Annotated in this window: 51 protein-coding genes and 3 pseudogenes (1 of these 54 running past the window's edge); 21 read left to right on the forward strand and 33 right to left on the reverse strand. The window is 58.2% G+C overall.

Annotated elements, in window-relative coordinates; all coding sequences use genetic code 11:
• Nucleotides 1-52: 52 nt before the first annotated feature.
• The 4 genes from ALO43_RS20905 to mksB form a co-directional block, all read right to left on the reverse strand.
• Nucleotides 53-1,300, reverse strand: a complete 1,248-nt coding sequence (locus ALO43_RS20905) for a right-handed parallel beta-helix repeat-containing protein (protein WP_053479497.1) — start codon at nt 1,298-1,300, stop codon at nt 53-55.
• 172 nt (nt 1,301-1,472) lie between these two features.
• On the reverse strand, nt 1,473-4,292 hold the full coding sequence (gene mksF / locus ALO43_RS20910; RefSeq protein ID WP_054998000.1) for an Mks condensin complex protein MksF: 2,820 nt from the start codon (nt 4,290-4,292) through the stop codon (nt 1,473-1,475).
• Nucleotides 4,289-4,996, reverse strand: a complete 708-nt coding sequence (mksE, locus tag ALO43_RS20915) for an Mks condensin complex protein MksE (RefSeq protein WP_054998001.1) — start codon at nt 4,994-4,996, stop codon at nt 4,289-4,291. The genes mksF and mksE overlap by 4 nt, the downstream gene beginning before the upstream one ends.
• The gene (gene mksB / locus ALO43_RS20920; RefSeq protein WP_054998002.1) at nt 4,986-6,263 is read right to left on the reverse strand and encodes an Mks condensin complex protein MksB; all 1,278 of its coding nucleotides are present in this window, start codon (nt 6,261-6,263) and stop codon (nt 4,986-4,988) included. Before mksB ends, mksE begins: the two co-directional genes overlap by 11 nt.
• A gap of 145 nt (nt 6,264-6,408) precedes the next feature.
• Here mksB and ALO43_RS20925 point away from each other — a divergent pair, with 145 nt between their 5' ends.
• Together ALO43_RS20925 and rimI are read left to right on the forward strand one after the other, a co-directional pair.
• A complete protein-coding gene (locus tag ALO43_RS20925; protein WP_005890957.1) occupies nt 6,409-7,215 on the forward strand; it encodes a hypothetical protein in 807 nt (268 codons plus the stop codon).
• Nucleotides 7,208-7,660 (forward strand): ribosomal protein S18-alanine N-acetyltransferase, encoded by a 453-nt coding sequence (rimI, locus tag ALO43_RS20930; protein WP_005890959.1) that lies wholly within the window; start codon nt 7,208-7,210, stop codon nt 7,658-7,660. The genes ALO43_RS20925 and rimI overlap by 8 nt, the downstream gene beginning before the upstream one ends.
• 9 nt (nt 7,661-7,669) lie before the next feature.
• Here the strand turns inward: rimI and ALO43_RS20935 are convergent, their stop codons facing one another.
• Nucleotides 7,670-8,074, reverse strand: a complete 405-nt coding sequence (locus ALO43_RS20935) for a hypothetical protein (RefSeq protein WP_005890961.1) — start codon at nt 8,072-8,074, stop codon at nt 7,670-7,672.
• Between the two features lie 176 nt (nt 8,075-8,250).
• On the opposite strand from ALO43_RS20935, the gene can reads away from it, so the two are divergent.
• On the forward strand, nt 8,251-8,889 hold the full coding sequence (can, locus tag ALO43_RS20940) for a carbonate dehydratase (RefSeq protein ID WP_005890963.1): 639 nt from the start codon (nt 8,251-8,253) through the stop codon (nt 8,887-8,889).
• A gap of 71 nt (nt 8,890-8,960) precedes the next feature.
• On the opposite strand, the gene ALO43_RS32165 is transcribed toward can, so the two are convergent.
• From ALO43_RS32165 to ALO43_RS20955, 4 genes and pseudogenes are all read right to left on the reverse strand, one after another.
• Nucleotides 8,961-9,839 carry a methyl-accepting chemotaxis protein gene (locus tag ALO43_RS32165; protein WP_371906475.1) on the reverse strand — a complete coding sequence of 293 codons (879 nt, stop codon included), beginning with the start codon at nt 9,837-9,839 and terminating at the stop codon, nt 8,961-8,963.
• A pseudogene (locus ALO43_RS32170) lies at nt 9,819-10,625 on the reverse strand (MCP four helix bundle domain-containing protein); the annotation flags it as partial. The gene ALO43_RS32165 and the pseudogene ALO43_RS32170, both read right to left, overlap by 21 nt.
• Before the next feature lie 131 nt (nt 10,626-10,756).
• Nucleotides 10,757-11,404 carry an HD domain-containing protein gene (locus ALO43_RS20950; protein WP_005890967.1) on the reverse strand — a complete coding sequence of 216 codons (648 nt, stop codon included), beginning with the start codon at nt 11,402-11,404 and terminating at the stop codon, nt 10,757-10,759.
• Between the two features lie 55 nt (nt 11,405-11,459).
• Nucleotides 11,460-13,475 carry an acyltransferase family protein gene (locus tag ALO43_RS20955; protein ID WP_054998004.1) on the reverse strand — a complete coding sequence of 672 codons (2,016 nt, stop codon included), beginning with the start codon at nt 13,473-13,475 and terminating at the stop codon, nt 11,460-11,462.
• A gap of 223 nt (nt 13,476-13,698) precedes the next feature.
• On the opposite strand from ALO43_RS20955, the gene ALO43_RS20960 reads away from it, so the two are divergent.
• From ALO43_RS20960 to ALO43_RS20970, 3 genes are all read left to right on the forward strand, one after another.
• On the forward strand, nt 13,699-14,070 hold the full coding sequence (locus ALO43_RS20960) for a zinc ribbon domain-containing protein YjdM (protein ID WP_054998005.1): 372 nt from the start codon (nt 13,699-13,701) through the stop codon (nt 14,068-14,070).
• A 128-nt stretch (nt 14,071-14,198) separates the two neighbouring features.
• Nucleotides 14,199-14,630 (forward strand): thiol-disulfide oxidoreductase DCC family protein, encoded by a 432-nt coding sequence (locus ALO43_RS20965; RefSeq protein ID WP_005890975.1) that lies wholly within the window; start codon nt 14,199-14,201, stop codon nt 14,628-14,630.
• A 266-nt stretch (nt 14,631-14,896) separates the two neighbouring features.
• Nucleotides 14,897-16,117: a sugar transporter gene (locus tag ALO43_RS20970; protein WP_005890976.1), complete on the forward strand. Its 1,221-nt coding sequence runs from the start codon at nt 14,897-14,899 to the stop codon at nt 16,115-16,117.
• 67 nt (nt 16,118-16,184) lie between these two features.
• Here ALO43_RS20970 and pcsA read toward each other — a convergent pair whose 3' ends face one another.
• The 4 genes from pcsA to ALO43_RS20990 all read right to left on the reverse strand — a co-directional run bounded on the left by pcsA (nt 16,185) and on the right by ALO43_RS20990 (nt 21,012).
• The gene (gene pcsA / locus ALO43_RS20975) at nt 16,185-16,904 is read right to left on the reverse strand and encodes a phosphatidylcholine synthase (RefSeq protein ID WP_005890977.1); all 720 of its coding nucleotides are present in this window, start codon (nt 16,902-16,904) and stop codon (nt 16,185-16,187) included.
• A gap of 86 nt (nt 16,905-16,990) precedes the next feature.
• Complete coding sequence (locus tag ALO43_RS20980) at nt 16,991-19,006, reverse strand: alkaline phosphatase D family protein (protein ID WP_054998006.1); 2,016 nt, start codon at nt 19,004-19,006, stop codon at nt 16,991-16,993.
• 219 nt (nt 19,007-19,225) lie between these two features.
• Complete coding sequence (locus tag ALO43_RS20985) at nt 19,226-19,663, reverse strand: GNAT family N-acetyltransferase (protein WP_005890979.1); 438 nt, start codon at nt 19,661-19,663, stop codon at nt 19,226-19,228.
• A 152-nt stretch (nt 19,664-19,815) separates the two neighbouring features.
• Complete coding sequence (locus tag ALO43_RS20990) at nt 19,816-21,012, reverse strand: GGDEF domain-containing protein (RefSeq protein ID WP_005890980.1); 1,197 nt, start codon at nt 21,010-21,012, stop codon at nt 19,816-19,818.
• Nucleotides 21,013-21,351: 339 nt separating this feature from the next.
• On the opposite strand from ALO43_RS20990, the gene gmd reads away from it, so the two are divergent.
• Entirely contained in the window at nt 21,352-22,398 is a 1,047-nt protein-coding gene (gene gmd / locus ALO43_RS20995; protein WP_024690780.1) for a GDP-mannose 4,6-dehydratase, read from the forward strand.
• Between the two features lie 88 nt (nt 22,399-22,486).
• Here gmd and ALO43_RS21000 read toward each other — a convergent pair whose 3' ends face one another.
• A complete protein-coding gene (locus tag ALO43_RS21000) occupies nt 22,487-23,449 on the reverse strand; it encodes a GDP-mannose 4,6-dehydratase (protein ID WP_054998007.1) in 963 nt (320 codons plus the stop codon).
• A gap of 261 nt (nt 23,450-23,710) precedes the next feature.
• On the opposite strand from ALO43_RS21000, the gene ALO43_RS21005 reads away from it, so the two are divergent.
• Nucleotides 23,711-25,024: a methyl-accepting chemotaxis protein gene (locus tag ALO43_RS21005; RefSeq protein ID WP_024690778.1), complete on the forward strand. Its 1,314-nt coding sequence runs from the start codon at nt 23,711-23,713 to the stop codon at nt 25,022-25,024.
• 173 nt (nt 25,025-25,197) lie between these two features.
• Here the strand turns inward: ALO43_RS21005 and ALO43_RS21010 are convergent, their stop codons facing one another.
• Both ALO43_RS21010 and ALO43_RS21015 read right to left on the reverse strand, forming a co-directional pair.
• Complete coding sequence (locus ALO43_RS21010; protein ID WP_054998008.1) at nt 25,198-26,769, reverse strand: alkaline phosphatase D family protein; 1,572 nt, start codon at nt 26,767-26,769, stop codon at nt 25,198-25,200.
• Nucleotides 26,769-27,329 (reverse strand): GNAT family N-acetyltransferase, encoded by a 561-nt coding sequence (locus tag ALO43_RS21015; protein ID WP_024690777.1) that lies wholly within the window; start codon nt 27,327-27,329, stop codon nt 26,769-26,771. Before ALO43_RS21015 ends, ALO43_RS21010 begins: the two co-directional genes overlap by 1 nt.
• Nucleotides 27,330-27,530: 201 nt before the next feature.
• Between ALO43_RS21015 and ALO43_RS21020 the strand changes: the two genes are divergently transcribed.
• From ALO43_RS21020 to mltA, 7 genes are all read left to right on the forward strand, one after another.
• Nucleotides 27,531-27,938 (forward strand): ExbD/TolR family protein, encoded by a 408-nt coding sequence (locus ALO43_RS21020; protein WP_005898009.1) that lies wholly within the window; start codon nt 27,531-27,533, stop codon nt 27,936-27,938.
• Nucleotides 27,939-27,940: 2 nt separating this feature from the next.
• Nucleotides 27,941-28,684, forward strand: a complete 744-nt coding sequence (locus ALO43_RS21025; protein WP_054998009.1) for an energy transducer TonB family protein — start codon at nt 27,941-27,943, stop codon at nt 28,682-28,684.
• Between the two features lie 20 nt (nt 28,685-28,704).
• Nucleotides 28,705-30,987, forward strand: coding sequence for a TonB-dependent receptor (locus ALO43_RS21030; RefSeq protein ID WP_054998010.1), 2,283 nt, complete (start codon nt 28,705-28,707; stop codon nt 30,985-30,987).
• 26 nt (nt 30,988-31,013) lie between these two features.
• Complete coding sequence (locus ALO43_RS21035; RefSeq protein WP_005890996.1) at nt 31,014-31,664, forward strand: MotA/TolQ/ExbB proton channel family protein; 651 nt, start codon at nt 31,014-31,016, stop codon at nt 31,662-31,664.
• Nucleotides 31,665-31,725: 61 nt separating this feature from the next.
• A complete protein-coding gene (locus tag ALO43_RS21040) occupies nt 31,726-32,979 on the forward strand; it encodes a phospholipase D-like domain-containing protein (protein ID WP_005890999.1) in 1,254 nt (417 codons plus the stop codon).
• Nucleotides 32,976-33,461, forward strand: a complete 486-nt coding sequence (locus ALO43_RS21045; RefSeq protein WP_005891002.1) for a GNAT family N-acetyltransferase — start codon at nt 32,976-32,978, stop codon at nt 33,459-33,461. Before ALO43_RS21040 ends, ALO43_RS21045 begins: the two co-directional genes overlap by 4 nt.
• Before the next feature lie 115 nt (nt 33,462-33,576).
• Nucleotides 33,577-34,767: a murein transglycosylase A gene (mltA, locus tag ALO43_RS21050; protein WP_054998011.1), complete on the forward strand. Its 1,191-nt coding sequence runs from the start codon at nt 33,577-33,579 to the stop codon at nt 34,765-34,767.
• A gap of 100 nt (nt 34,768-34,867) precedes the next feature.
• On the opposite strand, the gene ALO43_RS21055 is transcribed toward mltA, so the two are convergent.
• Nucleotides 34,868-35,329, reverse strand: a complete 462-nt coding sequence (locus ALO43_RS21055; RefSeq protein WP_024690773.1) for an RES family NAD+ phosphorylase — start codon at nt 35,327-35,329, stop codon at nt 34,868-34,870.
• Nucleotides 35,326-35,775 (reverse strand): type II RES/Xre toxin-antitoxin system antitoxin, encoded by a 450-nt coding sequence (parS, locus tag ALO43_RS21060; RefSeq protein ID WP_005891013.1) that lies wholly within the window; start codon nt 35,773-35,775, stop codon nt 35,326-35,328. Before parS ends, ALO43_RS21055 begins: the two co-directional genes overlap by 4 nt.
• A gap of 275 nt (nt 35,776-36,050) precedes the next feature.
• Between parS and ALO43_RS21065 the strand changes: the two genes are divergently transcribed.
• The 3 genes from ALO43_RS21065 to aroA all read left to right on the forward strand — a co-directional run bounded on the left by ALO43_RS21065 (nt 36,051) and on the right by aroA (nt 38,894).
• Nucleotides 36,051-37,055: a response regulator gene (locus tag ALO43_RS21065; protein WP_005891015.1), complete on the forward strand. Its 1,005-nt coding sequence runs from the start codon at nt 36,051-36,053 to the stop codon at nt 37,053-37,055.
• 3 nt (nt 37,056-37,058) lie between these two features.
• Nucleotides 37,059-37,541 (forward strand): PAS domain-containing protein, encoded by a 483-nt coding sequence (locus tag ALO43_RS21070; protein ID WP_005891018.1) that lies wholly within the window; start codon nt 37,059-37,061, stop codon nt 37,539-37,541.
• Nucleotides 37,542-37,637: 96 nt separating this feature from the next.
• Nucleotides 37,638-38,894 carry a 3-phosphoshikimate 1-carboxyvinyltransferase gene (gene aroA, locus ALO43_RS21075; protein WP_005891019.1) on the forward strand — a complete coding sequence of 419 codons (1,257 nt, stop codon included), beginning with the start codon at nt 37,638-37,640 and terminating at the stop codon, nt 38,892-38,894.
• Nucleotides 38,895-38,988: 94 nt separating this feature from the next.
• On the opposite strand, the gene ALO43_RS21080 is transcribed toward aroA, so the two are convergent.
• The 10 genes from ALO43_RS21080 to ALO43_RS21125 all read right to left on the reverse strand — a co-directional run bounded on the left by ALO43_RS21080 (nt 38,989) and on the right by ALO43_RS21125 (nt 48,445).
• Nucleotides 38,989-39,651, reverse strand: coding sequence for a ChrR family anti-sigma-E factor (locus tag ALO43_RS21080; protein WP_024669622.1), 663 nt, complete (start codon nt 39,649-39,651; stop codon nt 38,989-38,991).
• Nucleotides 39,651-40,163, reverse strand: coding sequence for a sigma-70 family RNA polymerase sigma factor (locus tag ALO43_RS21085; RefSeq protein WP_024669623.1), 513 nt, complete (start codon nt 40,161-40,163; stop codon nt 39,651-39,653). Before ALO43_RS21085 ends, ALO43_RS21080 begins: the two co-directional genes overlap by 1 nt.
• A gap of 217 nt (nt 40,164-40,380) precedes the next feature.
• On the reverse strand, nt 40,381-41,262 hold the full coding sequence (locus ALO43_RS21090) for an aldose 1-epimerase (protein ID WP_054998012.1): 882 nt from the start codon (nt 41,260-41,262) through the stop codon (nt 40,381-40,383).
• Nucleotides 41,237-42,208, reverse strand: coding sequence for an EamA family transporter (locus ALO43_RS21095; protein ID WP_053479480.1), 972 nt, complete (start codon nt 42,206-42,208; stop codon nt 41,237-41,239). The genes ALO43_RS21090 and ALO43_RS21095 overlap by 26 nt, the downstream gene beginning before the upstream one ends.
• Nucleotides 42,209-42,291: 83 nt before the next feature.
• The gene (locus ALO43_RS21100; RefSeq protein WP_005891039.1) at nt 42,292-43,572 is read right to left on the reverse strand and encodes a TRAP transporter large permease; all 1,281 of its coding nucleotides are present in this window, start codon (nt 43,570-43,572) and stop codon (nt 42,292-42,294) included.
• Nucleotides 43,573-44,100, reverse strand: coding sequence for a TRAP transporter small permease (locus ALO43_RS21105; protein WP_005891042.1), 528 nt, complete (start codon nt 44,098-44,100; stop codon nt 43,573-43,575).
• A 62-nt stretch (nt 44,101-44,162) separates the two neighbouring features.
• Nucleotides 44,163-45,188: a TRAP transporter substrate-binding protein gene (locus tag ALO43_RS21110; protein WP_054998013.1), complete on the reverse strand. Its 1,026-nt coding sequence runs from the start codon at nt 45,186-45,188 to the stop codon at nt 44,163-44,165.
• Nucleotides 45,189-45,244: 56 nt separating this feature from the next.
• Nucleotides 45,245-46,129, reverse strand: coding sequence for a glucurono-1,5-lactonase (locus ALO43_RS21115; RefSeq protein ID WP_054998014.1), 885 nt, complete (start codon nt 46,127-46,129; stop codon nt 45,245-45,247).
• A gap of 43 nt (nt 46,130-46,172) precedes the next feature.
• Complete coding sequence (locus ALO43_RS21120; RefSeq protein ID WP_054990635.1) at nt 46,173-46,997, reverse strand: NAD-dependent epimerase/dehydratase family protein; 825 nt, start codon at nt 46,995-46,997, stop codon at nt 46,173-46,175.
• Between the two features lie 179 nt (nt 46,998-47,176).
• The gene (locus ALO43_RS21125) at nt 47,177-48,445 is read right to left on the reverse strand and encodes an OprD family porin (RefSeq protein ID WP_024669627.1); all 1,269 of its coding nucleotides are present in this window, start codon (nt 48,443-48,445) and stop codon (nt 47,177-47,179) included.
• A gap of 464 nt (nt 48,446-48,909) precedes the next feature.
• Between ALO43_RS21125 and budC the strand changes: the two genes are divergently transcribed.
• The gene (gene budC / locus ALO43_RS21130) at nt 48,910-49,674 is read left to right on the forward strand and encodes a meso-2,3-butanediol dehydrogenase (RefSeq protein ID WP_005891056.1); all 765 of its coding nucleotides are present in this window, start codon (nt 48,910-48,912) and stop codon (nt 49,672-49,674) included.
• A gap of 122 nt (nt 49,675-49,796) precedes the next feature.
• On the opposite strand, the gene ALO43_RS32175 is transcribed toward budC, so the two are convergent.
• On the reverse strand, nt 49,797-50,660 hold the full coding sequence (locus ALO43_RS32175; RefSeq protein ID WP_371906476.1) for a methyl-accepting chemotaxis protein: 864 nt from the start codon (nt 50,658-50,660) through the stop codon (nt 49,797-49,799).
• Nucleotides 50,661-50,699: 39 nt separating this feature from the next.
• Nucleotides 50,700-51,719, reverse strand: a pseudogene (locus ALO43_RS32180) (methyl-accepting chemotaxis protein); the annotation flags it as partial.
• A 372-nt stretch (nt 51,720-52,091) separates the two neighbouring features.
• Here ALO43_RS32180 and ALO43_RS32185 point away from each other — a divergent pair.
• Nucleotides 52,092-53,066 (forward strand): annotated as a pseudogene (locus ALO43_RS32185) (cache domain-containing protein); the annotation flags it as partial.
• Between the two features lie 120 nt (nt 53,067-53,186).
• The gene (locus ALO43_RS32190; protein WP_371906477.1) at nt 53,187-53,972 is read left to right on the forward strand and encodes a methyl-accepting chemotaxis protein; all 786 of its coding nucleotides are present in this window, start codon (nt 53,187-53,189) and stop codon (nt 53,970-53,972) included.
• Nucleotides 53,973-54,085: 113 nt separating this feature from the next.
• Here ALO43_RS32190 and ALO43_RS21145 read toward each other — a convergent pair whose 3' ends face one another.
• The 3 genes from ALO43_RS21145 to ALO43_RS21155 form a co-directional block, all read right to left on the reverse strand.
• A complete protein-coding gene (locus ALO43_RS21145; protein WP_005887007.1) occupies nt 54,086-54,349 on the reverse strand; it encodes a hypothetical protein in 264 nt (87 codons plus the stop codon).
• A 385-nt stretch (nt 54,350-54,734) separates the two neighbouring features.
• Nucleotides 54,735-55,271 (reverse strand): hypothetical protein, encoded by a 537-nt coding sequence (locus ALO43_RS21150; RefSeq protein ID WP_054998015.1) that lies wholly within the window; start codon nt 55,269-55,271, stop codon nt 54,735-54,737.
• 556 nt (nt 55,272-55,827) lie between these two features.
• Nucleotides 55,828-56,675: the 3' portion of a LysR family transcriptional regulator gene (locus ALO43_RS21155; RefSeq protein ID WP_005891067.1), read on the reverse strand. Its footprint extends 49 nt past the window's final position; 848 of the gene's 897 nt are visible here — the last part of the coding sequence; its start codon lies beyond the right edge, outside the window — the gene reads right to left on this strand; it ends in the stop codon at nt 55,828-55,830.

The following is a 56,675-nucleotide window of genomic DNA, read 5'->3' on the forward strand; positions in this document are numbered from 1 at the left end:
AGGGTTTTTGTTTTTATGGCGTTCGCCAAACTTCTCCGTTCGATTATGCACCTCAGTTGAACGCTCCCATGCCTGTCAGCTTACTGCCAGGGCGCGGATGAAAACTGCGCATCACAGGCAGGCTTCCGTCTGACTGCCGTGGTGCGTCCCAGCCACGGTGTGATACATCCTCGAAGTCTGCATCTGTTATGGGCTCCGGCAACGTCCACGAGTTGTGTGTCATATCCAGCCCCTCAGTGTTAACCGTCAACCTTCCCTTGTAGGCAATGTTGTTGACCAGATTGCCAAGGGCAATCGGCGAACCGTCCGCTGCGATGCCCAACATGTTGTAATTCGCACCATTGGAAAAGGCAGTGTTGTTAATGAAATCAAGTGCCAGTGTGTGGTGGTTGGCATAGAAGCCAGCAGACTTATTGTCGAAGGCGACTGAGTTGCGAACGGTATGTTTGACGCCGTTAGGTACATACTTCCCGCCGTAGCCTCCCGCCTTGATGCCGTTACCGTTTCCCGCCTCAAGTTTCGTACGCGTGCCAGGCAGATAACCTTGCTGCCATGCCCACGAGTTTTCGATAGTTACTGGCGAGAAGGCATTGATCAGGTCAAAACCATCGTCGGAGTTGTCCCAGGCGCGGCAACCGCGGAATATATTGCCTGGGTGGCCCGCTTTGATATGCGCACCGAAGCCATCGGCACTCTGGCCTGCACCGTTTGAGGTGTAAGGGTCGTAGTTGTGGTGGGAGTCAGTGTTCAGCACCAGATTGTAGCCGCCGTTTTGAATGAACAGGCCTGGCCCCATGTTGTGATGCAGATTGAGTTGCTCGAAGGTATTGTGGCTGCCGCTGTTCCAGATGCCCCAGGATTCGTGATTAAGATGGTTTTCCGGTTGCTGCGGGACACCGGTCACTTCCAGCCCTTTCAGGTGTAACCAGCTGCCGGTTACATTGAAACCTTTGACGCGGCAATCGTCTTTCATGGCAGAGAAGTCGAAGACAGGTGTTTCGCCCGGATAGGCCCAGTAGCGGATAGGTTTGTTTTCGCTGCCGCTGTTGTTCAGGGTGATGGCATTGACGGTGTCTGTACGCGTGGCACAGCTGTTTACGCCCGCGGTGTACGCATAGACTCCTCCGCGGAAGTAAACCGTGTCGCCAGCCTTTGCGACTTGCTGCGCACGCATGATGGATCGCAGCGGTGCGGCTTTTGTACCGGCAGCGTGATCATCACCGTTGGGGGCAACGTAATAGTCAGTTGCATGGGCTGTTGCAGCAACGGCCAGCAAGGCCGTCAACAGTATCGTTCTCATGAGGTTACTCCAAGCCTGCCTCATGTGATCGTATGCGTGTTTGCTGCAACCCATTATGAATTCGATGAACAAAGAGCGTCTTCGCCGATGGCCTGCAACAAGGCCTCGCTCAATTCAAAGACAGCAAAAAGGCCGCATTCTCATGCGGCCTTCTGGTTACAACTGACCGTCCTTACGAAACGACTTCCGGAACCTCCGGCTTCACTTCATCGCGACGCTGAATGTATTTCCAGTCCGCCTCATCGATGTAGATGCCATTCGGTCCGCTGCCGCCTTCCAGGTCGATGGCCACATGAGCTGAAACCTGCGGCTTCACACTTGCAAGGATCGGCACGAAGCCCAGTTGCAGGCTTGTTTCCAGCAGCGCAGCCTGGTTCTTCTCGTCGATGTCTGCCGCTTCGTCGAGGTAGTAGGGCAGGCGCACGCGACCCGCCTGATCTCTATCCATCAAGTGCAGCAACAGGTACATGTTGGTCAGCGCCTTGATGGTCATCGTGGTGCCGTTGGACGCTGCGCCGTCGATATCGGTATGAATAACCGGCTGACCATTGACCTTGGTAATCTCGAACGCCAGCTCAAACAGGTCTTTCAGGCCCAGCTGGTTGTGATTGGCAGCCACCAGTCTTGCCAGGTATTCCTTGGCCTCTTCGTTCTTGTTGTCCTGTTCGGCGCTCTGACTGAGGTCGAAAACCGACAATGTCTCGCCTTCTTCGTACTGTCCGGCGCTGTGGATGATCTGATCGATGTGTTTCAACGCTTCCTTGTTCGGGGCAAGGACGATGCGGAAGCTCGCCAGGTTCGACACCTGGCGCTTGTTGATCTCGCGGTTGAACAGTGCCAGTTGATGCTCGAGGCTGTCGTAGTCGCTGCGGATATTTCGCAGTGTACGAGCGATGTCGGTCACTGCAGCGCGACGAGCCTTGCCCAGCGTCAATGCTTCCTCGCTGCGGTGCGCGTAGGCATTGATCAACAGTTGCAGACGGCGCTCCATGTCGTCTTCACTATCGAACTTGGCCACACCTTTCAGACGAACCTGAGCATACAAGGCTTCTATCTGGCCATCGCTGCGCAGCAGGCCCTGCCAGCTGTCTTGATAGTCATTGAGCAGAGGCAGCAGGTTATCCATCGAGTCGTCGATCGGGTCCATGAACGGCGTGCCGAATGGCAGGTCAGCGGGCAGCAACTGGCGGCGTCGCAGAGCATCGTCCAGCGTGCGCTGCTTGGATTCCATATCGCCGATCTGGCGTGCGATCAGTTGCAGCTTGGCTGACAGTTGCTGAACGCGTTCGGTGAATGCATCACTGGAGCGTTTCAGCTCATCCTGAGCTGCTTCCATCTGTGCCAGTTCTTCCAGCTTGCCGGACTCTTCTGCGCTCAATGTCTGGCAGCGACGGAAATCTTCCAGGGCTTTCTGGGCATCCAGCACCTGCTGATACAGCGCTTCGGTCTGTGTCTTGCTCGCCGAGCGGTCTGCAGCTACCGCCTGTTGGGTTTTCAGTTGCTTGAGCTCTTTCTCCAGGCGTTCCTTCTGGTCACGCAACGCAGCGCGGTCCGCCAGTGCCTGCAATGCAGGAGGCTCGATATTCGACAGGTTGATGTTCAGTCCAGGCACAGCAAAGTGCTCGCCTTTGAAGCTGTCCAGAATGGCTTCCAGGGATTTGACCCAGGCACCATTCTCGTCCAGCGAAATACCCTGCTCGCCCAGCGGCAGGCTGAACAACGCGCTGTTGAACAGGCGCATCAACCGCTCTACATCCGGCTGGGAAAACTCTTCACGCAGGCGCGCGTAGCTGTTGTTGTCGGCATGGTCGAGTTGCTGCCTGACCGACTTGAGACGTTTTTCCAGATCCCGCAGACGCTCGTCCAGGTCTTCCGCGCTGAACTGCCGGGACTGGGCAAGCGCACCGGCGAGTTCGTCGTGGGCATCTTTGGCGGCCAGCAACTGCTGTTCGAGGACCTTGACGTCGTCGACCAGCGCGAAGCGATTCTTGAGCACAGACAGCTCGCCAACCCAGCGCTGAATACTGCTGATTTCACGCTCCAGACGCATCAGCTCTTGAGTGCTGCTGCGCTGGTCGTTCTGCATTTCATCCTGCTGAGCGCGGTAATGCTCGGCCTGAATGACCAACTCTTCCTTGCGCGCACCCGAATAGTCCGACCAGGTGCCCAGCAACGAATCGAGGATGGGCGACAGGCGATGCAGCTTGCCACGCAGCAGGTCGCGTTGTTTGACGCCAGCAGCCAGAGCCTCGACCAGCGGGCCAGCCAGCACCAGCGAATTGTAATCCTGCTCCATGCGGCGCACGTCGCGGAAGGCCTCTTCGCAGGCAGCGATGTAATCGACGCTGCCCGAGCGCAGGCTGTGCTCGAACGCATCCAGAAACAGCTGCTTGAGTTTGGCGGCAGTGATTTCGCGCATGTGCAGCAAATTGATGAACAGCGCGCGGAATGTCTTGAGGCTTTGCTCGCTGGTAGAGCGCAGCGGGATCAGTGTCAGGTCCAGCGGAATCGACGTATGGCCGCCGACCAGCAAGCGGCGCAGCTCGTCCGGCTTGAGTTCGTAGGCCTTCAGCCCTTGGCTTTCCAGATTGCTGAACAGCTCTTTCTGACGCAGGCAGGTGTCGTTCTTTTGGTAATGACCCAGATCCAGCTCGCCAGCGTACGCGAAGAACTGATGGCCGAAGCCACCACCCGGGCCGCGCCCTACAACGCCGATCACGTGTGGGCCGTGGGGCAAAGAGACTTCGACCAGAATGTAGCTGGTGTCAGAGGCAAAGTAGAAGCGTCGCGACTGCTCGAGACTGTACTTGCCGAAGCTCATGTCCGACATGCGCGCCAGAATCGGAAACTGCAGGGCGTTGATCGAGGCACTTTTGCCAAGGTTGTTCGCGCCATACACCGACAGCGGGTTTTCCAGCGGGAACAGGCCCAGGCTGTAGCCGGCAGTGTTCAACAGAGCAAAGCGGCGGATGCCATAACGTTCCTGGCTCATGTGTCCATCTCCTGTCGTTGCTCATCGGCAATTGCCCGGGCCAGCGCCTCTTCCTCGGTTTCTTCGCCAAACTCGGCGAGATCCAGAGGATCGTCTGTTTCCAGTAGTTTTTCGTCGCTGTCATCATCGATAAGCACAGGCGTCGGCAGCGGCAGGGCGCTGTGCAGGCTGGCCGCCAGATCGCGGTCCTGTTGCACCGACAGGCACACATCGAGAAAACGATGCATCGGCGGCAGAAAGCGGTAGATGCCGACTTCTTCGCTGGCGAAACCCAGTTGAGTCATGCGGCGCATGATCTTCTCTTCCAGTTCTTCCTGAGTCTGCACTTCGGCCTGGAGAAACAGGTCGCGGTACTTTTCCAGCATGGAAGGCAATTCGTCGCGTCCCAAGCTGCCGCCGTCCAGCACCGACATAGGGTCACGGCCCTGATCGGCCAGATGCTCGACGAGAATGAAGGTGAACAGCGCCAGGCGCTGAGCGGTCTTGTTGACCTGCGCGGCGGCCAGTTCCGGTACGAAATAATAGAAACCGCGTGTGTCGCAGACCAGCTCGTAGCCCAGAGCCTTGAACAGCGTGCGGTACTGATCCTGACAATTGGACAGTTGGGTGTACAGCTCCGGGTCGCGGCGGCTGATGTGGTAGCCCTTGAACAGCTCGCGAAAGATCGGCGCAAGCTGGGACATTTCGGATAGATCAAGATGCATGAACGGTGCTCTCGGAATTCTCTGGCTGCTCGTCTTGAGGAGCGAGCAGGGCAAAGGAGCGCAGGCTGACGCGGTGCTCCCGGGTGAAATATTCGCGACGCTCCAGGCGTTCGCGGGCAAAACGCTTGTCACGCGACAACCGCGAGAACCAGTACAGCAGCTCGTCGGTTTCGCCGGTCGGCTCCTGCTCCAGCAACCAGACCATCAGGTCGGGCATCGGCAGGGCGTTTTCGCAGCGTTCAAGCATTTCCTTGACGGTGCGCGGCGCACGTGGCGGCTCGCCTTTGCGTGTGCCGCTGGCCTTGGGAAATTTCGCGGGTTTGGGCTCGAAGCGCGCCAAGGCATACACATAAGCCTCGACCTGGCTCGCGCTGCCCAGAAAGGTACTTTGCGGACGGGTGAACATCGGCATGGCCGCCTGTGGCACCGCGTCCAGGCCTTTGCGGCGGATAGCCGACAAAGCCAGCGCCGCGCCGCGGGTCACCGCATTGTGACGACGGGCCTCTTCACGCAACGGCAGCAGCAGCTCGCGCGCATGACGCAGTGTCAGCTGGGCGCTGGTCTGCATTTCAAGGATGCGCGCATGCGTTCGCAGCAGCATGTCGTCATCGACCAGATGGCCAAGACGCTGTTGCTCGGTCAACAGGCGCAGCAGCACGTTCTCGACCTTGCGCACGCCCTGTTCGAAAGCACCATCGGCGTTGACCAGTTGAATCATCGGCTCGACGTATTCATCCCAGGTGGCCAGCACTTCTGCATAGCGCTGGCGCAACGGGATCTGCCGGTCGCTGGTCTTGGCCCGGTCAGCGACTGCGACCAGTGCCTGCTCGTCGTTGGCCAGCTTCTTGAGCACGTCGCGGACGCGCATGTCCAGCAGCCGCAGCTGTCTGGCCAGGTCGTTGGCATCGCGAACATCGAAGGCGTCCTGAATGTAACCGGCCAGTCGTTCAAGGTGGCGCAAGTAGGCTTCGATTTCCAGGCACAGACCAAGGCGATGCTCGCGGCGCAGATAGGACAGGAAGTCGTGAATCTGCGCGTTGAGTTCAAAGCGGTTCGGGCTTTTCGCGACGGGCACCAGAATGTCCAGACGAATCCACACGTCCAGCAGGTTGGTGATGTCTTGCGGGGTGCTGTCCTGTTGCTGTGCGGCCAGTTGCAGACGCAGTTCGCTCAGGCTCAACGTACCCTGGTCGAAATGTTCGCATAAGGGCTCGAGTAGCGCCCAGTGCTCGGCAAGGGCGCGCAGGACGCGCTTGGGTTCGATCATCGTTAGGCCGGCTTGTTGGCAAGTGAAAAGCGGCAATTGTACTGCATCAGTCGCCTGATATTTCACCTCGCGGCGATATGCTGCAGCGCGAAAACACGAACAAGGCTAGAATTGCGCGCTTAACTTATCCACAGGTGGCTGACCCTTGCTCAACGAGTCCCGTCGCCGCGCTTACTTGACCGCCATGCAGGTGGTCAACTGGCTGCCGCGCACAGAACTGCCATTCGCCGCACCCTCACGCCCTGAACTGCTCGTGCCGTTGCCGGCTCTGGTCGAAACGCAGAGTGTTGCACCTGTTGCTGCACCTGCGGCCCAGGCTGCTCCCGCTGAGGCGTCGAAGGTCGTGCCGATTGCACGTCAGCCCGAACGACCGAAGATCGAGGTGCCTCGTCCTTCGTTGGCCAGCACCCGCACGGCTGCCCCGGTAGCCGAAGAGGCCGAGCCGACGCCGCCCAAGGCGCCGGTCGTGCCGCCTCCGCGCTTTGCTTTGCAATTGTTGCGTGCCGGACGCTGCCTGCTGCTGGTCGAGTTGACGACCGGCCAGCCTTTTCAGAGCCGCGATCCTTCCTATCTGCTGCTCAAGGACATGCTGCGCGCAGCCGGTCTGCCCGACAGCCCGCAGATTATTGGCGAACCGGTTCGCTGGCCGTTGCTGGTACGCGGGCAAATGGACCAGGGGCCGGAAGCGGCGCGCGACTTCGTGCAGGGCTTTGTCGGGGCACGCCTGGAAGACGAAGCCTGCGCCTGCCTGTGGCTGATCGGTCTGCCGTCGATGAAATACGCCGGTGAAGTCGATGCCGAATCTTACAACCGCGAACTGCAGGTCGAGGGTCTGGGCGTTGCCTGGGCACTGCCAGGCCTGGAACTGTTAATGGACGAGCCTGAACGCAAGGCTGATGTCTGGAAAGCCATGCGTCGGCTGATGACGCGCTGGAAATCGATTGATGAGTGACGCCGTAACCTTTCGCCGCATGACCGAAGCCGACATGGACGCTGTGCTGAAAATCGAATATGCGGCGTTTACCCACCCATGGACGCGCGGGATTTTTCTCGACGGGCTCAAATCCTATGAGATCTGGCTGATGTTCGAAGGCGCGCAGCAGGTCGGTCATGGTGTCATTCAGGTCATCATCGACGAAGCACACCTGCTCAACATCACTGTAAAGCCGGAAAATCAGGGACGTGGTCTGGGGCTGCTGCTGCTCGATCATCTGATGAAGCGTGCTTACCAGCTCAATGCCCGGGAATGCTTTCTGGAACTGCGCGACAGTAATCGGCCAGCCTATCGTCTGTATGAAAACTATGGTTTCAACGAGATAGGCCGGCGTCGTGATTACTACCCGGCAGCGGACGGTCGTGAAGATGCCGTGGTCATGGCCTGCACGCTGCTGGACTAACCGTTTACATCAGCGCTGATTGCTGTCCAGTGGGTCGATGATCGCCATTTCCTCTTCATCGAGACCACTGCCTGCGCCGATTTCATCTTCATCGACGACGGTCAGATCAAGATCAGCCGGGTCGCCATCGCCCTGCTCGGACGGCGACCGCGCCCCGTCTTCATGGATCAGCGTTTCCGGAGACAGGTCGTCGTCAGTCGAGTGGTGGTCGTCCGTCGAAGCGCCCGTCAGGCCGGCCTCACGTACGCGTTGATCCGGAATTTCATGTTGCAGCTCGCCTTCAGGGATAAGATCGCCGATACGGGCCGGTTCTTCCTCGTCGAAATCGAGTGTTTCCATGGAGCCCATGCGATCTTCGTTGTCATCGATGGGTTCCGGTTCGGTCGCTCCGAACGGGCGGCGTGGATCGTTCATAAGAAATCCTCATTTCACGTGGTCGTGGAAAGTGGACCGGCCATGACTTTGAAGATTCCTTTTTGTTGACCGGCAGTTGATGGCTGATGAACCTGTGTGGGTGGCGGTAAGAAAGACGTGACTTGAGGGATTCGACTCCAGTCCAAGGCTGGGCATCATTATCGAGGCGTCAAAGCATGAACGAGCTACAAGACCTGATTGATAACAATGCACGCTGGGCCGACGCGATAAAGCAGGAAGACCCTGACTTCTTCGCCAAGCTGGCCCGCCAGCAAACGCCTGAGTTTCTGTGGATCGGTTGTTCCGACGCGCGCGTGCCGGCCAACGAGATCGTCGGCATGCTGCCCGGTGATCTGTTCGTTCACCGCAACGTGGCCAACGTGGTGCTGCACACTGACCTGAACTGCCTGTCGGTGATCCAGTACGCGGTAGACGTGCTGAAGGTCAAGCACATCCTGGTCACCGGCCACTATGGCTGCGGCGGCGTGCGAGCTTCCATGCAGGACCGTCAGTTCGGCCTGATCGACGGCTGGCTGCGCACAATCCGTGACCTGTATTACGAAAATCGCGAATTGCTGGCCAAACTGCCGACCGAAGAAGAACGTGTCGACCGCCTGTGCGAACTGAACGTGATTCAGCAGGTGGCCAACGTCGGTCATACCAGCATTGTGCAAAACGCCTGGCATCGTGGGCAGAGCCTGTCGGTGCATGGTTGCATCTACGGCATCAAGGACGGTCGCTGGAAGAGCCTCGACGTGACCATCAGCGGCTTTGAGCAACTGCCGCCGCAATACCGTCTGCGTCCGCAGGATTGATCGACGCGCAACCGCGCTGTTTCAACGCCAGCCCGCCTGTTTAAATGCAAGGGCTGGCGTTGATGCAATCTTCACAGCACGAACCGTTGCACCATCAGGTTCAGGTCGCTGGCCAGCATCGACAGCGCGTTGCTCGCAACGGTTGTCTGCTGTGCGCCCGAGGCTGTCTGGCTCGACAGATCGCGAATGCTGCTCAGGTTGCGATCCACTTCACTCGCTACCTGAGCCTGCTGTTCCGCCGCACTGGCGATCAGCAGGTTGCGATCGTTGATTGTGGCCGTCGAGCTGATGATAACGTTCAGCGCCTCGCCGGTCGCAGCGGCCTGCTCCAGCGTCAGATTGGCCTGAGTTGCGGTATGCCTCAGCGAACTTGCCGTCTGCTGGGTGCTCTGCTGCACGCCGTTGATCAACCCTTCTATTTCCGCTGTGGACGCGCTGGTACGTTGTGCCAATGAGCGCACTTCATCGGCGACCACGGCAAACCCGCGTCCCGCTTCACCCGCGCGCGCGGCCTCGATGGCGGCGTTGAGCGCCAACAGGTTGGTCTGATTGGCGATGGCGCGAATCACGTCGAGAATGCTGCTGATGCTCTGTGTGCGCTCGGCCAGCCCTTCGGCCTGATGGGACGAGTCGAGGACATTTTCGGTCAGTGCCCTGATCGAAATGATGGTCGCCGACAGCTTGTCCTGCCCTTGCGCTGCGGCCTGAGTCGATGCCTGGGACTCGGTCACGGTGTTGCTGGCGTTGCCTGCCACTTCCACGGCAGCCTGGCTCATCTGATTGACTGCGACGGCAGCTTGCTCGATTTCATCGTTCTGCAATTGCAGGTTGAGCGCGCTGGCCTCGGCGATGCTGCCCATCTCCTGCACCGATTGTGACAATTGTGTCGCTGCTGCATAAATCTGATCAATCGTGCCATGCAGGTTGTTGCGCATGCGCCCGAGCGTCATCAGCAGCAGCGCGGTTTCGTCCTTGCCTTCAGCTATCGGATGGTGGGTCAGGTCGCCATCGGCGATGGTGCTGGCGATTTGCAGGGCCTGGCGCACAGGATGAATAATGCTGACGCTCAGGCGCCATGCCAGAAGCAGGGTCAATGCCAAGGCAACCGCGATGGCGCTCAGGGCGATGATGCGGGTCTGCTCGTAGCGGGCGCCGGCTGCCTCCACCGCGCTTGCCGCACTTTGCTTGTTCAGCTCGCGCAGCAGTTGTACCTGCATGTCCATCAGGTCGCCTTGCATCATGAGCATGGTGTTGGCCAGCATTCTGGCTTCATCCAGCTTGTTCTGCTCGACCAGTGTGATCTGACTCAGCAGGCCTGGCATGAAGGCCTTGTAAGCCTCTTGCAGCGCCATGATGGAGTCGTGTTCGGTGCCGGACTGAACACGCGCCAGGTATTCCGAAAAACCTTTATCGACCTCGTTCTTGAGCTGTTCTACGTTGATCTTGCTGTTGATGACGGCCCCTGGGTCGTCGGCGTTGGCAATCAGGCGGGTGGTTTCACTGCGCAGCTTGACCAGGCCGATTGCGATGGCATCAGCCACGGCGATACTGGGCAGAGCGCCACTTTCGACGACCTCGCCCTGATTGCGTATCTCCTGCATCTGCAGCAGACAGAAAGCGCCCAGAGCAACCATCAGCAGAGAGGTGATGCCGAAGCAGATCACCAGGCGAGGCGTGATCCTGAAACGACGCAGGATGGTTGTCGTTGTGGTCTGCCGACGAGAGAAACGAGGCATCAATCTTTTCACGGCACACAACCCCTATAAACACACGGACCTTCTAGGAGAGCCGTTTATAGGGCAGTTGTGTGATGTCTTTGTGACATCTAGCGTTTCAAACGAAAACAAACCACAGTTCACGGCAGCGGTTAGCCAATTTCTTCCATCATTTCGTCCAGAAAGCGCTTCAATCGCGCGTGTCTGACCTCTGCCATCTGTTTGCCCGTAGGGGTCTGAAAGCCTTCTGCGAGATGAAGCAGCTTGGTATAGAAGTGGTCGACGGCAAATTCCTTGTCGTCATAGGGGCGCTGGTTGGCGTAAGGATCAACTGGGTCGTAGAGCGATCTGCCCATCCGGCCTGACACATAAAAAGTGCGCGCCACGCCGAGCATGCCCAGCGAGTCAAGCCGGTCAGCGTCCTGCAAGATTTTTGCCTCCAGCGTCAGCGGAGTTATCGCCGCCGAGAAGCTGTGAGCCTCGATGGCATGCGCAACGGCCGCGATGTTTGCTTCGTCCCACCCAATGCCTGCCAGTAGCTCATTGGCCCTGGCGGCCGCCAGTCGTGACGCTCCGGCACGGAACGGCGAGTCTTTCTCGACCGAAACACAGTCGTGCAGCAACGTGGCAGCGATCAGCACCCGCGCATCGCCGCCTTCCCGATCACGGATAGCGCAGACGTTTTTCCAGACGCGCAGCAAATGCGAGGCGTCGTGCGATCCATCGATTTTTTCGGCGTGGGTATACGGGATCAGCTGGTTGGCGAGATCCTCGAATGGGGCGAAGCGTGCGGCGATCATGGGTCGTCCTGAAAAGTGGGGCTCGACCAAGGATTGCAGAAAGCACGCCCCTCTGTCATTGGGCAATGATCTGGTTGATCTGCGCAGCAAGCAGCCCGGCACCTTCTGCATTGAGGTGGTTGAAATCCTTGTAATAGGATTTCAGATCGCCTATCAGGCACTGCCCAAGCTTGCAGAATGCGCTGTCCGGGATAATCAGGCGGATCTGATCTGACGCCTGTGCATGCTCGAACAAGGTGCGTGTGAAGCGCTGAAGACGTTCATGCGTTTCCACAGTTACCGATACTTCGCTGATCAGTTGCAGTGTCTGTGCTGCGTTTTTCGGGTTGTTGCGAGCCAGCCGGTAGTAAAGGTTTTTCGGCTCGATCAGTTGTTGCGGCACTTGCGCGACGATGATGACTTCACTGCCAATCGCTCGATAAGCCTGAACGGTGGTTTCAAGGGCTTGCGTGAAAACGATTCGCGAAGCTTCGCGGGTGCGCTCCTGCCGGGAGGCTGAAATCAGAAAGTATCTGGCCGAAAGTTTTTTGCCGTAATCGCCGTCGGTGTAAAGCGTCCAGCGGGCGACCAGCACCACTTTTTTGATTTTGTGCTTTTTCACGTAGGCAAATTCACGACCGGCCAGCGCTTCGCACACCCCCGGCGCATGGTTGCCGCTGACGACGTCCACACCCAGCAGCGGCAGGCAGCCGCCCAGCCCGATATGAACGACGGTTGTGCCCTGGTCACGTGCGACTGCATCGAAGGTCGACAGCAGGGCTTCAGCATGACTGTCGCCGAACACCGCCAAGGCTGGCGTCCCTGTGCTGTCGCGCTTGCCGAACAGACAGAAATCGATTTCGTCCTGGCCGCAGCGGTCGCGTATCTGTGGGTCGGCGAACTGCCGATACAGAGCCGGGTCGACATCAAAACGCTGGCCAAAGCCGTTGTTCAGATAGCCGGTCAGCCCCAGAGCGATGAACAGCGCCGATGCGAGACCTGAGAAGGTGAATACCTGCTGACGGCTGAAGCCACCTTTGAAGCCACCTTTTTGGCGAAAAGGCTGTTCGACAAATCGCCAGCTCAGCCAGGCCAGCACCAGCGACAGCAGCGTCAATGCCAGCATGACCTGCAGGCCGGGTTCCGCCAGGCTGCTCTGACGGGCGAAGGCAAAGATGGGCTGATGCCACAGGTAAGCGCTGTAGCTGACCATGCCGATGAGCACTAGGGGTTGACTGCTCAGCACCTGTCCGGCCCAGGTATTTTTGTTGGCGTAAACGATGATCAACGTTGCGCCCACAACAGGCACCAAGGCATTGAAGCCCGGAAAAGGCGTGTTGCTGTCGAACGCTGCTACAGCGTAAGCGATGAGCAAAATGCCCAGTAGCGCCGCCGCCTGAGCTACAGGGCCCGCGGTGTCTGCTTTGTGGGGGCGCCAGGCAAAGTAGAAGGCGATGAACGAACCGGCCAGCAACTCCCAGGCGCGTGCGTGCAACAGGTAAAACGTGCTGCTGGCGTCGTGCTGCGCTCCCCGTTGCGCCAGTGTCAGGCTGCCCAGTGCCACAACTATCAGCAGCGCGACGAGCCTGCCGCGACCGATGCGCCAGCCCAGCATCAGCAACAGCGGAAAAAGCAGGTAGTACTGTTCTTCGACTGCGAGTGTCCAGGTGTGTAGCAGTGGCTTGAGTTCAGCCGTTGCGTCGAAATAGCCACTTTCCAGCCAGAACAGCACATTGGAGGAAAACGTCGGTACTGCTACCAGGCTCTTGGCGAAGTATTTCAGGTCAGGCGGGTCAAGGGTCATCCAGGCGACTGGCAGGCAGACGAGTATGACCGCGAACAGCGCGGGCAAAATGCGCCGTGCGCGCCGCTCGTAGAAATTGATCAGCGAGAACGTGCCGCGTGCCATTTCCGCGATGATGATCGAGGTAATCAGGTAGCCGGAAATCACAAAAAATACGTCGACGCCGACAAATCCGCCGCTCAGGAACGGTAAGCCCGCGTGATAAAGCATGACGGGAACGACGGCCAGCGCGCGCAGGCCATCGATCTCGGGGCGATAGCCGAGCGCCGGGTTGTGTGGAATGCCCATGGGGTGTGTTCTCGGGTGGTACAGGGGGATAGGCAAGAACTGCGATAGCTACCGCCAGCGCCGGGCGCAGGACGGAAATGCATAAAGAAGAGGGCAAGGAGGAAGTCGGTTCAGTGGCCTGTATTTTTTAGTTCAGTTGCCTGCATCTGTCCACTCGATGAGGTTGCTCCCGGCTATCCACAAGCAGCGCTTACCCTTAAACCGGAAAAGCCCTTTATAATTCATGGTTTTTACCCCTGATGCGAGAACCCCTGTGAGCTTACCGTCCTGCCCGAAATGCAATTCCGAATACACCTATGAAGATGGCAGCCTGTTGATCTGCCCGGAATGCGCCCATGAGTGGCCTGCTGACGCCGGTAGTGCCGATGCAGCCGATGACGTGAAGGTCATCAAGGACTCCACCGGCAACGTCCTGCAGGACGGCGACACGATCACCGTGATCAAGGACCTGAAAGTCAAAGGCTCATCGTTGGTGGTCAAGGTAGGCACCAAGGTCAAGAACATCCGTCTGGTCGACGGCGATCACGATATCGACTGCAAGATCGATGGCATCGGCGCCATGAAGCTGAAGTCCGAGTTCGTCCGCAAAGTTTGATTCGGTCTGGTAATCGCTTTAACGTGAACGCCTCGCCTGTCGCTCGACAGGCGGGGCGTTCGTATTTTCGGCTGCACTTAGCCTGTGCTCTGCTGCAACAGGCGGTTGCTCTTACAAGGCAGGTAATCATGTCCACAACCCCCGCGCCGTATTTGCAGCCTGATGAGTGTGTCGTGCTGTTCGATGGCGTCTGCAAACTGTGCAATGGCGTGGTCAGGTTTCTGATCCGCAACGATCCTCATCGACGCTTGCGCCTGGCAGCCGTGCAGTCGGACGAGGGCCAGGCCCTGCTGAAATGGGCCGGCTTGCCGCTGGACGAATTTCATACCATCGCGGTCATCGTCAATAATCGGGTGTTTGTGCGCTCGGACGCCTTTCTGCACATCATGGGTCTATTGCCTGCGCCGTGGCCGTTGCTCAAGGTGCTGCGTATTTTTCCGCGCGTTCTGCGTGATTGGGCCTACAACCGCATCGCGCTCAATCGTTACCGCCTGTTTGGTCGCTATGATCACTGCCTGTTGCCATCGCCAGAGCACCGGCAGCGCTTCCTCGGAGATTGACGACCGGCGGTCACCTGCAAAGTCTCATACCTATGGACGGGTTGTGATCCACCTTGGTGGTCCGTAGAATTCGCGCATCTGGCTGTATTCCCTATATTCACAATAATCCACTTCACACACTGCGCCCGGTCTTGACGGTCGAGCGGAGCGTTTTTGCGTTGGTTTTTCAGTGGGACAGGCCGTGGTTTTATGCACAGGTGCCATGCGTGTTGTGATGCGTGGCGGTCGACCTCCGGGTTTGAATATTTTTAGAGAGCTGTGAATTCTTGATAACGACACCTCCGAACGCCCATGAAAATGAAAGCGCTGGCAGCTGGCTGGGCGTCTTCGCGTTGGCCTTGGCGGCCTTCATTTTCAACACCACCGAGTTCGTGCCGATCGGCCTGCTGAGCAACATCGGCCAGAGCTTCGACATGACGCCGGCACAGGTCGGGCTGATGCTTACGATCTACGCCTGGGTGGTGTCACTGATGTCGCTGCCGATGATGCTGGCGACGCGCAATATCGAGCGGCGCAAGCTGCTGATGTTTGTGTTTGGTCTGTTTGTGGTCAGCCACGTCATCTCTGCGATGGCCTCAAGCTTCGCGATCCTGCTGGTCAGCCGTGTCGGTATTGCATTTGCGCATGCGGTGTTCTGGTCGGTCACCGCATCGCTGGCAGTGCGTATCGCGCCACCGGGCAAACAGGTTCAGGCCCTCGGGTTGTTGGCGACAGGTACCTCGCTGGCCATGGTCCTCGGCATTCCGCTGGGTCGGGTGCTTGGTGAGGCTCTGGGCTGGCGCACCACCTTTCTGGGCATCGCCGGGGTCGCTGCGCTGGTGGTTTTCCTGTTGGCCCGCGCGCTGCCGCTGCTGCCCAGTCAGAACTCTGGCTCGTTGCGCAGCCTGCCGATCCTGTTCAAGCGTCCGCGCCTGATGGCGATCTATCTGCTGACCGCCATCGTGGTGACTGCGCATTTCACCGCCTACAGCTACATCGAACCGTTCACCCAGACGGTGTCCAGGCTCAGTGGCGAAATGACCACGATCCTGCTGCTGGTCTTTGGTGGCGCAGGGATCATGGGCTCTATCATTTTCAGCCTGTTCAGCGATCGGTTCCCGAATGGGCTGTTGATCACTGCCATTGGCACCCTGACGCTGTGCCTGCTGATGCTGTTGCCGCTCTCCGGCGATGCAATCTCGCTGGGTACGCTGACTGTGGTCTGGGGCATGGCGATCATGTGTTTCGGGCTGCTCTTGCAAGCGCGCGTGCTGGCGCTGGCGCCGGATGCGACCGATGTGGCGATGGCGCTGTTCTCGGGCATCTTCAATATCGGTATCGGCGGCGGGGCGCTGCTGGGCAGTGTGGTAAGCAGTCAGCTGGGGGTGGCGGATGTCGGCATCGTCGGCGGTTTGCTCGCCCTGAGCGGGCTGGGACTGTGCTGCTATACGACGCACCACTTCGGCAAGGTCCGGCCTGCGGCTGAGGCGGCTGCCTCGAGCAAGTGATGCTCGCATAAAAAAGCTCGCTGACCGCGCAGGGCGATCAGCGAGCTTTCATGGTCTGACAGTCAGCTCAGGCCTTGAGCCGGCCCAGCCATTCCAGTGAAGTTCTCCAGATGCAGATCCCCAGGAAGTAAGCCGACATGGTCATCCACACGCCCATGACCACGGGGCCATTGTGCGGATGGTTGCTGATCAGCAGGGCGCTGGATAGCAGCCATACGGTGGTCACTGCGATGTTGATCGGCATGAAGCGACGCACACGGAAAGGGTGCAGAAACTTCATGCGGGTCAGGGTCAGCAAAGCCAGAGCGATGATGGTGATGAATGTCAGCCAGGGCGCCGGCGAAAGAATGTAAAGGCACAGTGCGACTACGTTCCAGGCCGCAGGAAAGCCCTGAAAGTAGTTGTCCTTGCTCTTCATGTCGACGTTGCAGAAGCAGAACAGCGACGAGACCAGGATCACCGAGATGCTCAGCAGCAGGGTGTAGTCCGGCACCGGAATGTATCGGTAGATGAACAATGCGGGGATGAACACGTAGGTCAGGTAATCAATCACCAGGTCCAGCACCGACCCATCGAAGTGCGGAAGTACCGAGGTGGTGTTGACCTTGCGTGCCAGCGAGCCGTCTACGCCATCTACGATCAGCGCCGCACCGAGCCACAACAGGCAGGCTTTGGGTTCATTGTTAAACAAGGCAATGGTAGCCAGAAACGCAAGGACGACGCCGGTGGCGGTGAAGCCATGCGCGCCCCAGGCGTTGATTCTGGCTATGCGTTGATTGGTTATCACGGGGCGCTCTCCAGGAAATAATGCTTGCCAGGGTGTGCCGCAAACCTGACGGGTAGCAACTATCGACCCGGCAACTGCCGATAAGTTTAGCGGTGACTATCCCTTGTTTTCTGGTTGTTTTCCAGAAAACTGCGATCTGTTCCCGACCGACCGTCCCTGTATTCTTCCGGTTCGACGAAGCAGGTAGGCGATTCACCGTTGGCATTGAGTTGGTTGATCAGGGTCGGCTGGCCTTGTTCATTGAAGAAAACCTGACCGACACCTGCCGAGTTCCATAAGCGTTCACCAGCCTTGCTGTGCTCGGGCGTGCGCGGGATGACCTTCATCAGGCGGCGCTTGGTGAACCAGTTAAGCGGTGAGCGGGGTGAGTATAACCAGCGATTCAACCGATCAAAAGTATCGAGTAAGCGTCGGGGGAATTCATTCTTGATACCGCTGCTGGTGATCTGCCATATATGAGGCCCGCCACTGCGGTGGCGAATCAGGATTTCGTAGACAAACGAGTAATGCACATCGCCTGACAGAATCACGTAATTACCGGGGGTTCTGGAGTGGCGAAAGATGTTCAGAATGACGTTGGCTGCGCCCCGGTGGGCCATCCAGTTCTCGGCGTCTACCAGCAGCGGATAGCCGCACCAGCTGAAAATCCGCTGTATTGCTTCGATCAGCTTGACCCCGAACACCGGCGCGGGCGATACGATAATTGCCGATTCATGATCAATCAGCTCCTGCTGCAGTTCGCAGAGCGCCTCCCAGTCCAGCAGACCCGACGGATGGTTGAAGTTCGACTCGCTGCGCCAGCGGCGGGTCCGGGTGTCGAGCACCACCAGCGCCGGGCTGGTCGGCAGAACGTAATGCCATTGCTGGAACTTCAGCAACTGATCGATCAATGTGTCCTGCGAGCGACTGTCCAGCCAGTGGTCATTGCCGACAGCTTCGGCGCTCAATGAATGCGCCTGCCTGATCAGGTCGTTGAGCGCATCCGGATCATTCCCCCAACCCTGGCACAACAGGTAGGCCAGCAAGGCGTTGCCGATGATGCGCTTCGAGAACGGGTGGCCGTAGGCTGTTTCTTCCCAGTTTGCCGACAAATTCCAGTCATCGGTGATGTCGTGGTCGTCGAAGATCATCAGGCAGGGCAGGTGCGCCATGGCCCGCGCTACGCTGCCCAGGCCTGAAATGAACTCATCGATCAGTTGCTGCTCTTTGGCATAGCGTTCGAGTTCTTCTGCATCGAGGCGCGGCATGCCAGGTTCGATAAGGGTCCACGGCACAGGCGACCAGACCAGCAGGTACATCGCCATGACCTCCGCCAGGGTGACCAGATGGTTGTCCGCTGTGCTGCTGGTGAATACAGGTTTGCTGGCGCCACCAAAGAACCGTTCGCGCAGGGTGTCGTTGCTTTTCAGCGCGGGCAACAGGTCGGCGCGCTGATAATAGCTGGCCGGATGCACGTAGAGGCTGGCGCTGTCCTCGACCACTGCGCCGTCGAGCTGCTCGTCGAACAGCCCCAGGCGGTTGATCAGCGCGTGAACGGCGCGCAGCATCGGCCCGGCGACATCGTCGGCGTAGACCTGATCGCCGCTCATCATCAGCAGTGCGGGGCGCTGCAGCGGGTCTTGGGTGTCGGCCAGCAAGCGGTCCACACACAGCAGACCGTCCGCTGCGCAATGGTGCGGCTTGCGGCAAGAGCCATGCAGCAGATGATCGATGCTGCTGCGCACCACGAAGTTCGGGTAACGAGCGCCCTCGTAAAGCAAGTGCGGCGCCCAGTTGGCAATACCCCCTGGCTCACCTTCCACCCGCAGGTCGTAATCGATCCAGGTATCTCGCGGCAGATCGGCTTCCAGTTGCAGGTCGATCAGATGAACAAAGGCGTGGCGGCCCACAGCAATGACCTGACATTGCTGCTCGGTGAGAGGGTGCTCAATGAACTCGTCCGCCGCACGATCAGCACCAGCGTGGCGTAGACGCAACGTGAGGCTCAGAGGACGCGAGCCCACGAGCCACATCACCAGGCGGTTGGCTTCCTGACGGCGTAACAGCGGGCCTGCGAGAACGGAAGGTAGTGACGCGGGTTGTTCGGCGGACGAAGAGGACATCCTGATTCAAAGCTCTGGCGGACCGTAGGCGCAGAATAGTAACGCAGCAGGGGCGGAACATTCTTGTTACAAAGCGTGCGTAACGGGGTCAGCGTGTTTCTGAACGTTGCAGACAAGTGGACCGCTTCAATGGGCGCTCAGGCAATGAGCCAATTGTTGCAGCGCATAGCGGCGAGCCTTGCCGCAATCGATAATCGCACCAGGCTCGCCGCAAATACCTCAGGGCTGTTCGCTCGACAGGCGCTTCTGGAAAAAGTAGCGTTTGTGCCCGCGCGGGTAGTCATCGAGCTGGCCGAACTCGGTGTAACCGTGACGGCGATAAAAGTCCGGCGCCTGGAAGTCGAAGGTGTCCAGCCATATGCCCACACAGCCTCTCTCTATGGCCAGATCTTCGGCCATCTGCATCAGACGTGAGCCCATCCCCTGTCCACGGACCTGCTCCGGCACGACCAGTAACTCGATGAACAGCCATTCGAACAGAATGCGCATGTGCAGACCCCCGAGAACCTCCTGCGTCTCGTCATCGCGAATGAATATTGCAATCTTCTCGGACTTCCCGTCCCCTGCCTGCTCGGCGTTGAAACGCTTCAACGGCTCGAGAATCGCCAGACGATCCTCTTCAGTGGGGTTGTTATTGATGTCAATGTGAACGCCCATGCGATGGCTCCCAGCCAAATGATTGCGCGTCGAGATTAAAGCGGGAAGGGGAGTGGGGTAAAGCCTGGCAAATCACTTACCTGTCGGGTGATCAGGCCTGCCTTGCAACAGCGGATAGCGTCCGCACTTGCCGTTTCTGCCGCCTGGAGGCGTCAGGGCTGGCAAAACACAGCATTGCGCCCGGCGCGCTTGGCAGCGTACAGCGCATCGTCGGCGGCGCTGATCAGCGTGTCGTAAGTGGTCAGGGGGGCAATCGCAGACGCGACGCCGAGGCTGATGGTGACGTGCGCGCCTTCCCCCTGCGCAGGGTGCGGCAACTTTAGGGCAGCCACCGAGGCTTTCAGCGTTTCTGCCATTTTTGTGGCCTGGCCAGCATCGGCATTCATCAAGACCAGCACCTCTTCACCGCCAAACCTGAACGCCATTGCACCACAGGCGGTTGCACTTCGCTGAATCTCGTTGCAGAGCAATTTCAGGCAGACATCGCCTTGCGGATGGCCGTAGTTGTCGTTGTAGGATTTGAAGTGATCAATATCCAGCAGGATGATGGCCACGCTTGCCTGCTTTTTTCGAGCGCGCTCCCAGACCGACGTCAGCACTTCGTCCTGATAGCGTCGATTGAACAGGCGGGTCAGCGCATCGGTACGTGCGTATTCCAGCAACTGCACTTGCAGCAAGCGCCCGCGCAGCGCAAAAAGATAGCTGAGACGGGCTGCCCGCTCCAGAAAATAGGAAGCCATCAACAGCAGCATGACCGTGGAGACGAACAACAGTGCATTGGCCTGCCAGATGAGCACATCACCAAAGTTGGCGATGTAGGTGGTCACTAGCTGGATGATCAGCATGGATGACATTGCAGCAGCTGCGTGGCGCAGCGGCAACTGCTGGATCATGGTGCAATAGACCATGATCAGCAGCATGCCCAGCTGATAAAAGATCTGATAGGGGCTCTCGCTGTAAATCATCACCACCATCGGCATGAGCGAGCACAGCACGGTAGCCACGGCTGCGGTCGTTTCCATCGCCTGACGAGAGGGAAAGCGCCGAGCGAGCACCAACAGAATGATAAACATAGGTGTGATCAGGCACAGACGGCCCAAGGCCACGTACATAAACACATCCCGCAAAATCAGCCAGTCACTGATCAGAAACAGGTTATAGATCAGGCTGCCACCGATGCTCATGACTGTCAGAAACTCACGCCGTTGCAGCCGGGTTTCCACCTGGTAACGCCGCTCGAGAGCGCGGTTGAAGCGCAGCCCGCCCACGCCTGTAACAATCGTTCGCTCGACCTCGGCAAGGGTTTGCGAATCTTCAGGGCTGGGACGATCAAAGGGTGAGGCGAGCATGTTGCACCAAGCATTAACATCGAGAGACATAAGACATTATGCATGATGTCTTAGTGCCATCAATTTGCGTCAAGCTAATTCATAATATCGACCAGCGGTCTGTGTGGCCGCAGCGCCAAGGCGCTATATCAGCCGTCGGACTCGCTGTCTGATCCTCCCCGAGTGATCGCAGAAGTGGCTATTTGAAATTGACCGGCTGCACTTCAGATTCCAGATCTATAGTGATCGGGTGCTTCGACTCAAACTCTGGGTTGTCTTCGAAGCGCGCGTGCTGCTGTTCATCGACACAGCGCACTACAATAACTACACGCCGAGCCAGCCCCAGACCGGAATCCCATTATGACCACACCCACAGAGTCCGTAATCATCACTGGCGTCACAGGCCAGGATGGCGCTTACCTTACTCAGCTTCTGCTGGAAAAAGGCTACAGGGTCTACGGTACTTTTCGCCGTACCAGCTCTGTCAATTTCTGGCGGCTCGAGGAACTCGGTGTCGCCGAACATCCGAATCTGCATCTGGTCGAGCATGACCTGACAGACCTGAGCGCGAGTATTCGCCTGCTGCAAAAGGCTGAGCCCACCCAGATATACAACCTGGCAGCGCTGAGCTTCGTCGGTGTTTCCTTCGATCAGCCCATCACGACAGCGGAAATCACTGGTCTTGGAGCCGTCAATCTGCTTGAAGCCATACGGATCGTGAACCCGAAAATACGGTTTTACCAGGCATCGACGTCCGAGATGTTCGGCAAGGTGCAGGAAGTACCGCAGGTTGAGACGACGTCGTTTTATCCGCGCAGCCCCTATGGTGTCGCCAAATTGTATGCGCACTGGATGACGATCAACTATCGGGAGTCCTACGGCATCTTTGGTGCCAGCGGAATTTTGTTCAATCACGAGTCTCCGCTGCGCGGCAAGGAGTTCGTCACCCGCAAGATCACCGATGCCGCTGCTCGTATTTCACTGGGCATGCCGCAGATTCTGGAGCTGGGCAACCTGGACGCACGGCGGGACTGGGGCTTTGCCAAAGAGTATGTCGAAGGTATGTGGCGGATGCTGCAGGCCGACGAGCCTGACTCTTTCGTCCTGGCAACCCATCGATCCGAAACTGTTCGTGATTTTGTATCCATGGCGTTCAAGGCTGTCGACATCAACCTTGAGTGGGTGGGCAGTGCAGAAAACGAGCGCGGCATCGACGTGAACACAGGCAAGCCTCTGGTGCAGGTCAATCCACGGTTCTATCGACCGTCTGAAGTCGAATTACTGATCGGCAATCCTGAAAAAGCCAGAAACGTGCTGGGGTGGGAGGCAAAGACCGGTCTCGAAGAGCTGTGCCGGTTGATGGTAGATGCCGATGTAAAGCGTAATCAGAACGGGCGCTCGTTCTGATTGAAGCCCTGCGCGCGGCAGGGCTGAGCTTCAAGGCGTCATTGATCATGACGCCTGTGCTGGCAATCCGATGAATATATTCGATTGCTCAAACTACTGTTGATGCCACTTCGTGACGCCAGTAGTTCAGAAGGTTGGCAAGCGTTTCGTTCAGGCTGGTAGTCGGTTTCCAGCCCGTGAAGCCTCGCATCGCGGAGTTGTTGCCGAAGGCGCTGGGTATGTCCGAAGGACGCATGCGCTCCGGGTCGACTTTTACTTCGATGGTGCCTGAGCTTAGTGCCATGAGATGCGCAAGTATGGTTTCGAGGCTGGTGGGCTCCCCGCTGCAGATGTTCAGGCACCCGGGACAGTCTTCTCGCGTGTCGGCCAGCGTCAACAAGGCGATATAGGCCTCGCACACATCATGCACATCAAGAAAGTCTCGCGCCGCCAGCAGGTTGCCGACTTTCAACTCGGGTAGCTGTTTTCCCGCCTCGATCAGGGCGATCTGTCTGGCAAACGACGCGGTAGCAAAATCAGGCGACTGCCTGGCACCAATGTGATTGAAGGGGCGTACGACAACCCCTCTGTGGCCCTGACGCAAATGCTCGTTGAACGCCGCTTCTGCCGCGAGCTTGCTGGCTGCATAGGGGTTCATCGGCTTGCAGACGCTCTCTTCGCCCAGCGCGGTGCCTTGCTTGAAGGTTTCGCCGTATACCTCCGACGAGCTCACGAACAATGCAAAGGCATCGGGAGCCTTTCGTTGCAGTGCCTGTAACAGGTTTACGCTGCCCATGACGTTGGTTTGCCAGGTCAGTACAGGGTCTTTGAAGCTGGTAGGCACATGGGTGACCGCTGCCAGATGCACAACGTGAGTCGGCGCTGTTCGAGACAACGCGTGCTCCAGGCCATCTGCATCGCGAATATCACAGCGTACAGACTCGCTGGCCTGTGCGGACAGCGACGACTCGGCGCCTACCAGTGCAATGACATGATGCCCCGCCTGTTGCAGCCTGCTGCACAGCGTCTGGCCTACAAATCCATTGGCACCTGTAATCAGAATGCGTTGCATCAAAGCTTCCTCAAATGACCGTGCGTCAGGCAACGGAGCTTAACAGACCCTTTCGGCCCGGCAGGACTGGCCCTGCCGCACATCGACATCAGCTTTGCCCCTCTGGTTTCAATCCAAGGCTAGCTCAAATGCGGATTTTCGGTTCTACGTCACGAATGTCAGGCAAAACATAGAATTTCACCTGTCATATTCCGACGAAATGCCTCCACTGCGTCTACGCTTGTGCCGATATATACGTACAACCCTCTCAACGGTGCAGCCATGTTCAATACTCGCTTGAAAAAGGAATTACAGGCACAACAGGCCGAGTTATTCATGTACCGGCAAATGCAGAAAGGTATCGACGCGCGAATGCTGTCGATGACTCTGGATGCCAGCAACCGCATCTCCCACGCCAACGGGAATTTCCTGCAGGCGCTGGGCTATACGCTCGATCAGCTTGTTGGCCGTGACATGGACCAACTGGTGCCGAGTTACGTCAGGCAGCTCGCGTGTTATCGCGACCTGAAGTCAGCGACGCAGAACGGTGAGTCGGTCATCGACAGGTACCGTTTTCTGCATGCCAATGGCAGCCTGGTCTGGATCCGCGCGATGTGGCAGCCGGTTCTGGATGAGCAGGGCAAGCTGACGCACTTGCAGTGTTACGGATCGGATATCACGGAGGTCGTCGAAAAGGCTGCCGAGAATGCTGCGTTCATTCAGGCCCTGTTACGCTCGAGTGCCGTGATCGAGTTCGACCTGAGCGGGCATGTGCTGACTGCCAACGAACAGTTTCTGCGCGGCATGGGTTACAACCTCACGCAAATCAAAGGCAAGCACCACAGCATGTTCTGCGATTCGCATGAAACGTCGCAGGCTGCCTACCGAGATTTCTGGGCAACGCTCAACCGTGGCGAGTTTGTCGCTGGCCGGTTCAAACGCATCGACAGCAGCGGCCGTGATGTCTGGCTGGAGGCGACCTATAACCCGGTCCATGACGCGCAGGGCAAACTCTACAAGGTCGTCAAGTTCGCCACGCTGGTGACTGATCAGGTGGCCCGCGAAGATGAAGTCAGCCAGGCAGCCAGCGTAGCTTTTGAAATATCCCAACGCACTGACGTCAGTGCCCAGCGTGGCGCAGATGTTGTACAGAATACTGTCGATACCATGCGCAAGATCTCCGAAGAAATGCAGTCGGCGTCCTCCGGAATCGAAGCCTTGGGCAAACAGTCAGTGTTGATCAACTCCATCGTACAAACCATTGGCGGCATCGCCCAGCAGACCAATTTGCTGGCGCTGAACGCCGCCATCGAAGCCGCCCGGGCTGGTGAGCAGGGCAGGGGCTTTGCGGTGGTTGCCGACGAAGTTCGTCAGTTGGCAGGCCGCACCAGTGCGGCGACCGAAGAAATCGTCACCGTGGTGCAGCAAAACCAGGCGCTGGCTGATGAAGCCGTGCGCGGCATGGCCAATAGCCGCACTCAGGCCGAGCAGGGCCTGTTGCTGGCCAACGAGGCGGGCGCAGTGATCGTCGAGATTCAGGAGGGTGCGAAACAGGTGGTCGGTGCGGTCGGACGGTTCGCCAATCAGTTGAAATAGTGCGCATTGCCTCGATACTCTGCTTCAGATGCTGCGCGATAGATAGAAGGCTTTTCCGCTGATCTGCGGAAAAGCCTTTTTATTGGGTCGCGATTTTTCCTACAGTAATCTCTCTCGAAACGAAGCGGGTTTGACTGTCGCGCAGGGGTGGACAATAGAAGGGCGCTCAGCGCCTATCCCTCCATAGCCCCCGCCTTTCCGGCTTCTACCATAAAGCGCTTGAGCGTCGACACGCTGGCGGCAGGGTCGAGCACATCCGAAACCACCTGGAAGCGGGCAGACATCTGATGTTCAGTCAGGTCGACGGCGACGTAGCCACGCTGACGACTTTCGAAGAACTTCACGTGCGGGTTGAGCCCGAGAATGCTATTGAAGGCCTCGAACGGCGGCCCGCCGGATGTGACCGAGGTGCCGACGAATTCGGTGGCGATGACGGCTGAGTCCGGGTTGCCTGCATCGGCATGCAGGTCAGTGGTCCAGAACGAATGAATATCGCCGCCCCAGAACACCGGGTTGCGGGTTTGATGGCGTTGCAGAGAAGCCAACATACGCTCGCGAGTGGTTATGTAGCCGTCCCAGCCATCGGTCCAGCGGCCCAGTTCCTGGGTACCCGGATTGCGTTGTATCAGCGGCGCGACCAGCAAATCCTGAGCGATGACATTCCATTGTCCGGGGGATTGAGCAAAGCTGCGGTCCAGCCAGGCTTCCTGCTCCCAGCCGAGCATGGTGCGTTTCGGGTCAGTAAGGTCAGCGCAGTCGCCGCGTGCGACGTAGCCCTTGTGGCTGCCGCTGGCCGGAATACAGGGTTGTTCAGAGCGATATTGCCGACCGTCCAGAACATGAAAACGAGCCAGACGGCCGTAATCCAGATTGCGGTAGATGCGCATATCCGGCCCCTTGGGCAGGCTGCTGGCGCGCAAAGGCATGTGCTCGTAGAAGGCTTGGTAAGCGGCGGCTCTGCGACGCAGGAAGCTTTCTACCGATACGCCCGGATCCTGGGACCACTGCGCTGCGTAGTCATTCTGCACTTCGTGATCGTCCCAGGTGACGACGCTCGGCGCGCAGGCATGCAGGGCTTGCAGGTCCGGGTCGGTCTTGTACTGCGCGTATCGGTTGCGATAGCCGGAGAGGTCCATCGGGTCTGGTGTGGCATGGCGACGCGGGAACTGGATTTTTTCAGAAGATGCGTTCATCTCATAGATATAGTCGCCGAGAAAGAACACCAGATCAGGCCGCTCTGCCGCCAGGTGCCGGTAGGCGCTGAAATAGCCGGCTTCCCAATGTGAACACGACACAAAACCGAATCGCGCCGCGACCATGGCGGTTGCTGGCGGCGCAGTGCACGCCTGGCCCACCGGGCTTTGCGCGCCCAGGCTTTCGAACTGATACCAATAGGGACGGCCTGGCTGCAGACCGCTCGCTTCAACATGCACTGAGTGCGCAAAGCGCGCATGGGCAGTGGTCTGGCCCGAACGCACAATGCGTGTCATGGCCGCGTCGCTGGCAATTTTCCAGCGCACTTCAACTGGCTTGGTCAAGCCACCGTCGCCTGTCGGGGTGACTGGTTTGGGGGCCAGACGTGTCCAGATCACAAAGCCGTCCGGCACCGGGTCGCCAGACGCCACGCCTAGCGTAAACGGATAATCGACACCGGCGCTGCGGGCGAACGGGCTCAGGATCGACAGTAAGGTGGCACCGGCCACTCCCGTGATGATGCGGCGACGGTCCGCGTTGAAATCAGTCATTACATGGTCTCCGACGCTACGTACTGCGAGCGCAATAGCCCGAACAGCAGCATGTCCTTGAATACACCGTTTTTCAGAAACACCTCTTTCATGCATCCCTCGTACGACAGTCCGCACTTCTCCAGCACCCTGGCGCTGGCCGGGTTGTCGCTGAAACACTGACCTGCGATGCGATTGAGGTTCATGTTAGTGAATCCGTGCATCAGCAAGCCCTGAACCGCTTCGCAGATGTAGCCCTTGTTGCGGTAGTCGGCTCCGGTCCAGTAACCCAGGTTGGCGCTGTGATGCGATTTGGAGAAGCGCAACGAGACGACCCCGGTCAGCTCTGAGGTTTCCCTGACGTGAACCCCGAGGGTCAACGTTCGACCTGCGGCAAAATGTTCGGGTATTTCAGCGATGAATGCCTGCGCATGCTCCAGCGTATAGGGGCTGGGCAGCGTCGAGGTCATGGCCGCGATAGTGGGCTCGTCTGCCAGGCGTGACAGGGTCGAAGCCTGGTTCGGGCGCAACGCAGCGAGCAATAGACGCGAGGTTCGGATAGTTGGCAGCAGGACGCTCATCCGTATTTTCCACCGGGTTAAATGCTCAAACGCTGCAGCGTTGTGATGGCGTTTGTGTGACAGATGCAAGAATCATTTATGTGCCACAGGATGTGCGCACAAAAGCCATGTAACAGTCATGTATCGGACTTGTAAAACCAACCGATCGGTCATGTTCGGTTGTTAGATTCTCGGCCTCTTACAAGAGAGCGAGAAGCTGGCATGAGAACGTGGGATGAACCCAAGAAGCGCAAGGCACACATCGAACTGATCCCGATGATCGACGTGATGATGTTCCTGTTGGTGTTTTTTGTGCTGGTAAGCCTGAACGTGATTCCGGCTCTGGGCATGAAAACCCAGCTACCCAGCGCCAGCAGCTCCCAGCAGCTCAAACCGCAGAACAAATCGATCCTGACCCTGGGGCTCAACGGCGAGTTGCAACTCGACGGCAAGGCCACCACCGTCGATGCTCTGGTGCCAGCCTTGAAGGCGCTGGAAAAGCCGGACACCAAAACCACCATCATCGTGAACAGCGACAAAGGCGTCGAAGTCGCACGCCTGGTCGAGGTCATGGACACCTTGCGTCTGGGTGGCTTCACATCCGTTTCCATCGCTACGCGTAAGTCCTGATCATGTACGCCCTGTTTCGCGTACGCCAGTGGCTTGGTGGCCTGCCTGCGCTGCTGGCACTCATTGCAATCGTGATTGGTGTGCAGACTCGCCCGCTGAAAATGGAGCCGGTCTACGACGAGTCTGCAGTGGAACTCGCGCTGATCGAGCCCGAAGCGCCTGCGCCGGAGCCATTGAAGCAGGCCGAGCCGCCTCCGCCTCAGGCCGAAGAGCCGCCGCCTCCGCCACCCGTAGTCGAGAGCGAAGACGCCGAGCCTGCTCCGCCGCCCAAGCCCGTTCCCAAGCCCAAGCCAGAGCCGAAACCTAAACCTTTGCCCAAGCCCAAACCGCCAGTGGCCAAACCCGTCGAGCCGGTTCAGGCACCCAGCAAACCGGTGGTCAGCGCCCCGGTATCGCCGCCGTCACCACCCGCGCCACCCGCACCGCCGAAGGTGGACTCTCAGGGTATTGAAGGGGGTTACCTCAAAGGGCTGCGCAACGAACTGGACGGCTACAAACAATACCCGACCGGACGTCAGGCATCGCTCGAGCGCCCGAGTGGCGAAGTGGTGGTGTGGTTGCTGGTCGACCGTCAAGGGCACGTGCTCGATTCCGGTATTCAGAGCCAGGCCTCCAGCATGCTGCTCAATCGAGCCGCGACCAATAGCCTGCGCCGCATCAAGCAGGTCAAGCCATTTCCTGAACAAGCCTTCGGCGGGCGCAATGAACAGCGCTTTACCGCCACCTTCAACTACAGCGTGCAATAGCACTGACAAGGAACAATGTGATGAAGTTTTCCAGGATTCACCTTGCGTTGGTCGCCGCTGGCATGAGCCACGGCATGGCCATGGCTGACCAGAACGCCAGTGATGTCGGCACCATTGGCGTGCAAGGCAAGGCAACTGCCGGTGGTGGTTACATGGTGCAGGAGGAAAGCATCAAGGCGCGTTCCACTGTCACTAAAGAAGCACTCGACAAGCAGACCGCGACCGGGAATGCGATCGACAAGCTCAAGTACACGCCAGGCCTGAACATCTCCAGCGAAGACGCCACCGGTCTTTCAGGATTCAAGTTCACCATGCGCGGGCTCAACTCCGATCAGGTCGGCATGTCGGTTGACGGCATGCCGATCAATGACTCCGGCAACTACGCGCTGTATTCCAACCTGCTGGGTGACCCGGAAAACATCGATCAGATTTTCGTGACTCAGGGTGCTGCAGAAAGTGACGGCCCGCACATCGGTTCCAGCGGCGGCAATATTGGCATTGTGACCATTCGGCCCACCAAGGAAACCGGCGCATTCGTCAAACAGGTGGCGGGCAGCAACGGCACTTACAAAACCTTCGCGCGGCTCAATACCGGTGAGATAAACGGGCTAAGCAACTGGTTGTCGATGTCTCACACCGAAGGCCAGAAATGGCGCGGTGACGGGGCAGTGCGCGCTGACAAGGTGGAATGGAACAGCTTTTTCGACATGGGGTCGGGCAATACGGCCAACCTGATCCTCAAGTACCACGAGCAAGACAACAACAGTTACAGCCAGCTAACAAAGAGCCAGTTTGAACAAGGCGGCCGCAAGTTCGACCCTTATCCGTCCAGGCCTGCACTGGGCAGCAACGGCAAACTCTCCGGTTATTACGAGCTGGCGCAAAACCCGTTCCAGACCTTCACCGGTGTGCTCAATACGCAATTTAAACTGGCCGACAACCTGTCGCTGTCCGTCATACCTTATTACTTCTGGGGCAACGGCAGCGGTGTAAACAGCTCGTCCTACGCGCTAAACCGCGGCTCTAACCTGGGCGGTGTATTTGACCTGAGCAATCTGCCGACCGCTGCCGCTTATAACGCTGACGGTTCATCGACCACTGGCGTTTATTACCGGCCTTCACGTACCCAGACCTGGCGCCCCGGCATCACCACCAAGTTGAACTGGGACATCAACGACGAACACAGCGTGCAAGTTGGCTACTGGTATGAACGCGCGCGCCAGTTGCAGACCCAGCCTTTCATTCGCCTGAAGAGCAACGGCAAGCCGGAAAGTATCTTGCCGGACTCCGATTACGTGGTCGATGCCAATGGCAACGAGATCCAGGGCCGGGACCGCTATACCGTTACGCCTGCGCAAAAAGTCTGGGCTCAGGACACGTGGTATTTCGCCCCTGACTGGACACTCATTGGCGGCCTGGCCTTCATGAATGTCGAACGAGAAGGCGACAACCACGGCAGCCTCACCGAGCGGCCGGAAAAACGTGACCAGACGTATAACAAGCTGCTGCCCAACGTCGGTCTCAAATATCAGCTCGATGAGCGTGACCAGTTGTTCTACAGCCTGTCGCGCAACATGCGCATACCGCAGAACTACGTGCTGTACGACCCGGGCACCGGCTCCATCAACAGCAAGCCGGAAACCAGCTGGAACCACGAACTGGGCTGGCGCTTTACCGACCAGGACATGACGCTGGCGGCCACCCTGTTTTACATGCAGTTCAAGGACCGTCAGGTGTCTTCGAAGGACGTCAACGGCGACTTTGCCGATATCAACGCCGGCGCAGTGGACAACAGCGGTCTGGAGCTGGAGTGGAGCGGCCTGTTGCCTAACCACTTCAACTACTACACCTCATACACCTACACCCGCGCCAAACAGAAAGATGACCTGACCGTTTTCAATAACGGCGCAGCCCTCGAATTGCCTACCAGTGGCAAGCAGTTCACCAACGTGCCGAAGAACATGCTGGCGGCCAATATCGGCTATGACGATGGCAGTTATTACGGCACGTTCGGCGGCAAGGTCACCAGCAAGCTTTACGGCGACCTGACCAACGACGAAAGCATTCCGGGGCGCACCATCTTCAATCTGGGCGGAGGCATCTATTTGCCGGTGGACAAGAAAATCGTCAAGGACGCCACCTTGCGACTGAACGTCGACAACCTGTTCGACAAGAAATACCTGGACGGCGTGTACACCACCAAAACCAACGCAGGCACTTACAGCGGTTTCCGCGATGGCGATCCGGCCTACATCGTCGGGGTCGAGCGTACCGTCACGGTTTCCCTGGAAGCCAATTTCTAACCCTTCATTGACCAGAGGTCTGCGCCATGGACATGAATCAGCTCCACGACATCACTTTCTACGTGATGTATGCCGCCATCGCGATTGCGATCTTTGTCGCGATCGAACGAGGCATCTACTTTGCTTATGTGCGCCGCCAGTCGCGGGCGCTGCAAACAGCGCTCAACGCTTCGGTACACAGTGAAAAGGACCTGCCTGAAGCACTGACGCGCCGGACCAGCCTCCCACTGGAAATGGTCCTGCCGGTGCTTGCCCAGAAAAATGCCCATGGCTCACGCCGGGATCTGGATGACGTCATCGAAACTCAGTATCTGAGCACGCGAGCGCCGTTGTCCCGCAGCCTCTGGCTTATCGAGACCATCACCACGGCCGCGCCATTACTGGGGTTGCTGGGCACTATCCTGGGCATCATCGACACTTTCAAGGCCTTGGCCAGCGCCGGGGTGTCCGACCCAGGGCAGATCTCTGCCGGTATCGGCACTGCGTTGTTCGCGACAGGTCTGGGTATCGCAATCGCCTTGTTCTGCGTGGTCTTTCATAACTTTTTTCAGGACAGCCTTGAGCGCATCAACGATCAGCTCAAGATCCTGTTGATCCGTGCCTCCAGCGGGGCAAGGGTGCAGGATGAAATGTCGCACCCGGTCACGGTTCCCCAGCCCAACTACCGGACGGCATGATTAACCCACAGGCGCATGTCACTGGCATGCGCCTTTTGCCTGTTCTGGCGATGAGACTTCCATGACTTCGTCTATCCGTTTTCGCTCGATGCCCATGCGCTATCGCGGTCTGATCGCTGCGTTGCTGTTGTCGAGCCCGTTGGCACATGCCGACTTCGCTATTCCCGGTTTTGAACTGGTCCACACCGTCCCCGTCGGGACCGACCTGCAAACCCCCGATTTGCGAGCGCCCGGCGATGTCTGGCGCGAGCTGTTCGACGGTGCCACCAAACGCATCGACATCGAGCAGTTCTATGTGGCCGATCAGCCGGGTTCTGTCATGAACAAGGTGCTCGATAGCCTGCAATCAGCCGGGCAGCGAGGGGTGCAGATACGATTTCTTCTCGAAGACAAAGGCCTGAAGATGTCCGACCCCAAGACCCTGGAGCGGTTGCGGGCGATCCCCAATCTCACGCTGAGGGTGCTGCCTTATGCCAAACTTACTGGCAACGGCATCATCCACGCCAAGTTCTTTGTGGTTGATGGCAAACAGGCATTTATAGGCAGTCAGAATTTCGACTGGCGCTCACTGGAGCACATTCACGAAACCGGTTTGCGGATTGATGAGCCGGGTGTGGTGCGACAAGTGCAGTCAGTGTTCGAGCAGGACTGGCTGGCCCAAGCGGCCATTACCGACGGCAAGCCAGTACCGGTTCCTGTTTCGTCTACCAACAGCGTCGCATCGTCAGACGGCAATTATCTGGTCGCCAGCCCGCAACGCTACAACCCGCCTGGTGTCGTCGATTCGCAGGCAGAACTCCCACGCTTGCTGGGCGAAGCCAAGAACGAGGTTCGCATACAGTTGCTGGATTACGCCCCTTTGTCCTATGGTCCGGACAAGACCCGTCCATATTACCCGGTCATTGATAACGCTATCCGCAGCGCAGCGGCACGCGGTGTATCCGTCAAACTCATGGTTTCAGACTGGAACACCGGCATGCCCGAAGTCGCCTACCTGAAAAGCCTGGCCCTGGTGCCCAACGTACAGGTACGCATCGTTACCCTGCCAATGGCCGCGCAGGGCTTCATTCCCTATGCACGGGTGATCCACAGCAAAACCATGGAAATCGATGACCGGATCGCCTGGGTCGGCACCAGCAACTGGCTCGGCGGCTACCTCGACAACTCGCGCAACCTGGAAGTGGTACTGCACGACAGTTCCATGGCCAAACGCATCGGGCAACTGCATGAGCAACTATGGGATGGACCTTACGCCAAGCCCATCGACATCAATCGCGACTACCCGGAACCGCACCCAGGCCAGAGTTCGAAATGAGCTTGATAGTGCGCGCGATGGCTGACAGCGACTGGCCTTCTCTGGCTCTTTTATTCGAGCAGCCGGTATTTCGCTGGTGGACGCTGCGCATGCCGTATCAGTCATCCAGCGATATAAAACGGCTTGTCGAAAACCGGGCCTCTTCCGGCTTGTCCCTGGTTGCCGAGCAGGACGGTGCAGTGGTGGGGTGCGCCATGCTTTATCGATTCCAGGGGCGAAGGCAACACGCCGCCGATTTCTGGATGGGCGTCGCAGACGGACATCATCGTCAAGGCATTGGGGGGCTGATGTTAAAAGAACTGATCGAAACCGCCTCGCGCTGGCAAAACATCAAACGCCTGGAATTGACGGTATTTATCGACAACGAGCCTGCTATTGCGCTGTACGAAAAACATGGCTTCGTCGTAGAAGGCACACACAGGGAATTTGCTTATAGAGATGGCGAGTACATAGACGCGCTCAGTATGGCGGCAGTCTTTTGAGGCGCATAGGCTGAGCCGCGAATGCAGTTCACCCCCTAGGCCACTCAGCCTCATTCAGCCACAATGACGCCTCTTACCCACCAGCCTGCTGTGGGCTGTTAAAGGATTGGTGCTGATGATCTTCTCTTTCAAGTCATTGTCCCGGAGCCTGGCGCTGGCTTTGCCACTCGCCGCTTTACTCACGGCATGTGACAAGTCCGATAAACCGGCAACGCCACCGGCTGCGCCGCACACCACTTACGCCCAGGCCACCTGGGAAGCGCTGCCAGCAGTTTCGGATGCTGATTTGCAGGCAGGTTTCGCCTCATGGCGCAGCGCCTGTTTGCGGCTGAAGGCCGACGCAGTGTGGGGGCCGACGTGTGCTGCTGCGGCGAGCCTTGCAGCGGCGCCGGATGCGGCGCAGATCCGCACATTTCTGCAGGACCAGTTGCAGGTTTACAGCCTGCGCGCAGACAGCGGCAGCGCCGATGGCCTGATCACCGGCTACTACGAGCCTGTTTATCCCGGCAGCCTGACTCGGACGGAGACCGCCAATGTGCCGGTGTATGGCATTCCTGACGATCTGATCGTGGTGAATCTGGATAGCATCTACCCCGAACTCAAAGGCAAGCGCCTGCGCGGTCGTCTTGAAGGGCGTGTACTCAAGCCTTACGACGATGCAGCAACGATCAATGCAAACGGGCTGGCCGCGCCAGTGATTGCCTGGCTGACCGACCCAATGGACTTGCAGTTTCTGCAGATCCAGGGCTCTGGCCGCGTCAGCCTGGAGGACGGTTCGCAATTGCGTCTTGGCTATGCCGATCAGAACGGTCGTCCGTATCGCGCCATTGGTCGCTGGCTGGTCGAGCAGGGCGAGTTGAAGAAGGAAGACGTGACCATGGGCAGCATCGCTGCCTGGGCCAAGGCGCATCCTGAGCGGGTCAATGAACTGCTGTCCAGCAACCCGAGCTATGTATTTTTTGCTCGTAACCCTGACAGCAACGAAGGCCCTCGTGGCTCGCTCAACGTGCCGCTGACACCGGGCTACAGCGTGGCCATTGATCGCAAGGTCATCCCGCTGGGCAGTCTGCTCTGGCTGTCCACTACGCGCCCGGACGGCAGCAGTGTCGTGCGCCCGGTGGCCGCTCAGGACACTGGCGGTGCGATTGCCGGTGAAGTGCGCGCCGATCTGTTCTGGGGCACCGGCGAGGAGGCCGGCAAGCTGGCGGGCGACATGAAGCAGAAAGGCAATATCTGGCTGTTGTGGCCGAAGGGTATGGCCTTGCCGCAGGCGGCTGAGCCAGCTCAGGCGCCCGCAACCCACTGAACGACGGCTGAAAACGTCCCACGGGCAGCGCTATGTTGCATCGGTATCAAACATCGATATCAGGCATAGCGCTACCGGTTATGGCCGCGACTCAGTCCGCTCATTTCAAACGCGGGTCCGCTTCGAATTCCAGCGTTCTGGCCGTGGCAACAACAGCCTGGAACTCCGGGTGCTGGACGTTGAGCAGATAGTTGTACTCGCGCGGGATGATCACGCTGGGTACGGCCAGCGCCAGGCTTTGACCGGAGGCCAGCCAGGCGTCGCCGAATGAGGCGCTGGCCGGCGGGGCAGGCTCTTCACGCCAGTCCGGGGGCAGGGTGTCAGGTCGGGCGTTGAGGATGTGCTCCTCGGCAATCTGCAGCTCCAGCATCGCGTAATGACGGGCCGCGCTGGCGTTATTCAGGTGAACCAGTATTTCCAGTAGCGCAAGGGACTCGCTGCCGGCGCAATAGACGCACGCGTTGCCTTTGCTGTTCCAGCGTCCACCGTAGAGTTTGGCCCCTTCGCCATCAAATGCTTGCGCCAGCCATTTGCGCTTGACCAGACGATAGACCGAAATCACGCTACGACTCCATGCTCCAGTCGACCGATCAGGTCCAGCACAGCCTGGGTTTCGGCTGAAGTGGCGAGCATTTCCAGCGGCCTGCTGTTGCCCAGCCCGTGAACCGGATTCGCCAGCCAGAGTCGGGTGGCCTCGGTGTCGCCTTCGAACAGGTCCAGTGCCGCCTTGTAGACAGCTGCCAGCCGAAACAGACGATCACTTTCTTCGGCGTTGAAGCGACGCACCTTGAGACGACGCTGCAAGGTTGCCGGAGCGATGCCCAGGTGTTCGGCGAGTGTCGAACGATTCAGGTCTGTGTAATGCGCCAGCCGTTCGAACACCTCGTAGGGCAAGCCGCTGTGCAGCGCCGTATAAAGACGGGCGCCACGCTCTGGAATCCCCAAGTCCTCCCAGAAATCGTCCTGCCGGGGCACAGCCGGGTGGTAGTCGCCTATGGGCAGAGACATGTCACACCTCTCTATCGAGTGATTACTATTAAATCTATCACTTGATAATAGTCTCGTTTTAGCGCCAGCGGTAGTGATCTGGCGCAACGGAAAGCGACATAAATTACAGAAACTTCAAACATCGCCGACTAAGGCTATAGTTCTGCTTTAAATGCTGACCATCAAGCGTCCATGCTCGAACCAGCCGTTTTCTAAAAGAGCCAACGAAGACCCGTCAAAACCATACGTGCTGTCCGCCACCGTCAGCCTGATTTTTCCGTAGTGAGAACCACACGATGTCCACGCTTGCGCTATTGATATGCGACGACTCGAACATGGCGCGAAAGCAACTGCTGCGTGCCTTGCCTGCCGATTGGGATGTGTCGGTGACCCTGGCTACCCAAGGGCAGGAAGGCCTGGAGGCCATCCGTAAAGGTCAGGGCGAGATTGTGCTGCTCGACCTGACCATGCCGGTCATGGACGGCTACCAGACGCTGGCGGCAATTCGTGCGGAAAATCTGGACGCCAAGGTCATCGTGGTGTCCGGCGACGTGCAGGACGAAGCCGTGCGCCGGGTCATGGAACTGGGTGCCCTGGCGTTTCTGAAAAAGCCCGCTGACCCGGACGAGCTCAAAGACACGCTGGAACGTCTTGGCCTGCTAGGCAAACCGGCGACATCCCCTGTTGCCTTGCCAGCCCTCAACGGCAAAGGCGGGGTGATCAGCTTTCAGGACGCCTTCCGCGAAACCATCAACGTCGCCATGGGCCGCGCTGCCGCGTTGCTTGCCAAGGTGCTGGGCGTGTTCGTGCAGTTGCCGGTGCCCAACGTCAACATGCTCGAAGTCGGCGAATTGCACATGGCGCTGGCCGACGCCCATAGCGATCAACGGCTGACAGCGGTCTGCCAAGGTTACATCGGCGGCGGTATCGCTGGTGAGGCGCTGTTGATTTTCCATGACTCGGAAATCTCTGGCATGTCCCAGCTGATGGGCGGCGATCACTCCGACAGCTCCAATATGGAGATGCTGCTGGACCTGTCCACGATTCTCATCGGCGCTTGCCTGAGCGGCATTGCCGAGCAGATCGACATCGCGTTCTCCCAAGGGCACCCGCAGTTGCTGGGCGCGCAGGGCGGAATCGACGAACTCATTCGCGTCAATCAGCAACGCTGGAAAAAGACCCTGGCGGTCGAGATCAGTTACAGCGTGGAAGGCCACAATATTCACTTCGATCTGCTGATGCTGTTCACCGAAGACTCGGTCGAACTGCTTACCAAAAAACTCGCCTACATGATGAGCTGACCCATGAGCAACGCTATCGAAATCAACGAGCTTCATTGGTTGCTGGCCGTCACCCAGAACATTGACGTAGGCATCGTGGTACTGGACCTGAACTACCGGATAACGGTCTGGAATACCTTCATGGAAAACCGTTCCGGTGTGGTGCCCTATGTGGCTGTCGACAAGACCTTTTTCGAGGTTTTCCCCGAGGTAAATGCCAAGTGGTTCAGCAAGAAGGTCGATAACGTCGTGACCCTGGGCACGCCGGCGTTCACGATCTGGGAGCAGCGGCCGTACCTGGTGCGTTTCAAGAACTACCAGCCGATTACCGGGCACGAAGAGTTCATGTACCAGAACACCACGCTGTTTCCGCTGCGCTCGACCACAGGCGCTATCAGCCATGTGTGTCTGGTGATCTATGACGTCACCGATGTGGCAGCCAACCGCAACCAGTTGCTGGCCGCCAACGACAAGCTGCAGCAACTGTCCGGCTCTGCGCAAAAGTAAACGGCTGCGCAGGCTCGCGCGTCCAGCAAACCGCCCTGCGGGCTTGATCCCGCTCGTGCTAGGATCGTGGTTTTTCCGCTGACATTCAGGGACATCATGCGACCTCAAGCCACCCTCACTGTTTTGCCTGTCGAGCGCCCGCTGGTCGGGCGCGTCAGCCCGCCGGGCTCCAAGTCGATCACCAACCGCGCGCTGTTGCTGGCCGGCCTTGCCCAAGGCACCAGTCGCCTGACCGGCGCGTTGAAAAGTGACGACACTCGCGTGATGTCCGAAGCTTTGCGGCTGATGGGTGTGCAGGTCGATGAGCCTGACGAAAGTACGTTCGTAGTGACCAGCAATGGGCACTGGAACGCACCGCAACAAGCGCTTTTTCTGGGCAATGCCGGAACCGCGACGCGCTTTCTGACCGCTGCGCTGGCCAATTTCGAGGGCGACTTCGTGGTGGACGGTGACGAGTACATGCGCAAGCGCCCGATCGGCCCGTTGGTTGACGCCTTGCAACGCATGGGCGTGGACGTCAGCGCGCCAAGCGGTTGCCCGCCAGTGGCTATCAGCGGCAAGGGTGGGCTGGCGGCAGGTCGTATCGAGATCGATGGCAACCTGTCCAGCCAGTATGTGTCGGCGCTGTTGATGGCCGGAGCGTGCGGCAAGGGCGCTATTGAAGTGGCCCTGACCGGCAGTGAAATCGGCGCCCGTGGGTATGTCGATCTGACGCTCGCCGCCATGCAGGCGTTCGGTGCAGAGGTACAGGCCATCGGCGACTCGGCCTGGAAAGTATCCGCTACCGGTTACTGCGCCACTGACTTCCACATCGAGCCGGACGCCTCTGCAGCGACCTACCTGTGGGCCGCACAGGCTTTGACCCAGGGCAGTATCGATCTTGGTGTGGCCAGCGACGCATTCACTCAGCCAGACGCGCTCGCCAGCCAGATCATCGACCTTTTTCCGAACATGCCCGCCGTTATCGATGGTTCGCAGATGCAGGACGCCATTCCGACGCTGGCTGTGCTCGCGGCCTTCAATCGCCAGCCAGTGCGCTTTGTCGGCATCGCCAACCTGCGCGTCAAGGAATGCGACCGTATTTCAGCCTTGTCCCAAGGCCTGTGCGCCATTGCTCCCGGCCTGGCAGTCGAGGAGGGCGACGATCTTCTGGTCAATGCCAATCCGGCTCTGGCTGGTACCACTGTCGATGCACTGATCGACACTCACGCCGACCACCGTATCGCCATGTGCTTTGCGCTGGCCGGTCTGAAAATCAAAGGTATCCATATTCAGGACCCCGATTGCGTCGGCAAGACCTATCCGGGCTACTGGGACGCACTGGCTTCGCTGGGTGTGAGTATCCAGCGCTGAGCCCATGCGAGATGGGGTCGGGTACAGAAACGCAACGTGTCGTTCTGTATGACGGGATGCGAGCATTCGATTTCGACTGCTCGCAAGTTTCACCTCAAATCCCGAAGAACGGCTGCATCATCCTCGCCAGCCATCCGTGAAAACGCAGTTTTGAATCCGCAGCCAGCACGCAGATGCACTCCCGATCCGGGTAGGCAATTGGCTGATGCTGGATGTGGCTGTCAAGATCGGCCACATCACCCGGCCCGAACTCACCCAGCACATCGTGATATGCGCCTTTGAGGACCATGGTTATTTCGCCGCTTTCATGGCTGTGAACCGGCATGCTGACGCCCGGAGCGATTTTCAGCAGCATCAGGTTGCCGTGCTCTATACCTTCGGCGCGCACACGCTGCACGCCGGGGATCAGCGTCTTCCATTTCAGCGTGCTCAGATGGCGCCCGAAATACGCCTGCATACAGGTCGGCAGCAGGTCCGGGTCCTGATTGGCTGCGGGTATCGAGTTTATAGGGGGCGCAGAATGTGCAGTCTGTTCATCCAGGCGGGCCAGCATCGCCGAACGGCTCTTGAGCGAGATGACCGTGTTTGCCTGTTGTTGCATCAATACACCACCGATCTGCTCTGCCTGCCGTAGCCGTGCCCTGCACTCGGGGCAACGCTCCAGGTGCGCGGCGGTGACCAGCGTAAGGACCTGCGACAGCGCCCCCGACGCATAGCTGACCAGCGTGGCTTCATCCGGATGATGCGATGGGCCCATCATGATTCCTCCATCCCTGAACGCAGCTTCTGAAACGCCAGGCGCAAGCAGGACTTCACCGTGCCCAGCGGCATGTCGAGGCGTTCGGAAATTTCTCGATGGCTGAGCGCTTCGAAATAGGACATGCGCAGCACCTTGGCTTGATCAGCGGGGAGGTTCTGAATAGCGATGTTCAGGTTGTGCTCCTGACGCTGGCTGTAATCGAGCGTTCTGTCTACCGGTGCCTCCAGACGCTCGAGTTGTTCCAGCGAGTCCTGCACCTGCACCCAGCCGCGGTCCTTGCGCACGCTGTCGATGTACAGATTGCGCGCGATGCGAAACAGCCAGGTGCCCAGGCTCGCTTTGGCCGGGTCAAAGGAATCAGCCTTGTTCCACAGCTTGAGCAGCACCTCCTGTACCACCTCCTCAGCCTGCCCTTCGGGCACATTCAACCCCGTCAGGTAGCGCAACAAGCGCGGCGCGAAGTGATCGTAGATGCGCAGGAAGCTATCGCGGTCCCGTTGCCGGGCCACTGCGGCGACTTCATCAATCCAAAGTCGGGTTGTCGTCGAGTCGCTGTGCGGGTTGGACAAGTGACAGAAGGTCCTGAGACGGGCAGTTATGCGCATGATCCACCTTCTGATCACCAATGTATGGTTTTGGTTCGCGTTCAAAGAGGTTACGAAGATGCAGAGAGGATGGATCACAGCATGCGATGAGCGGGCCGGCAGACTTCTTCAAGAAATGTGATCAAGCGTTCTGTGTCAGAGCCATATAGCTCAGGCTGACCCCAAGCGTCATCGACTCCCCCTGCCGCAGCAGCTTCAAACCCGGATGGCCGGGCAAATGATGAGCATTGACCGGGTGGCTGACTGGCTCGAAACAGAAGAAATCCAGCCCCGGCGGGCAGAACACCAGAAAGTATTCGCTGCCGGTGGCCTCAACGTGCAGCTCGTAGCCCAGGTCTGGCTGGCTGATGAGGCTGTGACCCTCCCAGCCGGTGAAGCCATTGTCGAGGCGCGTGGCGGGCAGGGTGTTGCCGTGCCGGAAGTCCCATTCGGCGGGCAGGTCCTGCAACTCGGTGGGCAAGCCTGCGGGGTCGCACAGCCAGACCTGCGCTGCCTTCACCTGCAAGCGTGTGCGAGGCGTACGTGGCAGGTAAGGGTGCAAGCCGAGACCGTGCCAGGCGGCGCGGCTGTCCTGGTGCGTAGTGGTCAGCTTGATGCTCAGTTTGCCACCGCGCAGGGTGTAGCGCAGTTCGGCGCGGTAGGCGAACGGTGTCTGGCTGTTGAGTTGCAGGCAGATACTCTGCTGGGTTTGCTCGACGACCGTCCAGGCTTGCTGCCAAGCGCTGCCATGAATGGGCAGCGGGTCGTTTGCACTGTTGGGCGCCAGCGTCAGCCAGCCATCCGGCGTGTCGAAACCGCTGTTGCCGACCCGGTTCGACCAAGGAGCCAGCGGGTAGCAGGCCAGCCGACGGGGCGTGCCGGCAGCCAGTGCGTACTCGCTGCTGGGGCGCAGCAGTGGATGGCCGCTGGCCAGAGCGGTCCAGTTGACGATACTGGCGCCTATTTCAGGGGCGACGCTCAGACGGGTCAGGCCATCTTCAAGGATCAGAACGTTCACGGGCATGAGGCAGGACCTTGCTGGATGTGTGAGGAACAGGCGAAGGCGTGCGCCGCCAGGTCAGCAGAACAATCCCGCTGACCACGATCAACCCGCCAATGACCTGGCCGCCGCTGAGCAACTGGTCCAGAATCAGCCAGCCGAACAGCAGGCTGGCCACCGGTTCGATGTTCATTACCGGCGCATTGCGGCTGATGTCCAGGCGCGCCATACAGATGAACAGCAGCGAAAAGCCCAGCCCGTACAGCAGCACCAGACTGGCCAGCGCAGTCCAGCCGACACGGCTTGCCGGCAGATCCACGCCGCCGGGCAGCAGGCCGCTGGTACCTGCTACCGCCGCCGCGACGAAGACCACCGCCATGGTCAACATGCTGCGCACTGTACCGCGCATGCTGGCCAGTTTGTTGTCGGTAATCCACAGCGCAAAGGCGAACACCACCGCGGCAGTGAATGCATAAGCGATGCCCTCCAGCCACTGTGGTTCGCTGCTGCCGGAGTTAGACAGTCGTTGTGGCACGTCCAGCGCCAGGGTCAGGCCAAACAGGATCAGTCCCATCAGGGCTGCGGCACGCCGCGTCGGCCTGGCTCCGCCCAGCGCCCAGCTCAGCAGGGCCAGCAGGATCGGCGAGACATTGACCACCAACAGCGCCAGAGCCACCGGAATGCGCGCCACCGCTGAATAAATACAGAAACTCTGGGTTGCGATAAGCAGCCCGAGCAACAGTTGCCAGCGCCATGTGCTGGCGGCAAGGCGGGGTTTTTCACGTTGCCACAGCACCAGGCTGACCAACACCAGCAGGGTCACGCCGGAACGACAGAGGATGGCCAGCAGCAGCCCGGTGTCATGATCGAAGGCGATACGCGCCGCGATATGGTTGCCGGCAAACGAGCAGGCCAGCAGCGCCAGAATCATCACAGCAATGTGGCGGGGGAACAGGGCAGGAGCGGACATACGCAACCAGCCTCCTTGGCTGGAAAAACCGGATCGCCTGCCGGAACCCGTTCCCAGGCCCCGGCAGCTTTACCACGACAGACTTAAAGCACGACGCTCGGCAGCCACAGTGAAATGGCCGGAACGTAAGTGACCAGCATCAGCACCATGAACAACGCGATGTAGAAGGGTACCAGTGCTTTTACCGTGGCTTCGATAGTGACTTTGCCCACCGCAGCACCGACGAAAAGCACCGCGCCGACAGGCGGAGTGATGAGCCCTATCCCCAGATTGACCAGCATGATCATGCCGAAGTGCACCGGGTCGATGCCGACGCCGACGATGACCGGCAACAGAATCGGGGTCAGGATCAGGATCAGCGGCGCCATGTCCATGACGGTGCCCAGCAACAGCAACATGACGTTGATGCACATCAGGATCACGTAGCGGTTGTCCGACAGGGTCAGGAACGCGGTAGTTATCTTCATCGGGATCTCCATCAGCGTCAGGATGTAACCAAAGCTGGCAGCGAAACCGATCAGGATCATCACGATGGAAATAGTACGGGCGGCCCGGTGCATCAGTTTGGGCAGATCGCGCCATTTGTAGTCGCGGTAGATGAACATGGTGACGAAGAAAGACCACAGCACGGCAATCGCAGCCGACTCGGTGGCGGTGAAAATACCCGACAGGATGCCACCGAGAATAATGACCATGGCCATCATGCCCCAGAGCGCTTCACCGGCAATTTTTAACGCCTGGCGCAGCGGTATCACTTCGCCTTTGGGGTAGTTACGCTTGCGCGCGAAGATCATGCACAAGCCCATCATCACTGCGCTGAGCAACAGCCCCGGCAAAATTCCGGCCATGAACAGCGACGCGATCGATACAGTGCCGCCCGCGGCCAGCGAGTAAAGCACTGAGTTGTGGCTGGGAGGCGTCAGCAGGGCTTGAACCGAGCCGCTGACGGTTACCGCCGTGGAGAAATCGCGGGGGTAACCGTTACGTTCCATTTCCGGGATCAATACCGAGCCCACCGACGCGGTGTCGGCGACTGACGAACCGGAGATTGCGCCAAAGAAGGTCGAAGCAACGATATTGACCAGCGACAGGCCGCCGCGCACGAAACCCACCAGCACCGCGGCAAACGCGACCAGCCGCCGGGACATGCCGCCTTCGGCCATGATTGCACCGGCCAGCACGAAGAACGGAATCGCCAGTAGCGAGAACTTGTTCACGCCACCGGCAATCTGGATCATCAAGGCGTCTGCCGGAATGTCGATCCACCAGGCGCCGATCAAGGCAGAAAGGCCCAGCGCGTAAGCGACCGGCATACCGATCAGGATCAGTGCGATGAAGCTGCCTAACAGTATAAAAGCGTCCATTTATGCGGCACCTTCGCTTTCTTCAATGACGTCGAAGCGCATCACCGCGCGATGACTCTGGTCGCCCAGAAACAGCCGTTCTAGCACGAAAATCAGGGTCACGATGCCGCCAAGGGGAATTGGCAGATAAGAGATCCCGACACGCAGAAACGGCAACTCGCCGATAAACTGATTCCAGGTGGTGGCGCACAGCTTGAAGCCCTTGACGATCATGAACAGCGCCACAATCGCCATCAGAACCTGCACCACCATTGCGGCGATACGGCGTACCTGTTGCGGCATGCGGTCCACCGCCATCGACACCGCCATGTGCGCCCCGGCGCGGTAGCTGGCTGCTGCGCCGAAGAAGGTAAACACCACCATCAGCAGAATGGCCGTGGGTTCCGGCCAGCTGGAACCGCTGCCGAGGATATAGCGGGCAAAGATTCCCCAGGGAATGATCAGGGTCATGATCAGCACCGACAGACCCGCAATGCCGATACAGACCCGATAAACCGTGTCGTTGATGCGCAAAAGCGTATTTTTCATTGGGCTCACCACTGCGGCGGCGAACGAGCTTGTGCTCGTCCCCGCAGCGTAATCGGACAGGCTTATTGGGCCGTTGGGGTACTGGTCGCCGCTAGCGCCGGGTTGGTCTGTACCGCATTGATACGCTCGATCAAGGCCTTGTAAGGCGCGCCGAACTTGTCGCGTACCGGCTGGGTGGCGTTGTAGAAGGCTTTTTTCTGCTCAGGCGTCAGCGTGATGAACTCCACACCTGCGGCCTTGAGCTTGGTTTCCGCGTCGGCTGAAGACTTGTCCCACAGCACGCGCTCTTCCATTTGTGCTTCACGCGCGAGCTTTTTCACCAGCGCCTGCTGCTCCGGGTTGAGCTTTTCCCAAGTGGTTTTCGCCATCACGATGGGCTCGGGCAGAATCAAATGCTCGGTAATCGTAAAGAATTTGGCGTTCTGGTAATGGTTGTGCTGAAAGTAGGTGGGCGGGTTGTTTTCTGCGCCGTCAATGACGCCGGTCTGCAGCGCGCTGAAGATTTCGCCGGTGGCCATGGCGATGCCGTTGCCGCCCATGTCGTTGATGGTTTCGATGAACACCGGGTTGCCCTGAACGCGTATTTTCATGCCTTTGAGGTCTGAAATCTGCCGTACCGGTTTCTTGGTGTACAGGTTGCGGGTGCCGCCATCCATCCAGGCCAGAGCGACCATGTTGAATTGCGAGTTGGTGATCTTGTCGAGAATTTCCTGGCCAATCTCACCGTCGATGATCGTGCGCATGTGTGCCTGATCACGGAATACGAACGGCAGGTTGAAAACGTTGACGTCCGGCACCACCGGGCCGACGATGCCAAGGCTGACGCGGGTCATCTGCACAGCGCCACTCTGGACCTGCTCGACCACTTCCTTCTCGGAGCCGAGCACGCCGCCAGCGTACATCTTGAAGCTGATTTCACCTTTGGATTGCTCTTCGAGCTTTTTACCCATGTTTTGCTCGGCCACGACCGGCGCGTAGCCTGCGGGGTGGACCTCGGCGAACTTGATTTTGATGTCTTCCTTGGGCGTGCAGGCCACACAAAAGACCAACGGGAGTGCGGCGATGAGAAGCTTGCGTTTGAAATCCATGGATATCTCCAATATTGTTATTTTTGGTCGAGCTATAAGGTTTTCAGCAGGCGCAATCAGCCCTGAAATACGGGTTCCTCCAGGCCTTTGACGCCAGGTCGCAACGCGAACACGCCACCGGCGAGTGGCTGGTCGCCGATATCGCCGCCCGGGCGAATGGAGGTGACGAACAGAGTATCCAGGCCGGGGCCGCCAAAGGCACACATGGCCGGTTTTTTCACCGGCACGGCCAGCGAGCGGTCGAGCTTGCCGTCGGGCGTAAAACGGTGGATCAGGCCGGCATCATTGCCGCAGATCCAGTAGCAGCCATCGGTGTCCATCGCAGCGCCGTCGGGACGGCCCGGATGAAGGTTCATGTCCACGAACAGGCGACGGTTAAGCGGGGTGCCGTTGTCTGGGTCGTAGTCGAACGCCCAGATTTTCTGCACGCCGGGGTGCGAATCGGACAGGTACATGGTCTTGCCGTCCGGGCTGAACGCCAGGCCGTTGGGAACGATGAAGTCCTTCAGCTGTGCGTCCAGCGTTTTCTGATCGGCGCAGTAGCGATACATCGCGCCGACCACTGCGCCAGCGGACATGTCCATCAGCATGGTGCCGGCCCAGAAACGGCCCTGTCGGTCACAGCGGCCATCATTGAAGCGCATGCCGGCCTGCGCGTGTTCGACGCAGGCCAGCAGCGTGCTGATCAGGCTGCCGTCGTCGCAGGGTTGCAGGTGAAAAATCCCGCTTTCCATCCCAGCAATCCAGCCACCGCGGCTGTCTGCTGCGATGCAGGCGAGCATCTGCGGAGCGTCCCAACTGCGTGTGCTGCCAGTTGCATGACTCCAGCAATGCAGACGGCCTGCCGGGATATCTACCCAGTAAAGCGCCTGGTCACGCACGCTCCAGACCGGGCTTTCGCCAGTGGCGTTCTGCGCATCGACTATCAGCTCGGCATCCATGACGATTCTTGTCTCCAGGGTTCTGAAAGGGAGAGACTGATGTTCAGTCGCCGAACGGGCCCGATGCTACAAAAGCGCCGCCCTGATAGACCATCGCCGGGTCATCGGCTGCCGGGAGCGGCTGCGCTTCAACCTTGGCGCGAAATTGTTCCGAGCTGTCTTTGGGGACGTATCCCAGGCTGCTGGCAAGACTGTTGTCCCACCACACGGTCTTGTTGTCCGACACGCCATAGACCACTGTATGGCCTACTTTCGGCGCATACAGGGAGCGCTCGATGAGTTGTGTCAGGTCGCCGAAGCTCAGCCAGGTGCTCATCATTCGACGGTTTTGCGGTTCGGCAAACGATGAGCCGATGCGGATGCTGACAGTCTCGATGCCGTAGCGATCAAAGTAGAAACTGGCCATGTCTTCGCCGTAGGACTTGGACAGGCCGTAATAGCTGTCCGGGCGGCGAGGCGAATGCGCATCGATGGTTTCGTCCTGCTTGTAGAAACCGATCACATGGTTGGAACTGGCAAAGATCACCCGCTTCACGCCATGGCGGCGTGCGGCCTCGTAAATATGGAAGACGCCACAGATGTTGGCACCAAGGATTTCCTCGAACGGTCGCTCGACCGATACGCCGCCAAAATGCAGAATCGCATCCACACCTTCGACCAGTTGGTGTACCGCGTTCTTGTCGGCCAGATCGCAAACCTGAACCTCTTCACGGTCGTCGACCGCCGGTGCCATCTCGGCAATGTCGGAGAGGCGCAGCACCTGAGCGTAAGGGCGCAGTGTTTCGCGCAATACCTTGCCCAGTCCGCCTGCCGCGCCGGTCAGCAGGAGGCGATTGAAGGGAGTTGGAGTGGTATGAGCCGATGCCATGAGAAAGTCCTGATTTGTTATTTTTTGTCATCTGTTGTCGTATGACTTGCCGGATTATCGACATCGCCCGCGCTGCTTGTCAACGCGGCCAACGTATAAATCGGGCCGTAATATTCCGGGCCGACACAGGTAGTTACAAAGGCAAAGCCTGCAGTGAACGCCAGGCTTCGCCTTCTGCTTCAGAGCAACGAAATCGGGTAGCTGACGAACACACGGTTCTCATCGAATTCGTTGGCGCTGAAATCGCGACGCATGCTTGAGTTGCGCCATTTGACGTTCAGGTTCTTGAGCGCGCCGCTCTGCACCGTATAAGCCAGTTCAGACTCGCGTCCCCATTCCTTGCCATCAGTGATCGTGCCGGTGTGTACGTTATCGCCGCTGATGTAGCGGTTCATCATCGTCATGCCGGGCACCCCGAGCACCGCGAAGTTGTAGTCATGGCGCAGCTGCCAGGACTTCTCTTTGGCGTTGTCGTAGCTGGCGTTGTAGCTGTCGTTGGCCAGTGTGCCGCCGCTGGTGCCGTTGACGCGCATCCACGCCGTATCACCAGTAAGCTTTTGCAGGCCGACATAAAACGTGCTGCCGCCGTAGCGGGCCGAGAGCAGTGCGTAGGTGGTCTTGTTGTCCAGATCACCCGCCAGTTTGTTGCCGTCTTCCTTGCCGGTGAAGAACCCCAGGTTTGCGCCCAGGGTCCAGTCGCCGATGGGCTGGCTGTGCAACAGGTTGAAGAACTGCTGCTGGTAAATGTCCTGCAACTCCGAATACCAGACGCCTACCTGAGTACGCTTTTCATTGAAGACATACTCGCCGCCGCCGAAATTGAAGCGGTCGGACGTGAACGCGCCTCGTCCGTTCATCGACATGTCTTCCATGCTGGCGTCATTGCGCGGGCTGTTACCGCGAAACTGCCCGCCGTACAGCGTCAGGCCGTCTATCTCTTTGGACGTCACCTGACCGCCCTGAAACGTCTGTGGCAATGAACGACCGTCATCGGAGCGCAAAATCGGCAGCACCGGCATCCACTCGCCGACCTTCAATTCGGTCTTGGAAACCCGCGCCTTGCCTGCCACGCCAAGACGTCCGAAATCATCAGCCGGGCGCCCGTCGCTGTGAATAGGCAGCAACTGAGTGCCGCCGGTCCCTTTGCCGCCATCAAGTTTGAGCGAGTACAGGCCCAGCACATCGACCCCGAAACCGACCACGCCCTGAGTAAAGCCGGACTTGGCATCGAGAATGAAACTCTGCGTCCATTCTTCAGCTTTGTTCTGCGGCGCAGCACTGTTGGGGAACGCCGGATTGGTGAAGTTACGATTGAAGTAAGCGTTACGCAGCGTCAGCGTCGCTTTGGTATCGTCGACGAAGCCTTCAGCCATGCCCAGCATCGGGAAAATCAGCGTCATGCCGCCAACACCCAGCAAAATGCGCGAACGGGTAGAGTGAGTTGTCATTATTGTTGTGCTCCCTTTTTTTATTGAAACCGTCCTCTTTTCTGGCCACGTGCAACTGCGACCGACACCTTCGAGGATTACGTGATGCCTGTTGCCAGGCATGGCCCCGACCGACAGGCGATCGAGGACGTTCGCCGTGCTTCAGCGAATACCGAGAATCTGGAAGGGGGTCAGGCAGCGCGACGCGGAGACGTCCGACGAAAATTCAATAATCCCTGGAGCGGGTATGCAGGCAAGCGTTGTCATATAGGTGGCCCAGTCTTGTTTTTATTGTTGGCGTTATAGGTTGTCGTACAACTTGAAGGATATTTGCAGCGCAGCCTGTGTTTGTCAACGAGCTGTTAGTCGGGTTTACCGATTCACCTGATTTTAAACGCTCATGTTGAAGTGACTGAATAGGAGTGAACGGGGCGGGCGGCGCAACGGTCCACCCGGTAACCCCATTGTTTTTTTGGAGCTGCCGCATGAATCGTTTTACTCAAAAAGTCGTTGTCGTCACTGGAGCAGGTTCCGGGATAGGCGAGGCCACCGCCAAGCGTTTCGCACAGGAAGGCGCGAGCCTGGTACTGGTTGGCCGCAATCAGGACAAGCTTGCCAAAGTGGCTGCACAACTGGCCGGCGCAGGGCATTTGGTCAGGGCTACTGACGTGGCGGACCTGACGGATGTGGAAGCGCTGTTCAAGGAAGTGGCTGAGCGTTTCGGTCGCCTGGACGTTCTGGTCAACAATGCCGGTGTCGTCAAATCCGGCAAAGTTACCGAGCTGGGAGTAGAAGACTGGAAAGAGTTGATGTCGGTGGACCTCGACGGCGTGTTCTATTGCACCCGCACGGCCATGCCTGCGTTGATTGCCAGCAAAGGCAACATCGTCAACGTGTCATCGGTATCCGGCATGGGCGGTGACTGGGGCATGAGTTTCTACAACGCGGCCAAAGGTGCGATCACCAATTTTACCCGGGCACTGGCCTTGGATCATGGCGCCGATGGCGTGCGGGTAAACGCTGTATGCCCATCGCTGACTCGCAGTGAGCTGACCGAAGACATGTTTGACGATGAGGCGCTTATTGCCAAGTTCATGGAGCGCATTCCGCTGGGTCGACCTGGCGAAGCGGAAGACGTTGGCGATGTGATTGCCTTCCTGGCGAGCGACGATGCGCGCTTCGTAACTGGCGTAAACCTGCCGGTGGATGGCGGGTTGTCAGCGTCCAACGGGCAGCCGCAGCAGGCGTGAGGCTGGTCTTGCCGCCTGATGAAGCCCCGAGAAGCGCTATCGATCCTTGCGCGTGAACCTTGGGCGCACAAAAAAGCCCGGTAAAAACCGGGCTCCTGAGTTGTTATGGCTATTGCGAGAGATCAGATCCTGAAGTGACTGACCATTGTCTGCAACTGGCCGCCGAGGCGAGCCAGTTCGACACTGGAAGCCGCTGTTTCTTCACTGGCTGACGCAGTCTGCTCGGATACATCGCGAACGTTGACGATGCTGCGGCTGATCTCTTCAGCCACAGCGCTTTGCTGTTCGGCGGCTGCAGCGATCTGCTGGTTCATGGCTTGAATGCTCGAAACTGTGTGGGTGATGCTGCCCAGCGATGTACCTGCCTGACGACTCAACTGCACGCTGCTGACCGTCAGTTCGCGGCTGTTGAGCATGATGCTGGACACTTGGCGTGTACCGCTTTGCAGGGCAGCCACCAGGGTTTCGATTTCCACCGTGGATTGCTGCGTGCGTTGAGCCAGGCCACGGACTTCGTCGGCAACCACGGCAAAGCCACGTCCGGCTTCCCCGGCGCGTGCTGCTTCAATGGCGGCGTTGAGGGCAAGCAGGTTGGTTTGCTCGGCCACAGCCTTGATCACGTCCATGACCTTGCCGATCTTGTCGCTTTCCTGCTCCAGGTGGTTCATGGCATCGGCGGAGCGACCCACTTCAGCTGCCAGACGCTCGATCTGAGCGATCGCTTCACCAACGACCTTGTCGCCATCGCGTGCTTCGCGGTCGGCATTCGACGCTGCCTGCGAGGCCTGTTCGGCATTACGGGCCACTTCTGCAACGGTGGCGGACATTTCGTGCATGGCAGTGGCCACCTGATCGGTTTCCACTTTCTGGCTGTTGACGCCGGCACTGGTCTGCTCGGTGACTGCGGAGAGCTCTTCAGCAGCGCTGGCGATCTGTACCACGCTGTCGCGAATCCCGCCGATCAGCTCGCGCAAGGTGCTGCCCATGCGCTGAATGCCTTGCTGCAGAACACCCAGCTCGTCGCGGCGAGTTACCGCCAGTGTCTGGGTAAGGTCGCCGGACGCGATGCGATCGACCACTGCCAGGGTTTCCTTGAGCGGGCGAGTAATCTGTCGAGTGATGATCACCGCCGCAATGATGCCCAGGATCATGGCCAGCAGCGTGCAGACGATCTGTGTGGTGCGAGCCTGCGCGCTTTCCTGATCGCGGCGATCCAGTTGCAGTCGGTACATGTCTTCACTGATCTTGACGATGTCCTGACCCTGCACGGTCATTTCCTTGCGCGCCTGGGCAATCTGCGCGCTGGCGGTTTTGAAATTCTGCAGGGTAGCGCGGTACGCCAGAAGCGAGGTTTCCAGCTGCCTGAGCTGATCGGCCTCAGCACTGTTAAACGTGGCTTTCAGAGTGCCCAGATCCTTGATGGCGGTATCCAGTTTCGCAAAGGCTGCCTGCTCGTTCTCTGGCGTGACATTGGTGGTATAGCCACGCACGTCATACCGGGCAAGCCTCAGGTTGTCCTTGGCGTCGGTGATGATCCGGTATTGCTCGAACCGGTTGGCATCGGCTGGATCCATATTTTTGACTTCAGTCTGCAACTGCTCGAACACGTTGAGGCTTTTGACGGCATGCGTGGTCAGTTCATCACGCGCCGCATTGCTGGCCTTGTAACCGCTGCGCATGTTGTTCAGGGAAGTCTGATAGTCGTTGATGACGGCAGACAGTTGTTCAAGCATCTTCACGTTCTCGGGACTCTTGAACGTGGCCAACAGTTTTTGCTGCTGTGCCTTGAAACTTTCCAGCGAAGTCTGCACAGTCTCGGCAACTTTCTCGTCACCGTCGGCGACCATGTATTGCAGGCGGGTAACACGCAGCTTGGTCAACTGTGCATTGAGCGAAGTGATGTCGCTCATCCAGTTGCTGCGGTTAATCAGTCCACCCATGCTGGTCCAGCCAGTCAGCGCAAGAATGGCAGTAAAAACAAGTACCAGACCGAACCCGACGGCCAGCTTCATGTTGACACTGATGTTTGCAAACCAGCTACTCATCCATTTCTCCAGAAACAGCCATTAAAGCAATTGCCCCCTGAATGGCATGGCATACAGGACAGGGGTAGCGTGTGATATACAGACCCTATCGGCAGGCGTCCGCCAAGCTGAAATAAAAAAAGCTGAAAGTCTGAAAAAGCCGACAGACGTTGGTTCGACCCGGTCATGCGCCCTTGGACATCGGGATAAAAAGTTGCCGCAAAGCGTGAAATAGAGCGTTGCCTTCCTGCAGTAAAAGGTAAACGATGTCTGTACGCGGGCCGTTAAACCTTATCTTCTTTGGGCTTATTTTTTTGCCGAGAACACGCCCCTCATGTGAGACACGTTGCGCTGCGATTTGAACCTCCCTCTGTCCTGTTGAGATGCCTCATTATGAATTTGAAGTTCCGTCAGAAGATTCTTCTGGCTGCGTCCTGTGTCGTGGTATTGGCATTTGCCTTGTTCACGTTCTACAACGATTACTTGCAGCGCACTACCATCAATCAGAACCTTGAGTCTTCGGTAGGGCAGGCGGGGCAACTGACGGCCAGCAGTGTGCAGAACTGGCTCGGCGGGCGCATCCTGGTGCTGGAAAACCTTACCCAGAACGTGGCTTATCAGGGCGTGAATTCAGACCTCAGCGGCCTGCTGTCTCAATCCTCGCTGGCCTCGACTTTTCAGTTCACTTACGTGGGTGATAGCAAAGGCGCGTTCACTCAGCGACCAAACGTTGATATGCCGGCAGGCTACGATCCTCGTCAACGGCCTTGGTACAAGTCCACGGTCGATGCTGGCAAAACCATTCTGAGTGCGCCTTACCTGGCTTCCGTCGGTGGCCTGGTGGTGACGATCGCCAGCCCGGTCAAGACGGATGGTCAGGTGTCCGGTGTGGTGGGCGGCGACCTGAGCCTTGATACGCTGGTCAAGATCATCAACTCGGTCGAGTTCGGTGGCATCGGTTACGCTTTTCTGGTCAATGGTGATGGACAAATCATCGTCAGCCCCGACAAAGAGCAGGTCATGAAAAACCTGAAGGATGTCTATCCCGGGCAGACCCTCAGCCTGGACGCGCGCTTGCGTGAGGTCACGTTAAACGGCCAGCAGAGGCTGCTGTCGTTCACCCCGATCACCGGGCTGCCTTCCGCCAACTGGTACATCGGCCTGTCGATCGACAAGGACAAGGCATATGCCCCCCTGAGCCAGTTTCGCAGCTCGGCGATCGTGGCGGTGCTGATTGCCGTGGCTGTCATTGCCTTGCTGCTGAGCCTGCTGATTCGTGCATTGATGCGCCCGCTGACCGATATGGGCCGTGCAATGCAGGATATTGCTCAAGGGGAGGGCGACCTGACCCGTCGTCTGAGTATTCAGGGCAAGGACGAGTTTGCCGAACTGGGCGGCTCGTTCAACCAGTTTGTGGAGCGTGTGCACGCGTCCATCGCTGAAGTGTCATCGGCCACGTTGCAGGTGCATGACCTGTCGCAACGTGTCGTGAACTCTTCCAATTCCTCGATCGTCGGTTTCGATGAGCAGAGCGCGCGTACCAACAGCGTCGCGGCCGCGATCAATGAACTGGGTGCTGCAACTCAGGAAATCGCCCGCAATGCGTCCGATGCCTCTATTCAGGCCAGTGAAGCCCGCACGCAAGCCGAAGACGGTCAGGTGGTGGTGGAGAAAACCATCCACGCCATGAGCGAGTTGTCGACCAAGATCAGTGAGTCCTGCACGCAGATCGAACAGCTCAATGCCAGCACCGACAACATCGGTCATATCCTTGATGTCATCAAGGGCATTTCGCAACAGACCAACCTGCTGGCCCTCAACGCAGCCATCGAGGCCGCGCGCGCCGGTGAAGCCGGACGTGGGTTCGCCGTCGTGGCCGATGAAGTACGCAACCTGGCCCATCGCACGCAAACATCTGCCGACGAGATTCACAAGATGATCGGCGGCCTGCAAACCGGCTCTCAGCACGCGGTGCTAAACATGAATGAAAGCCAGATATCGAGCCAGGACAGTGTCGAAGTCGCCAATCAGGCAGGCAGTCGACTGCGTGACGTGACCCGCCGCATCGGCGAGATCGACGGCATGAACCAGTCTGTGGCAGCCGCCACCGAAGAACAGACTGCTGTCGTCGAAACGCTCAACATCGACATCAACCAGATCAACACCCTCAACCAGCAGGGCGTCGCCAACCTGAACGAAACCCTCAAGGATTGTGCTGCGCTTTCGCAGCAGGCCGGGCGTTTGAAGCAACTGGTGGAAAGCTTCAAGATTTGAGCGGAATCATTAGACCACTACAGTCAGCGAGACCGGACCACGTGAGTGTGGTCCGGGGTTTGAGGTGGAAGCGATGGGGCGGTTGGCTGAGTCGCCATCAGAAAAGCTGGCCGCTACAGATCCTTTTTAACCTCTTTATCAATGTGCTTATCAGCCTTGTGACGCTCTTTGTCGTCATGCTTCGCGCCCTTGTCGACCTCATCGGCATCGTGTTTCATGCCTTTGTCCACTTCCTTGGCGTCATGATCAACACCTTTATCCAGCTCACGATTATCGTGGCGGACACCCTTTTCGAGCTCGCTTTCTGCAAACGCAACGGGCGCTAAAGTGCCTGCCAGGAAGAGGGCGGCAGTCATTGAGAGGACGAGTTTTTTCATGCTTTGCTCCTTTGGAAAATACTGGCTCTTCATGAGTCAACATTTTCGAGCATAGCCCAGGTCTTCAGAGTGACAACGCGATTAAGCGAAAGGCAGGTGAGAGAGGAAGTTGTACGCCAGAAACAAGAAAGCCCGCACTAGGCGGGCTTCTTGTTTGGTCTGCAGACTTCGAAAAGTCATCAGACCGGTACTTGGTACACAGTCATTTGAACTGGTCTTTTAAGCCGCTGTATTTTAAGGGTTTTATAGTATTACGTTAACAGCGGCATACATGTGGGCATACAAGCTGAGAATTTCTGAGCAATGCTTTTTGAAGGCACCGCTGGAAAAGCACTGGCAGAAGGTTCGAGCTGAGATCGTCCTGAAGAACCGCCACAGTCGTAGATCACCTGGCTGGGCTATTTTTTCCTTTGTGTCCTTTCGTGCCCAAGGCATTCACAGGAGTGAATGGTGTGAAGGTCGACATCTCGCTCATTTTCGCGCGGAAGGCGCGGCGCTCGCTCTCTTGTTTGAAAATCACTATTTCCGAAGATTTCAGTGTTTCATCCTCCAGCAAGTGTTTTCGGACATGCCACAGTATTTCTCTTGCGTTTGGAGCCGTGGCGGAATGGGTCAATGTTTTGGTGAGCAGCCGGAGGATATCTGTCGGAAGCCAAAGGTAGGCTTCAAATGTAAGCTTGTTGAGAGTTCTCTGGTCGTCAGGAAAACTCATCCATTCAGCCAGCAGCGAGGCGATTGCTTCTGACTTGACTCGTATCTGTTCGGATTTTTTCCACTCCTCCAGCTTCACGGCGTATTCATGACTGATTGACTGCTTAATTCTTGCCTTAAACCACGTCCTGAGCAGCCAAAGAACGATACCCATGCCTGCGATCCCACCTGCACTGCCAAGTAATGCAGCCCATATCAAATCCAGATTCATTTTTTACTCCATAGGGTTTAGGGGCCTTCAGATAACGGTTACCACTCAGTACCTGCAGAGGTTGCCAAATGTTTTAGCAGATCACTCGCACCTGCATGCTGCCCATCGAAAGATTTTTGCCACATCTGGACTGCGAATACCGTCGGGGACCGAGGTGATGTTCTGAGGACAAGGGGCAGGAAACCCGCGTGGGTTTGGTAGCTACTGATCGGTTGACGTTGGTTGACGTTGGTTGACAGTTGACGGGTTGACAGCAGCAGATCAGTAGCTGAAGGAATGAACATCTGGGTTCACCACCCGATTGGGTGAGTTCACCGGGTTCACCAGTTCACTAAGCTGTGAAAACGTCGGCTACTCAAGATGCGCGGGTTCGGGGGGGACTCTTTTCTCCGACATTATCTTCCTCTCACTTTAAAAGGCTTGCGTACTGCGATAGCCGCACCCTGACCGATTGGCGCCATATTCGGGTGGAGAGAAAGGTACTTGTAGACGGAGGAGGGATAAATCCATTAACGAGTCATGAACTGTTATTCAATTAATACCAACGGGCCGCGTGCTAACGCCTTTTCTCTTCAAATAGCGCACTTACCCACTCGACGAATACCCGCACATTGGGTGAAAGATGACGTCGATCTGGAAACAATACGGAAACGGTCTTTGGCTCGACTGAAACATCCGGCAATACCTCTATCAGACGCCCGCTGTCGATATATCGCTTCAACGCCGGTCGTAGTCCCTGCACCATCCCGATCCCCGCCAACGCGCAGTAAAGCAACGCCTCGGCGTTGTCGACGACAATGCCGCTGCGCATCTTCACATTGATAGTTTTACCGTTGGCCCTAAAGCGCCAGGGCATGATCTGGCGGCGCTGCTCAACCATGAAATTGACTGCCAAGTGGGCCTGCAAATCATCCAGCGTATCGGGTAAGCCATGTTTCTTTATGTAGGCGGGAGCCGCGCAGGTCACCAACGCTACCTCGCCGATACGTTTGGCAATCAGGCTCGAATCATCCAGATCACCGAGCCTCACGGAACAATCGATGCCGTCCGCAATAAGGTCGTTCAGGTTGTCAGAGGCCCCCAAAGATATTTCCAGGCCAGGGTAGCGTTCCATGAACTCGGGCAGTCGAGGGATGATCACCGCGTGACCGAGTACGGTCTGCATGTCGATCCTGAGCTTGCCTCGCGGCGCACGAGTCGGCGAAAACAATTCCAGTGTTTCCGCTAGTTCACTGAGTAATTTCAGGCTGCGTTCGTAGAACTCGTCGCCAGCGGGTGTGGTGTTCACTCTGCGCGTGGTGCGGTGTAAAAGCTGCACGCCCAGTTCGTGCTCTAGATTCTGGATGAGCTTGGAGACTGCCGGACGATGCACATTGAGCGCCTCAGCCGCTTTGGTGTAGCTGC

It is taken from the genome of Pseudomonas tremae (genome assembly GCF_001401155.1).
Classification (GTDB): domain Bacteria; phylum Pseudomonadota; class Gammaproteobacteria; order Pseudomonadales; family Pseudomonadaceae; genus Aquipseudomonas; species Aquipseudomonas tremae.

What these genes read in the sequence shown, in the direction of transcription:
- ALO43_RS21005 (WP_024690778.1), top strand. Translation starts at nt 23,711, where the DNA reads ATGTTCAATACTCGCTTGAAAAAGGAATTACAGGCACAACAGGCCGAG.
- ALO43_RS20955 (WP_054998004.1), bottom strand. Translation starts at nt 13,475, where the DNA reads ATGGGCATTCCACACAACCCGGCGCTCGGCTATCGCCCCGAGATCGAT.
- ALO43_RS20960 (WP_054998005.1), top strand. Translation starts at nt 13,699, where the DNA reads ATGGTTTTTACCCCTGATGCGAGAACCCCTGTGAGCTTACCGTCCTGC.
- ALO43_RS32175 (WP_371906476.1), bottom strand. Translation starts at nt 50,660, where the DNA reads ATGGGCAGCACCTTGCGCGAGCTGATCGGCGGGATTCGCGACAGCGTG.
- ALO43_RS21105 (WP_005891042.1), bottom strand. Translation starts at nt 44,100, where the DNA reads ATGAAAAATACGCTTTTGCGCATCAACGACACGGTTTATCGGGTCTGT.
- ALO43_RS20935 (WP_005890961.1), bottom strand. Translation starts at nt 8,074, where the DNA reads ATGAACGATCCACGCCGCCCGTTCGGAGCGACCGAACCGGAACCCATC.
- ALO43_RS21090 (WP_054998012.1), bottom strand. Translation starts at nt 41,262, where the DNA reads ATGCCCGTGAACGTTCTGATCCTTGAAGATGGCCTGACCCGTCTGAGC.
- ALO43_RS21035 (WP_005890996.1), top strand. Translation starts at nt 31,014, where the DNA reads ATGGACATGAATCAGCTCCACGACATCACTTTCTACGTGATGTATGCC.
- ALO43_RS21045 (WP_005891002.1), top strand. Translation starts at nt 32,976, where the DNA reads ATGAGCTTGATAGTGCGCGCGATGGCTGACAGCGACTGGCCTTCTCTG.
- ALO43_RS21110 (WP_054998013.1), bottom strand. Translation starts at nt 45,188, where the DNA reads ATGGATTTCAAACGCAAGCTTCTCATCGCCGCACTCCCGTTGGTCTTT.
- ALO43_RS21070 (WP_005891018.1), top strand. Translation starts at nt 37,059, where the DNA reads ATGAGCAACGCTATCGAAATCAACGAGCTTCATTGGTTGCTGGCCGTC.
- ALO43_RS21010 (WP_054998008.1), bottom strand. Translation starts at nt 26,769, where the DNA reads ATGACTGATTTCAACGCGGACCGTCGCCGCATCATCACGGGAGTGGCC.
- mltA (WP_054998011.1), top strand. Translation starts at nt 33,577, where the DNA reads ATGATCTTCTCTTTCAAGTCATTGTCCCGGAGCCTGGCGCTGGCTTTG.
- ALO43_RS21115 (WP_054998014.1), bottom strand. Translation starts at nt 46,129, where the DNA reads ATGGATGCCGAGCTGATAGTCGATGCGCAGAACGCCACTGGCGAAAGC.
- aroA (WP_005891019.1), top strand. Translation starts at nt 37,638, where the DNA reads ATGCGACCTCAAGCCACCCTCACTGTTTTGCCTGTCGAGCGCCCGCTG.
- ALO43_RS21150 (WP_054998015.1), bottom strand. Translation starts at nt 55,271, where the DNA reads ATGAATCTGGATTTGATATGGGCTGCATTACTTGGCAGTGCAGGTGGG.
- ALO43_RS21000 (WP_054998007.1), bottom strand. Translation starts at nt 23,449, where the DNA reads ATGCAACGCATTCTGATTACAGGTGCCAATGGATTTGTAGGCCAGACG.
- ALO43_RS20905 (WP_053479497.1), bottom strand. Translation starts at nt 1,300, where the DNA reads ATGAGAACGATACTGTTGACGGCCTTGCTGGCCGTTGCTGCAACAGCC.
- parS (WP_005891013.1), bottom strand. Translation starts at nt 35,775, where the DNA reads ATGTCTCTGCCCATAGGCGACTACCACCCGGCTGTGCCCCGGCAGGAC.
- ALO43_RS21015 (WP_024690777.1), bottom strand. Translation starts at nt 27,329, where the DNA reads ATGAGCGTCCTGCTGCCAACTATCCGAACCTCGCGTCTATTGCTCGCT.
- ALO43_RS21040 (WP_005890999.1), top strand. Translation starts at nt 31,726, where the DNA reads ATGACTTCGTCTATCCGTTTTCGCTCGATGCCCATGCGCTATCGCGGT.
- ALO43_RS20980 (WP_054998006.1), bottom strand. Translation starts at nt 19,006, where the DNA reads ATGTCCTCTTCGTCCGCCGAACAACCCGCGTCACTACCTTCCGTTCTC.
- mksE (WP_054998001.1), bottom strand. Translation starts at nt 4,996, where the DNA reads ATGCATCTTGATCTATCCGAAATGTCCCAGCTTGCGCCGATCTTTCGC.
- budC (WP_005891056.1), top strand. Translation starts at nt 48,910, where the DNA reads ATGAATCGTTTTACTCAAAAAGTCGTTGTCGTCACTGGAGCAGGTTCC.
- ALO43_RS21100 (WP_005891039.1), bottom strand. Translation starts at nt 43,572, where the DNA reads ATGGACGCTTTTATACTGTTAGGCAGCTTCATCGCACTGATCCTGATC.
- ALO43_RS20965 (WP_005890975.1), top strand. Translation starts at nt 14,199, where the DNA reads ATGTCCACAACCCCCGCGCCGTATTTGCAGCCTGATGAGTGTGTCGTG.
- ALO43_RS21080 (WP_024669622.1), bottom strand. Translation starts at nt 39,651, where the DNA reads ATGGGCCCATCGCATCATCCGGATGAAGCCACGCTGGTCAGCTATGCG.
- ALO43_RS20950 (WP_005890967.1), bottom strand. Translation starts at nt 11,404, where the DNA reads ATGATCGCCGCACGCTTCGCCCCATTCGAGGATCTCGCCAACCAGCTG.
- ALO43_RS21065 (WP_005891015.1), top strand. Translation starts at nt 36,051, where the DNA reads ATGTCCACGCTTGCGCTATTGATATGCGACGACTCGAACATGGCGCGA.
- ALO43_RS20990 (WP_005890980.1), bottom strand. Translation starts at nt 21,012, where the DNA reads ATGCTCGCCTCACCCTTTGATCGTCCCAGCCCTGAAGATTCGCAAACC.
- ALO43_RS20985 (WP_005890979.1), bottom strand. Translation starts at nt 19,663, where the DNA reads ATGGGCGTTCACATTGACATCAATAACAACCCCACTGAAGAGGATCGT.
- ALO43_RS21095 (WP_053479480.1), bottom strand. Translation starts at nt 42,208, where the DNA reads ATGTCCGCTCCTGCCCTGTTCCCCCGCCACATTGCTGTGATGATTCTG.
- ALO43_RS21020 (WP_005898009.1), top strand. Translation starts at nt 27,531, where the DNA reads ATGAGAACGTGGGATGAACCCAAGAAGCGCAAGGCACACATCGAACTG.
- ALO43_RS32165 (WP_371906475.1), bottom strand. Translation starts at nt 9,839, where the DNA reads ATGACGCTCGGGCGCATGCGCAACAACCTGCATGGCACGATTGATCAG.
- rimI (WP_005890959.1), top strand. Translation starts at nt 7,208, where the DNA reads ATGAGTGACGCCGTAACCTTTCGCCGCATGACCGAAGCCGACATGGAC.
- mksB (WP_054998002.1), bottom strand. Translation starts at nt 6,263, where the DNA reads ATGATCGAACCCAAGCGCGTCCTGCGCGCCCTTGCCGAGCACTGGGCG.
- ALO43_RS21030 (WP_054998010.1), top strand. Translation starts at nt 28,705, where the DNA reads ATGAAGTTTTCCAGGATTCACCTTGCGTTGGTCGCCGCTGGCATGAGC.
- ALO43_RS21145 (WP_005887007.1), bottom strand. Translation starts at nt 54,349, where the DNA reads ATGAAAAAACTCGTCCTCTCAATGACTGCCGCCCTCTTCCTGGCAGGC.
- ALO43_RS21025 (WP_054998009.1), top strand. Translation starts at nt 27,941, where the DNA reads ATGTACGCCCTGTTTCGCGTACGCCAGTGGCTTGGTGGCCTGCCTGCG.
- ALO43_RS21125 (WP_024669627.1), bottom strand. Translation starts at nt 48,445, where the DNA reads ATGACAACTCACTCTACCCGTTCGCGCATTTTGCTGGGTGTTGGCGGC.
- ALO43_RS21120 (WP_054990635.1), bottom strand. Translation starts at nt 46,997, where the DNA reads ATGGCATCGGCTCATACCACTCCAACTCCCTTCAATCGCCTCCTGCTG.
- can (WP_005890963.1), top strand. Translation starts at nt 8,251, where the DNA reads ATGAACGAGCTACAAGACCTGATTGATAACAATGCACGCTGGGCCGAC.
- gmd (WP_024690780.1), top strand. Translation starts at nt 21,352, where the DNA reads ATGACCACACCCACAGAGTCCGTAATCATCACTGGCGTCACAGGCCAG.
- mksF (WP_054998000.1), bottom strand. Translation starts at nt 4,292, where the DNA reads ATGAGCCAGGAACGTTATGGCATCCGCCGCTTTGCTCTGTTGAACACT.